Here is a 43,269-nt window from a genome sequence, read left to right as displayed (position 1 = left end):
TCGCGGTCGCTGCTCTGCTTGGTGCGAAGGCATTTCCGTAACCGAGTGAGACGGGCGGTCAATGAGTGCCGCCTCTTCCGGGATGCCGATGGTAGGCATCCTCGGCAATTCGCCCAGTGGGCGAATCACCCGCCTCACTTCGGGCCCGCTGAGCCACGATTCAGAGACGTTTTGGCGACCACCTTGTCAACCTTTGCCGCGTATCGCGACTGCGTCGAACCGTGTTTGCTCGCACGTCTATCGCGACCTTTGCATCAGGGGCAACCGAAATGCGAGGGGGACACGACCGGAATGGAGCATTGCGCGCACGCCCGTGCTGGTGCGCATATGATTACGGACGTACCCGGATTTCAGTGCTTTTTCCCGTCAAGAACTCGAACGTGTCTACGAATTCCAATAGACCTGAAAGCGAACGGCCGGCCGGACTGCACGATCTGCGCGTGACGAAGTATGGCTTCCTTCTGCTCGACGATTTCTCGCTGATCGCGCTGGCTGCGGCTGTCGATCCGCTGCGGATCGCAAACACGGTCGTCGGTCGGCGCGTCTACGACTATCAGCTGATCGCGACTGGCGGGGACTTCGTCCAGTCGAGCGATGGAATATGCGTGCGGCCCAATGCGACGATGGCCGATAGCGGTTCGTTCGACGCCGTGTTTGTCGTCGGCCCCAATCCGATACCGCGCAGAGGCATCGGCGCGGTGCTTGACTGGTTGCGCCTGCTTGCCCGCCACGGGACGGCGCTTGGCGGCCTCGATACCGGTAGCTTCTTTCTCGCGCGCGCCGGCCTGCTGAACGGCTACCGATGCACGATTCACTGGGAAGATCAGGACGTGCTGATGGAGCAGTTTCCCATGTTGACGGTGTCGAATCACCTGTACGAGGTCGATCGCGATCGTTATACCTGCAGTGGAGGCGTCGCGCCGCTGGACTTGATGGTGCATCTGCTTGGCGTGCCGCCCGGCAGCCGCTCGCTCGCGGCGCGCGTGCTCGAACTGCTCATTGCCGAGCGGCGCAGTCATGAGCAGCGCCAACGCACTTCGCTGCGCCAGTACATGGGTGCCGAACACGCGAAGCTCGACGAAGCGCTGCAGGTCATGGAAAGCAACGTCGAAGAGACACTTACCGTCGCCGAAATTGCGTCATATCTGCGCGTTTCGCAAAGGCAACTTGAACGCTGGTTTCATGAGCGTCTCGGCAAGACACCAGCACAGGCGTATCTCGAGATCCGCCTGCTGCGTGCGCGTCAGTTGCTGTACCGCACCTCCCAGCCGCTGGAAGAGATCTGTGCGCGCACCGGCTTCACGTCGATGACGCACTTCGCCACGCGCTACAAGGCGCAGTTCCAGATCCCGCCGAGCGTCGATCGCCGACGTTATCAGAACGCACTATAGGACGTGCTGGCGATGCGCTTTTGGATCTTCTGAGCGCCGTCCGGATGACAGGCCCCGGTTCGCCCGCAGCATGCCGTCTGCGTTGCGCAAACCTGTCTCCACATTTAATCCAATAGTCTGCTCATGGACGCCTCGCGTCGGTAAGCGCGCTCACCGGCGTAAACCCTAAATGTCGAAATGGGGAATTGTTCCGTCGAATCCGGAAATTTTATAAATCCCTGAACTCCTACCATTCGCTCACACCCACCGACCTTCACCAAGGAGCGAGCGCATGAAACTGGAGAACCTGATCCGGATCGAAAACGGCCAAAAGGTGAAGCACACCTTTTCAGACGCCGAGTACGCCAACCGCCAGGCAAAGCTGCGTGAACTGATGGCGCACGAGAACATCGACGCCGTGCTGTTCACGTCGTACCACAACATCAACTACTACGCAGACTTCCTGTATTGCTCATTTGGCCGCAAATACGGGCTCGTGGTTACGCCGAAGAAGGTGGTGTCGATCTCGGCGAACATCGACGGCGGCCAGCCGTGGCGTCGCACAGTCGGCGACTACAACGTGGTCTACACCGACTGGCAACGCGACAACTTCTTCCGCGCCGTACAGGGAGAGATCGACAACAAGGGGCGCGTGGGCGTCGAGTTCGACCAGCTTCCGGTAGAGGTGCTCGCGAAGCTGAAGGCGGCGCTGCCATCCGTCGAATTTGTCGACATCAGCGCCCAGACGATGCGCATGCGCATGATCAAGTCGGCCGAAGAAATCGAGGTCATCAAGCACGGCGCCAATGTGTGCGACGTGGGTGGCGCCGCACTCGCCGCCGCCATTCATGAAGGTGTGCCCGAACATGAAGTCGCGCTCGCGTCGACGCAGGCGATGGTGCGCGAGATCGCACGCCGTTTTCCGGACTCCGAGCTGATGGATACGTGGACCTGGTTCCAGTCGGGCATCAACACCGACGGCGCACACAATCCGGTCACGACGCGCGAGGTACAGAAGGGCGACATCCTGAGCTTGAACTGCTTCTCGATGATCGCCGGCTACTACACGGCGCTTGAACGCACGATGTTCTTCGACCACTGTTCGGACGAACACCTGCGTCTGTGGAAGGTCAACGTCGAGGTGCACGAGGCGGGGCTGAAACTGATCAAGCCTGGTGCCCGTTGTAGCGATATCGCCCACGAACTCAACAAGATCTACGCGGAGTATGACCTGCTGCAGTACCGCACATTCGGCTACGGCCATTCGTTCGGCGTGCTGTCGCATTACTACGGCCGGGAAGCCGGGCTGGAACTGCGCGAAGACATCGACACAGTACTGGAACCGAACATGGTGGTGTCGATGGAGCCGATGATCATGCTGCCGGAAGGCCTGCCCGGCGCGGGCGGCTACCGTGAGCATGACATCCTGGTAGTGGGCGAGAAGGACGCGACCAACATCACGGGCTTTCCGTACGGGCCCGAGCACAACATCGTCAAGGCCTGACCCGCCGGCGTTCAAACAGCCTGCGGCCACGGCCGCGGGGCCCTCATGATGTGGCAGGAGACGTTTCCTTGTTTTCAACAGAACAGACGATTGCCGGGTTCGATCCGGATCTGCACGACGCGATGCGTAGCGAGCGCCAGCGCCAGGAAGATCACATTGAGTTGATCGCGTCGGAAAACTACACCAGTCCGCGTGTGCTCGAAGCGCAGGGCTCGGTGCTCACCAACAAATACGCCGAAGGCTATCCGGGCAAGCGCTATTACGGCGGCTGCGAGCACGTCGACGTGGTCGAGTCGCTGGCGATCGCGCGTGCGAAGCAGCTGTTCGCCGCCGATTATGCAAATGTGCAGCCGCACAGCGGCTCGCAGGCGAACGCCGCCGTCTATCTGGCGCTCCTCTCGCCCGGCGACACGATTCTCGGGATGAGCCTCGCGCACGGGGGGCATCTCACGCACGGCGCGAAGGTGTCGTTTTCCGGCAAGCTCTACAACGCGGTCCAGTATGGCGTCGATACCCAGACCGGCCTGATCGATTACGACGAGGTGGAGCGCCTCGCGCTCGAGCATCAACCGAAGATGATCATTGCCGGGTTCTCGGCGTATTCCCGCGTGCTCGATTTCGCCCGTTTTCGCGCGATCGCGGACAGCGTCGGCGCTTATCTGTTCGTTGACATGGCGCACGTCGCCGGACTGGTCGCAGCCGGAATCTATCCGAATCCCGTGCCGTTTGCGGACATTGTCACGACAACTACCCACAAGACCTTACGCGGCCCGCGCGGGGGGCTGATTCTGGCCAAAGCCAACGCGGAGATCGAAAAGAAGCTGAACGCGATGGTTTTCCCGGGCAACCAGGGTGGCCCACTGATGCACGTGATTGCGGCGAAAGCGGTCGCATTCAAAGAAGCGCTCGGCCCCGACTTTGTTGAGTACCAGAAACAGACCCTCGCGAACGCGCGCGCGATGGTGACCGTATTCAACGAGCGGGGCTACCACGTGGTGTCCGGCGGGACCGACGATCACCTGTTCCTGGTCAGCCTCATCGCAAGGGGGATCACTGGCAAGGACGCGGATGCCGCGTTGGGCCGTGCACACATCACCGTCAACAAGAACGCCGTGCCGAACGACCCGCAGTCACCGTTCGTGACCAGCGGGATCCGCATCGGTACGCCGGCCATCACGACGCGCGGTTTCGGCGAGGCCGACGCTGTGCTGACCGCCGCGCTCATTTGCGACGTCCTGGATAACCTGGGTAACGCGCAGATCGAGCTGCAGGTTCGCGAACAGGTGGCGAAATTGTGCGCCCGCTTCCCTGTATACGCTGGCCTCGGGGTGCAACGCAGACCAAATACAAGGAAACCTCGCGCGGAGGCCTCTCGGTCAACGTGATCGAGTGTTGAGGAGAAGGATCATGAGCCGGTGCAACTAGTTGGCCTGATGACATGCGTGGCAGCGGCCTGATCGAAGAGGTGCGTTCAGTTCGCGTTCACCGCCCTCGTCACGCTCACCGGTGTTAACCCTCGATGTCGAAACGAGAAAGTTTTCCATCGCATCCGGAAATCTTCCCCTTGGTCGAACGTCTACCATTCGCTCAAACGGACCCTGCATATCGCCACGGAACGGACACATCGGACAGGCCGCCGCAAGAGCCGCCGTCAGCACCGCAGCAATCACGATTCATTCATGTTTGGAGACAGCAAATGAGTACCAGGAAAGCGGTTTCAGCGCGGCCAGCTATGGCCGGCATCACCTCGCAGCCCGGCATGGCGTTCACGTCGGGCCATGATCAGGCGGACACGGCACCAGACGCGCGCCTGCTCAAGCGCGCCGCGATGGCGAGCTTCATCGGCAATTTTGTCGAGTGGTTCGACTACGCGTCCTATGGCTATCTGGCGACGATCATCGCGGTCGTGTTTTTCCCGAAGACTGACGCGGCAACGGGGCTGCTCGCCGCGTACGCCGTATTTGCGATCTCGTTTATCGTCCGGCCCATCGGAGGCATCGTCTGGGGGCACTTCGGTGACAAGATCGGGCGCCGGACAGCGCTCTCGCTGTCGATCCTGATCATGTCGGCTTCGACCTTCGTGATTGCTTTCCTGCCAACGTATGCACAGGTTGGCGTCATGGCGCCAATTCTTTTGCTGCTGGTTCGACTTATCCAGGGGTTTTCCGCCTCCGGTGAGTATGCAGGGGCATCGGCATTTCTCGCCGAATATGCGCCGGAGGGCAAGCGCGGTGTCTATACCAGCATTGTCCCGGCCAGCACGGCTGCGGGTCTGCTGTTTGGTTCGATCTTGGTCGCGGTGCTGCATGCCGTGCTCACCACCGGGCAGATCCAGTCGTTCGGATGGCGGTTGCCGTTCCTGCTTGCTGCGCCGTTCGGGCTGATTGGCCGATACATCCGGGTGCGCCTCGAAGATACGCCAAAGTTCAAGGCGCTTGAGATGTCCCACCACGTCGCACGCGCGCCGGTCACCGAATTGCTGACTGTGCATCGCGGCAAGATGTTGATCGCGTTTGGGGTCACGTGCCTGAACGCGGTGGCGTTCTATCTGGTGCTGAGCTACATGCCGACCTACCTGTCGACCGAGATGGGGATGGGCGAAACGCAATCCTTTATTGCGGCCACGATCTCCCTTGCCGCCTATATCGGCTTCATCTTCATCATGGGGGCGCTGTCGGACCGCGTCGGTCGCAAGACGATGCTGATCGGTGCTTCGGTCCTGTTCGCCCTACTGACGGTACCGCTTTTCAAGGGACTCGTCGGTGCCAGCTTCATGACGATCGTGCTGATCCAGATCGCGTTCGGCGCGTTGCTGACGATGAACGACGGCACGCTACCGTGCTTTCTGTCAGAGATCTTTCCGACGCGCGTGCGCTATAGTGGCTTCGCGTTTTGTTTCAATGCAGCGAATGCCCTGTTCGGCGGTACAGCACCGTTTGTCGCGACCTGGTTGATCCATGCCACCGGCAGCAAGCTGGCCCCGGCGTGGTATATGGTCGGCGCGGCAGGCGTCGCTTTGATAGCCATGCTCGCGAGTCGGGAGACATCGCGCGGGCCGCTCGCCGACTGACTCCCACTGGACTGAAGCTAACCCTCTCGGAGCAGATTCGGCTGTGCGTTGACGAAATTTCATCAATGTTTCCGTTGAGGACTCGGACCGACACGCCTATGTTTGACGCATTGGCGCGCTGCGATTGGGCGCGCGATGACTCGATCGAGGGGGGGCAGGGGTGTCGAACACGCAGAGTTGCCAGCGCGGCGCACAGGCGCGTCACGAGGCTTACCGTCTGATCGGAGGCGCCGGTGACAAGGCGCGGGCGGAGGGGCTCGTGAATGCGCTCTGGTACAAGTGCCCGGTGCCGCGCGCAACGATGAAGTCGCTGATGCAGCGCAATGACGCGCGCGCCGTCGCCGATACGATCGTCTGGTACGCAGCGATCCTGGCGAGCGGCGCGCTGGCGTGGCTGGCATGGCGAGCCGATTCGCTCTGGGCGATCCCCGCTTTCTTCGTCTACGGCACGCTTTACTGCAGCCCGGCGGATTCGCGCTGGCACGAGTGCGGACACGGCACGGCATTCAAGACCCGGTGGATGAACGATGCTCTCTATCAGCTCGCGTCGTTTCAGGTCTTTCGCCGTGCAACGGTCTGGCGGTGGAGCCACGCACGGCATCATACCGATACGCTGATCGTGGGCCGAGATCCCGAAATCGCCGCGCCTCGGCCCACCGACTGGCTCGGGCTTCTGCTGAATGTCTTTGCGATCAAGCACGTTTCGAAAGAATTGCCGAAGATGGTGTCGAACGCATTCGGCCATATCGGCGCCGAGGAGAAGACGTTCGTGCCCGAATCGGAATGGCCGAAGATCATCCGTGAGGCGCGCGTCACGCTCGGCGTCTATGCGGTCGTACTCGCAACCAGCGTTGCAGCGCGCTCCGTCCTCCCACTTCTCTATATTGGGCTTCCCAGCCTTTACGGCGCGTGGCTCTATCTTTACTTCGGTTTGACTCAGCATGCCGGCCTGCCGGAGAACGTGCTCGATCACCGCACGAATTGCCGGACCGTAATCATGAACCCGGTATTTCGCTTTCTTTACTGGAACATGAATTACCACATCGAACACCACATGTTCCCGATGGTGCCGTTTCATGCGCTCGAGCGCTTGCACGAGACCGTCAAGGGCGATATGCCGCCGCCTTATCAGAGCACTGTGGCCGCTTACGCCGAGATCATTCCGGCGCTGATGCGGCAGACGCGCGACCCGTCGTACCACGTGACGCGGCCGGTCCCCAAAGCGTCACAGGCATAGGCGCAAGTACATAGGGGATGAAGCCCCCCGAGATGCGATTACCCCGTCATTTACCCGGCTCGACAAAAAACACAGGAGACACGATATGGCTCAATGGATAGACACGGTTGCCTTCGACGAAATCGATGACGAGGACGTGGCGCGCTTCGACCACGCCGGGCGCACGTTCGCCATCTATCGCGTGAAAGATCAGGTCTACGCCAGCGACGGGCTTTGTACCCATGAGCGAGTGCATCTTTGCGACGGCCTCGTCATGGGCCACGTCATCGAATGCCCGAAACACAATGGACGCTTCGACGTGCGCGACGGGCGCCCGCTTGGCGCGCCGGTGTGCGAGAAGCTCGCGACCTATCCGGCCAAGGTGGACGGCGGCCGCATCCTGATCGAGATCAGAAGCAATGACTGACGAACGAGGCATGGCCATTGTCGGCGCGGGACATGTCGGTGGACGTGCGGCACAAACGCTGCGCGAGGCGGGATGGCTAGGACGCATCACGCTCATCGGCGCCGAACCTCACATGCCCTACGAGCGGCCGCCGCTTTCAAAGGATCTGTTGACTGCACAGCGGGAAGCCGAGCATTGCCGATTGCGACCGCGAGAGGCTTGGGTGGAAGACGGCATCGAGCACGTTGTCGCGACGGTACAGGCGCTCGATCCGCGGGAGCAGGTGCTGCGGCTCGACGACGGACGGACGATCGCCTATGAAGCACTGCTGCTCGCCACGGGTGGAGATGCGCGGCGGCTCTCGATTCCCGGAGCGAACAGTGCAGGCGTTCATTGTCTGCGCACGCTTGACGATGCACTCGGCATCAGGCAACGGCTGACGCCCGGCGCACGCGTCGTGGTGATCGGCGGTGGCTTCATCGGACTCGAGGTGGCCGCATCGGCTCGCATGTGCGAATGCGATGTGACCGTCGTGGAGGGCGCATCGCGTTTGATGGGTCGCGCGGTGCCCGAGCCGATCGCAGCCCGCGCGCACGCATTACACGAGCGCAAGGGGGTACGGCTATTGCTGGGCGCTGCGCCGCTCGCTATCGAGACCGGCGAAAATGCCTCGCTCGTCGTGCGGCTGGAAAGCGGCGATGCGTTGTACGCGGATACGGTTGTGGTAGGCATCGGCATCGAACCCGCGGACGCGCTCGCGCGCGCTGCGGGCCTTGACGTGGAGCGGGGGATCGTCGTGGGCCAAACGCTGGAAACATCGGCGCGCAACGTCTACGCGGCGGGTGACGTTGCGGTGTTTCCCAGCCGCTTCGGCACCCACCGTATCCGCCAGGAAACGTGGCACAACGCCGAGACGCAATCGCAACTGGCGGCGCGCAATATGCTGGGCGCGCGCGAGGCGTATCGCGCGCTGCCGTGGTTCTGGTCGGATCAATTCGACTATCAATTGCAGGTCGCTGGCGAGCCCGGATTGGGCCGGCAGTCGGTGGTGCGCTCGATCGCCGACGATGCCGAGATTCATTTCCATCTCGACAGCGGCGGCCGGCTCGTGGGCGCAAGCGGGCTAGGCCCGGCGGGGGCGTTTGTGCGCGAGATGAAGCTGGCACGAATGCTCGTCGACCGAGAAGCCGTGATCGGGCAAGCGGAACTCGCGGATCTCGGCGTGAAACTCAAAAGCTTCTTGTGAAGCGAATTCGTCCTGTCGTGGATTCCGCCGATGTTGTCTTCAACGGACATGCACACGCGGAAACGTAGAAGGGAGCATGAATGGCACAGCGGCTACTGGTGTTGCAATCGTTGTGGGCGATGGAGCGCCGCCATACCGATGGCTACGAGCGCTCGCTCGAGGAGAATGTCGAGATGATCGCCAACGCGGGTTTCGATGGCGTCAGCGCGCACTCGATGATTCCTCCGATACCGCTGCGTTGCCGGTTTCATCGCGTAGGCTGACCGGAGCCTCGACGAGATAAGGGCTACGCCTTACATTGGCCGAACAGAAGATGCGGAATTCAACCGGCCCGGGCGGCGCGGGCGCGTCCACTACGCCGCACGCATTGAGCACGTGCTGTAGCGCGGAGACGATCTGCCCATCCGGGTCTTGATCGATCGCAATATCCATCGTTCCCTCCTCGATGTACTGCCTGTGGTGATCGAGCATTTCGTGGCCGACCCATACGACCCTGCCGGCCGCGCCCGCTGCCCGTAGCGCGGCCTCGATGCCGGCCGATCCGTATCCGCTGTTGTAGATGCCCACGAGATCCTCGCGCTTGAGCGCTCGTGTAACTGCGTGATGGCACCGGTCGGAATCGTCGAGTGTTTCCATCCCTTCCTCTTCGCAGATGAGCGTCGGAAACGATTCGCTCAACTGCGAGCGGCACCCCGCGATGCGTTCGAGATGGGCGCGGTAGTCTTTTCGGCTGCCAAGCAGCAGCACTCGGCCCGGCCGCGTCGCGAGTCGCCCGACGAAGTAGCCTGCCGTGCGTCCGGCGCAAGCATTGTCGATTCCGGCGTAATGGACGCGCCCAATCTCCGGGATGTCGGTCACCATGGTGACGACGGACTCGCCGCGGGTCGTCACCGTGCGCAGTGCATCGCGGACGTTCGCCGTGTCGTGCGTCGTGATGATGAGGCCCGCACGTGCATATGGCGGTTCGAGGATTGCACGCGTGATAACGTCGTCGTCATCCTCAGGGAGGATCTGACGGTGCAGCACGATGCGCCTGTCGAGCATCTGCATCGAGCGCTGCAGTGCCTGCCTCATGCGCCGAAAGAACGGCGTGTCGTTCCTGGGCAGCAATACGTCGATATGCACGAGTCCGTGCCGCGTGTCGGGCAGCACGCGCGGGACGCCGAGCTGGCGTGCCGCCGCGACGACGCGGGCGCGCATCTCGGCCGATACGCTGCCGCGCTCGTTGAGAACGCGATCGACCGTGGCGGGGCTCACGCCCGCCGCCTCGGCAATCTCGATGAAGCGCGGCGTGCGTTTGCGTCGGGGCGATGCGGTGCCGCTCATAACGTGTCTCCTGATATCTCCTGGTTCGCGCAATGGCGCATCGCAGCACGAGTTCGACTTCGAGGTGGACGGCAACGCGTACGTCATGATGGACGTCGACGACCGCGGAGAATCCGCATGCAACGATACTCAATGTGCGGAGATTTCGAACCTCGGTAAACGGGATTGCCGTTCCAGCTGGGCCGCTCGTCAACCAGTGCGATCCGCGGCCATCGTGCCAGTATGGCGCGAAATGCAATCTCCGCTTCCATCATTGTCAACGCCGCGCTGATGCAGACATGGGGCCCGTGCCCAAAAGTCTGGCTTTCGATCACGAAAGCCGGGACCGGCAGGTGCCGGCCGACGAACCGCAGCGACGGGTTCGCCTGACTCAAGTGGACGACGCATCCGGAGAAGCGTTGTCGGTCGTCAGCACGTCGGGCGAGACGTTGAGAATGTGCATGGTTCTCGAGGCGATATCGGCGAAGGCAGGCCCCGACACGGCGCCGCCGAAGTGTGAGCCCTTGTGCGGGCGGTCGATGGACACCGCGATGATCACGCGAGGCGCGTGCGCCGGCACGATTCCCACAAACGACGCGCGATATTGGCTGTGGTCGTAGCCCTTCGCGGTCCAGTGGTAGGCGGTGCCGGTCTTGCCCGCGACGGTGTACCCCGGGACCTGCGCCTGCGGCGCGGTGCCGTCTTTCGTTACCACGCTTTCGAGCATCGCGCGTACCTCGCGCGCGACAAGTGGCGAATAGATACGCCGGCCATGCACAGGCGCGGCGCCATGCGCGTGAATCGTCGCGGGAACGAATACGCCCTCGTTCGCGAAGATGGTGTAAACCTGCGCGAGCTGCAGCAGCGAAGCCGACAGGCCGTAGCCGTACGACATCGTCGCCTGCTCGATGCGTCGCCAGTGCTGATATGGGCGCACGTGGCCTGCCGCCGCACCCGGCAATCCTGCCGAGGGCGCGCGCCCCAGTCCCACTGCACGGAAGTTGTGCCACATGTCGCGCGGCGTGAGCTGCAGCGCGATTTTCGTCGTGCCGACGTTGCTGGACTTCTGGATCACCTGCGAAACTGTCAACACGCCGAAATCGGCATCGTCGTGAATTACGGCGTGGTCGAGCTTCAGGCGGCCGCCGTTGGTGGGCACGATCGTATCCGGCGTGACGACATGGCGCTGTAGCGCAAGCGCAATCGTCAGCGGCTTCAGCACGGAGCCCGGCTCGAAGACGTCGGTCACCGCGCGATTGCGGATCTGCTGGCCACTGCGCGCTGCGCGCTTGTTCGGATCATAGGTCGGCCAGTTCGCCATCGCGAGTATTTCACCTGTTCGAGCGTTCAGCACGACTGCGGAGCCGGCTTGCGCGCCGGTGCGCCGCACCGCGTCCCGCACCGCCTTGAAGGCGGCGAACTGAATGGATCGGTCGATGGAGAGACGGATGTCCTCGCCAGGCTTCGGGGCGACGAAACCCAGCGTATCGATGATCTGGCCGCGTGCGTTGCGCAACACGCGCCGGTTGCCGTCCACGCCGGTGAGGATGCGGTTGCCGACACGTTCGATCCCTTCCTGGCCCCGGCCATCGACGTCCGCGAAGCCTGTCACCTGCGCGGCAATCGGGCCCTCGGGGTAGAACCGTCGATAGTCGCGCTCGGCGTAGAGGCCCGGTATGTCGAGTTGCATCGCGACTTTCGCGGTGGCGAGCGGCACCTGTCGCCGCAGATAGGCGAAGGCGCGATGCTCGCGATACACGTCTTGCACGTGGGCGCGGTGGATGCCGAGCAGCGTGGCCACCGAGGCGAGCTTGCCGGGCGGCACGCTCGGCACGTCGCGCGCGTCCACCCATAGCGCGCGGGTGGGCAGGCTCATCGCGAGGATGTGGCCGTTACGGTCGAGAATGCGGCCACGCGCCGCGTGTACGGTGAAATCACGGACCTGGCGGATGTCGCCCTGAAGCTGGTAGAAGCCGTCGTTGATGCATTGCACCCAGAAGGCGCGCACGCCCAATGCACCGAATGCCAGGGCGAACGTTGCGCCAAGCAGCGCCGACCGCAACCGGAACCGAAGGTAGGTGCTGTTGCCCAGCACTTCGGATTGCCTGATGCGATGCGTGTTGCGCGGGGGATTCATGACTGCGGGACGGCCGGCGCGCTGTCCGTTTCGCGGCTCGCCTCGGGCTGAAGACACCCGCGCACCATCGACCAGTAAAGCGGCTCGGTGCGGCGCCGCCGAAAGTATTCGACGCGTGTATGCCGCCCCTCCGGCTCGACGCGCAGACCAATCGCCGCGCCGCTGAAGAACGTTTCGGCGCGCAGGGTGATGGCTGTGCCGCCTTCACCCCGATGCAGACGCCGCGTGCCGTTTTTCCATCGCTGTACGACGCAGTCCGCCACGTCGGACGCGGAAATGCTGGACTTCGCGGTAAACGCGGGCGACAGTGAGAAGATGCTTTCGCGGCGCGAACAGGCCACGAGCAGCACGCAGAGTCCCGCCGCAATTGCTATGTGCCAACCGTTCAGGGGTGTTCTCCCGGTGCAAGGGGGCCCGATGTCGAAGCCCCGATGGAGTTGCATCACAGTGTGACATACAAGGCCATCCGTCCCAACCCCGCAATTTCGCGCGACTCGACCCAAAAGCGCGGCGGCTCAACGGTGACGGCCTTGTCGAAGATTCGCTCGTGCCAACCAGCGCCGCAGATCGATGGCGTCCTGAAAATGTGCCTGAGGTGTCGGGGCGCCGAGCAGTACGATCAGCATCATGTGCCCATGCACGGGCGTCATGACGATGAGGCAGTGGCCCGCTTCGTTGGTGAAACCCGTCTTTTGCAGCACGACGTGCCACGCGACGTTGTGCACGAGCGGATCTGTGTTGTGGTACATCAGCGGCCCGGCGCCGCCCAGCACCAGCTTCTGGCGCGAGGTCGAGTACAGGCGGATCTGCTGGTATCGATACGCGGCACGCGCAAGTCGCGTCAGGTCGCGCGCGGTGGACACGTTGTGCGGCGAAAGCCCGGTCGGATCCACGAAGTGACTGTGCCGCATGTGCAGACGCTTCGCCTTGCGATTCATCGCGCGTACGAATCCGGCGCGCCCGCCCGGATAGTCGCGGCTCAGCGCCAACGCTGCGCGATTTTCGGACGACATCAGCGCGATGTGCAGCATCGTGCGCCTCAGCAGCAGCGAGCCGACCGGCAGGCGCGAGCGCGACCACTTGAGCCGGTCGATGTCGGCGTGGGTGATGCGCGCGGGCCTGATGAGCGAGCGCTTCGAGTCGAGCACCACCATCGCCGTCAGCAGTTTCGTGAGAGACGCGATGGGCATGCGCTGATCGGCATGCTTTGCGTACAGCGTGCGCCCCGTCGCGAGATCCACGACCATAGCGGCACGCGCGCGCACCGCGGGACGAAGCTGAACATGCCGAGCGTGGACGCCCGCGCGCGCGAACGCGGGACGGGTGAAGACCCATGGCGTGACGACCGGCAGGACGAATAGCGCGACGAACAGGGCCCCCCAGCGGCGCATTGCGCTTGCGCTCAAAACAGTGCGGCGAGGCGATTCGCGCGCTGCGCGAATCGCTTGCGCTCGTCGCCGTGCAACGGCGTGTCACCGGGCAGCGTCACGGTCAGCGGATTACGCGCCACGTTTGCGACGCGCACTTCATAGTGCAGATGCGGCCCCGTCGCCCAGCCGGTCTTGCCGACGAAGCCGATCACCTGGCCGCGCCGCACGTGAGTGCCGCGATGCAGGCCCTTCGCGAAACGCGACAGATGGGCGAACGCCGTCTGATACGGCGGCACGTTGTCGATCACGACGATCTTGCCGTAGCCGGTTTCCCAGCCGATGTATGAGATCGTGCCGCGAGCGGTGGCGTGCACGGGCGTGCCCGCCGGCGCGGCGAGATCGACGCCATCGTGGCTTTGCCATTGATGAGTGACGGGGTCGAGGCGGCGTGCGGCGAAATTCGACGACACGCGCATGAACGCGAGCGGATAGCGCGCGAAGGAGGGCGCACCGGATCGGCCATTGGCCGTGTAGTAGAACGGCTTGCCGCGCAGATCGCGATGCAGGAACAGATCGTGATCCGTGTCGCCGCGCGAGACGCGCACGGCGAGCGGAATGTCGTCGTTGGCTTGTACGCTGCTCGCGGCGTCGGGCGCGTTGTCCACATTAGCGGGACGCATCACGAGACTGATGGTGTCGCCCTTGCGCAGGTCGCGGCGGAAATCGATTTGTCCGGCGAACGAGCGCACGAGCAATGCGGTCACGCTCGCATCGAGGCCGAGGCGCTGCATCGCTTCCGTGAAACTCGAATCGATGGTCACGGAGCGGGTGACGGGACGGGGTGCGGTGGCCGGGGCGGATGGTGTGCCCACCCTGGGCGTATGACCGGAGGGTGCGTCGTTGTAGAGCGCGTCCGTAGCCGATGCACCGAGGGGTTGTGCTGCGCGCGGTACATCGGTGTCGCGTGCGGCAGCCGGGATGTCGTCGTCCGGGTGAGAGCCCCGTTTCGGTGGCGAGATCACGAGGGCGACGCAGGCGGAACTGAACGCGCAAACGAGTACGGCTTTGCCGATGCGCGTCATGGGCACAACGGGTGCAGGGAGGGCCATGGATGACGACGGGAAAAGCGGTGAGCAAAGTGACGACAGGTTCGGGCGGACGCCCGGTGTCGCCGGCGATCGCGTCCGGTGCGAGAGCCCGAATGCGTGCGTAGACGAAGTTCGCGCGGATGCTCGTGCGCGTGGCGGCGACAGCTATTCGCGCTGCGCTTGCACGAAATTGCCGGGAAGCGAATGCAATGGGGAGTCGGGTGAATGTAGATCTGACATCGAGCTGCGCGCCGCCAGTGAAAATCTCAGAAAGCGTTCACCGTAGACAGTGCGCCTTAAGCGAAACTTAAAATCCCCGGGGTATTTTAGGGGACAAATTCGCGGCGCTGCATGGCTTCACCCATGCATTGTGCAGTCCCTCACCGACCGAGTCGACATCGCCGACTTGGCGCCGGCGGGACCTTCTATTGGTGGTCCGGCTCTAAAGGGTCTCGTCGAAACGCCGAGGATCAGGGGGACGGTGGGCCCACCATGCTTGATCAACTCAATATTTCAAGTATTATTGAAATATGGAAACGAAACACGTGGTTCGCGCACTCAGCGCCCTGGCACAAGAGTCGAGACTCGCTGTGTTCCGGCTGCTCGTTCAAGCTGGTCCCGCCGGGATGGCCGCCGGCCAGATCGCAGCGCGGCTGGGAATCGCGCCGTCTTCTTTGTCTTTTCACATGAAAGAGCTCGTTCATGCGGAGCTGGTCACGGTTCTGCAGCAGGGTCGGTTCATGATCTATTCAGCAAATTACCCGGCGATGAATGCCGTGCTGGCATTCCTGACCGAGAACTGCTGCGGCGGCATCCCATGTACACCCGTGGGCGGACGAGCCAGCACGCCGGCGGCGATCCGAACGGATGTATTTAATCGAATCATGTCCAAGACCGTTCTCGTGCTATGCACTGGCAACTCGTGCCGCTCTCAAATGGGCCAAGCTATCCTCAACCACGATCTGGCTGGCCGCGTCCGAGCCATTTCGGCGGGTACTTCTCCTCAACCGAAAGTGGCCGACGGTGCGATTGAAGCGCTGAAATTGGCCGGTCTGCAGACCGACGGTCTCTTTCCCAAATCCGTCGAAGCCGTCATGGAAGAACCCATCGACTTGGTCGTCAGCGTGTGTGACAACGCGAGGGAAAGCTGTCCCATCTTCCCGCGTCCGGTCAAGCGGATCCACGTCGGCTTCCATGATCCCCACGGTGAGTCGCTCGACAGCTTTGTAGCAGTCCGAGACGATATCCGCGCCCGTCTGGTGCCGGCAGTGCTCGAAGCATTGGGTTTGTGAGAGGTAGCGATGGCCGTTCAATGCGCAACCACTGGCAAGCGCGCCGCTAAAGCGACGATGAGCATCTTCGAGCGTTACTTGTCGATCTGGGTACTGCTTTGCATCGTCGCAGGCATTGCAGCGGGGCAGGCGGCGCCAAGCGTTTTTCATGCGGTGGGCAAGATGGAGCTGGCCCACGTCAATCTGCCGGTCGGCGTGCTTATCTGGGTGATGATTATCCCAATGCTCGTCAAGGTGGATTTCGGCGCACTTCATCAAGTCAGGCAGCATGTGCGCGGCATTGGCGTCACCTTGTTCGTCAACTGGCTGGTGAAGCCGTTCTCGATGACGTTCCTCGGATGGCTGTTCATCCGCCACCTGTTCGTCTCTTTGCTGCCGGCAAGCCAGCTCGACAGCTACGTCGCAGGCCTCATTCTGCTCGCCGCGGCGCCGTGTACCGCGATGGTGTTCGTCTGGAGCAAATTGTCCGATGGCGACCCATTGTTCACGTTGTCGCAGGTGGCATTGAACGACACGATCATGGTCTTCGCGTTTGCCCCGCTGGTCGGCATGCTGCTGGGCGTGTCCGCTATTGCAGTGCCGTGGGCGACGCTGGTGACGTCCGTCGTGCTGTATATCGTCATCCCCGTCGCGCTTGCTCAAATCTGGCGAAAGAGGCTCATGTTCAAGGGGCAGGGCGTATTCGATGCCGCGATGACCAAGATTGGACCGTGGTCCATTTCCGCACTGCTGGCTACCTTGGTGCTGCTGTTTGCCTTCCAAGGTCAAGCTATTCTCGAGCAGCCGCTGATCATCGCGTTGCTTGCGGTGCCGATTCTGATTCAGGTGTTTTTCAATTCGGCGTTGGCGTACTGGCTCAACCGCCTAGTTGGCGAAAAGCACAACGTGGCATGCCCTTCGGCATTGATTGGAGCGTCGAATTTCTTTGAGCTGGCCGTGGCGGCTGCCATCGGCCTCTTCGGTTTTGAATCGGGGGCGGCATTGGCCACGGTAGTGGGCGTCCTGATCGAAGTGCCGGTGATGCTGCTGGTCGTGAAAATCGTCAATACATCGAAAGGTTGGTATGAACAGGGGTGATTGCGCTATTCGATCGGCAACCTTCCAGATGACGTGGATGCGCGGCGCCCGTGATACTGCGCAGGATATCGTGCAATTTCTTCAGGCAATCCGCGCGAGCGGTGCCCAGCGTCGCGCAATGCCGGGGACACGACGACCACGACCATCGCGGCTGCTCCACTGTTCAGGCCGGGCGCGCAGCGGGCCGAGCAATACCGAGGCTGCTCCTTCGTTTGATCGGACGGCTCACGATAGCATCGCCCGTATCGCAAGCGCGTTTCGTTGTGCCACGTCTCGATAGCAGTTGTTGAACACAACGTGTGTGCGCGCGGCCCGGCTGGAAATTGCCTTGATCGGGTCAACCAGTTCGCGCAGTTCTTCGTCGGAATATTCGTAGTTAAATCGTTCAGCGGCGCTGCTTGCACCACCCCACGTTTCGATGTTCCGGCCATGCAGCCGCACGATTGCAAGTTCGCTCGAGGTGGTTTCCCAGACGCTATGTGCGCGGTTCTTGACGCCTTCCGGTGCGTCCACGATGACATGCACGATGCCGCGTTCGCGTTCCATCGCAAGCGTTGAATCGCGGTGCTTGTCGTTCAGCCAGCTTTCGTGGCGAAATTCAAAGGCCGTCAAGAACGGATGCATGCGTTCGGCGCAGTGCTCAACGTGTGTCATGGATTTCGGCGCGGGCGTCACCCAATGCGGAAACTGGAACAGGACGGACCCTAGCTTTCCGGCCTCATGCAGCGGGCGAAGCGCTTCGAAGAAACGTGCCCATAGCTCATCGATGACTGGGTCGGGCACGTCTTTGTAATAAAGATTTTTCTTGTCCGTCTTCGGTAGCTCGGCCAGCAAATCCTTCGGAAAGAATTTTGGTTCGGTCTGGTGGCCGGTGAAAAGCCGGAACGCCTTCATGTCGAACACGAAATTCGGCGGTGTGCGCTCGACCCACAAGACGCTGTTGCTGGGGCTTGGCATCGCGTAATACGACGAATCGACTTCGACCAAGGGGAAGACGCTCGCATAGAACCGCAAACGCGCCTCGGCGCTTGTGCAGCCCTTCGGATAAAACGCCCCTGACTCGATGAGCGTCTTATCGGTCCACGATGCGGTTCCCACAAGGATCGACATATCGCACCTTCCGGATTTCGTCGTGAACGGTCATTTTGCCACGCTGCACGGGCCGCGCTGGCATACCAAGCCGAACGAGCGTAACGACGTTGACTTCCGTCAAGGCGTGACTCGCAGACCACATCACGACGTCGACGTGCATCAAGTCTTGACGGCTTAGGGCTCCGGTTTGACGTGGCGAAAGGCGAATAGCAGCGAAAGGTCGTAGGCGATCTTCAATGCGCCACAGGCAACGAGCGGCACACCGAGCCATCCCATTCCAATCAGGCCGCCCGCCAACGTTGGTGCGAGCGACGCGGCAAGGCTGCGCGGCACGGATGTGAAACTCGCGGCGGCGGGTCGCTCTACCGGTGTGACGACTGCCATCACGTAGGCTGTGCGTGTAGGGACATCCATCTGCGATAACGCGCTGCGGATCAGCAAGAGCGTCAAGGTCGCCGGAAGCGATGCGGTAAACGCCGCGGCGATCAGACACAGGCTGGCAGGGATATGCGTGAACACCATCGTGTTGAGCAGGCCGATCTTGCGGGAGAGGGGTGGCGCCGCAAGTTGGGACGCTGCGCTCAAGAGCCCGGCCCAGAAGAAGAACTGGCCCGCTGCGCTCAGAGACAGGCCAAAGCGCTGCATGAGCCATAGGGACAGCAGCGAATTGACGACCAGGCCACCGGCAAACGCGTCTACGCTAAACAGTAGCGCGAGGTGCGTCACGATGCGCCGTGATTGCCCAAGCGGCGCCGAGCGACGCTCGGCATCAAGGGGCGCGCGCGGCAGCCTACGATAGAGGAACCAGATGACGATGCCTGTAATGGCATACAGCAAGAACATCATGCGCATCGCGGGAAGCGGGGCGATTCGCGTATGATCGGGCAGCCACTCGGGGATACCTGCCGCGAGAGAACCGACCGCGGCTGACACCGAGCCGACCAGACTGTAGCGTGCGAATAATGCCGTGCGGGCATTGCCTGCGGCTGACTCGGCAAGACGCGACTGCTCGAGCGGCAGAAAAACGCTGACATCGCCCGAACTCGGATTGAGCGTGCCGACGAATGCCACGATCAGAAGCGGCCAAAGCGACGATAACGCACCGAACGCGATGCCGGTCGCAATCATCAGTGCGGCCGCGACCATGAACATCCTACGCGCCGCGAAACGATGCGCGAGCGCGCCGACGACGATTGTGGCGACCGCAGAGCCGATGAGCGTCGCGGTGCTCACCAGACCGACGTCGAGTTTGCCCAAGCCCAGTGCGAGCAGGTATGCAGGCAGCAGTACAGCGACGTATCCGTCACATAAGCCGCGCAAACTCCGGCTGATCAGCAGCACGCGTGCGGCGCTGTCGGCGCCGGCCGGCAAAACCCAATGCCTGAGTCGGTCGCGCAACGAACGCTTGGCAATCACGATCACGGAGCCCGTAATGGCAATGAATTCATGCTGAATATGCTACGTCGATGTACCTACATGTCAACTTTGCAAGTTGTTGCGTTCCAATCCATTCCCAACGCAACGTCGACGGATGTGGCGATAGAATGCACCGATGAACACATATGTCGCTCTCTTGCGTGCCGTGAACGTCGGCGGCACGGGCAAACTCGCAATGTCCGAGCTGCGGGCGATGTGCGAATCCATCGGCTTTGCCAAGGTACGCACGTATATCGCGAGCGGCAACGTCGTCTTCGAAAGCAAGCTCTCCGGAGCCTCGGTGAAGACGAAGCTGGAGCGTTGCCTGGAGACATACGCCGGCAAGCAGGTGGGCGTTATGATTCGAACCGGTGCGGAACTGGATGCGGTTCTTGCCGACAATCCTTTCCGATCGGCTGCGCCGAATCGAACGGTCGCTATCTTCCTCGATGCGCCGCCACCAGCTGACACCCTGGCCGGCGTGAGCGGCCAGCAGATGGAAGAGATCGCGCTCGGAAAGCGGGAGATCTACGTGCACTATGGAGATGGAATGGCGCACTCGAAGCTGAAGATTCCGGCCGCCAAGTCCGGAACCGCCCGCAACATGAACACCGTGGCAAAGCTCGCCGAATTGACGGCAGCGTAGACCGATCGTCCTACACTTGTTGATGGCATCGGATCCTATCGTTGCACGCCGTCACGCAACGCCAAGTAAGCGGGATCCCATCGCGGCAATCGATTAGCGCTCGCCCCGCGTACCGCTGCCCCCACCCGTGAAACTGTGCGTGGGGCACCTTACCCCGGTCGCGCTGACGAAAAGACGAGCGAGGCAATCGATGAGAGCAAACCCACCAGCGCGCACAGAGTTGCCCGGGCAAGTCGTACTCGTCTTTCAGGGTGGTGGTGCGTTAGGCGCGTATCAGCTTGGTGTCTATCAGGCGCTGGACGAAGCGGGCATACAGCCCGACTGGGTGATCGGCACCTCCATTGGTGCGATCAACGCAGCCTTGATCGCCGGAAATCCACCGGAGCGCCGTTATCAACGGCTGGCGGAATTCTGGAACCAGGTGACCGACCGAACCCGCCTGGACGTATCCGTTGCTTGGCCGAGTTGGGACAAAATCTTTGCGAAATGGATGATCATCGGCGGGGGCATCGAAGGATTCTTCCAGCCCAATCCGACATCCTGGCTCGGGCCGCTCGCCCGTCTCGGGGTGGATCGAGCGTCGTATTACATGATCGAGCCGTTGCGCGATACGCTTTCTTCGCTGGTCGACTTCGATCTGCTGAACGCGGGCCATCCGCGATTGACCGTGGGCGCAGTTCACGCCTGCACGGGCGCGATGCGCTACTTCGATTCGCGCGATCAACGGCTGAATGCCGCGCACATCATGAGCTCGGGCGCGCTGCCGCCGGCGTTCCCGGCAGTGCGGATCGACGGAGAACCGTATTGGGACGGCGGCGTCTATTCCAACACCCCGGTCGAGGTGGTACTGGATGACAAGCCCCGCAAGAGTTCGGTCATCTTCTCGGTGCAGGTATGGAACCCGATCGGCCCGGAGCCGGAAAGCATATGGCAGATATCGGAACGGCAAAAGGACATCCAGTACGCCAGTCGCACCGATAGTCACATCGCGCGTCAGCAGCAGATTCACCGTCTGCGCCATGTGATCCGCGAACTGGTCAAGCGTCTGCCGGAAACGGAGCGCGCCTCGTCAGAAGTCCAGGAGCTTGCCGCCTGGGGGTGCCACACCACCATGCGCATGATCAAACTTGCTGCGCCTCGCCTGGATGGGGACGACCAGTTAAAGGATATCGATTTCACCCCAGCCGGCATCGCTTCGCGACAGCGCGCCGGCTATGAAGCAGCAATGCGGGCCATTGCCGCGCGCCCGTGGGATGCACCGATGGACCCAGTCGAAGGATTGACGGTCTACAGCGCGGATGAAAACTAGCAGGTGAATGACGCGTTTGACGTTTGCCCGGATGAGGAGCCGGCGACATTGGCCGAAAGCGATGCTCGAAAAAGGCATCGCTATTCGCCGCCGTTAAACAAGCGGGCTATGCATCACGTCACCGGAGGTCAGCCTCCACAACGCGCACACGCCGCATGGCGACGGCATAAAGCGCTGCGCCGATCAGCGCGGACACGCCGCCGGTCAAGGCCAGCGCCACGCCGAGGCTGTCGCCTCCGTGCCCAAGGTGCTCGTTCAGCGCACCGACCGCCAGCGGCCCCACGCCGCCGCTGATCGCGTTGGTCATGAATACGAGCAATGCGAGCGAGCGGCCGCGCATGCGGTTCGGCACGGCGATCTGCAACGGGACGGGCGCCAATCCCATCGCAATGCTCGCAGCGAACGCGCAGGCCCCATAAAGCACGACTGCCACCGTGCTATTACCCACGAGCGGCATGGCGATCGCGGCCGGCACGAGCGTTGCAACCGCGGCGGCGGAAAAACCCAACACCTTGCGCAACGCGCTTTCGTCCGTGACGCGTGACGCGAGCATGCCGGCGCACGCAACGCCGAGCGTGCCGCCGATCATGTATGCGGGCGCGGCCAGTTGACCAATCGTCTTCGGTGCAAGGTGGAAATGCCGCATCAGCAAGGTCGGAAACCAGGCGGCGTGCGAATAGAACAACGTAATGAGCGCCACGTATGCCGCGAAATAAGGCAGGCAGAAGCGATTGCGCACGAACAGTTCGATCAAGACATCGCGCAGGGACGGCATGACCTCCCTGGCCTGCTTCGCATCCACGAGGGTCTCGAGCCGGACCGGTTCGCGAACCGTGAATGCCACCAGCGCAGCCAATACTAGACCGGGCAATCCGACTACAACGAACACGGCTTGCCACGGTTGAACGCCATGTGCCGAAAGCCATGCGCCGCCTGAACCATGTGCCGCCGATAGCAGCATGCCGCCGCCGAAGAGAGCGATGCCGCCTCCCACATACGGCCCGAGCATGAATACGCTGCTCGCGCGCGCCACGCGGCGCGGCGGAAAAATGTCGCTGAAGATCGATAGAGCCGCTGGACTCAACCCCGCCTCGGCAATCGCAGTGCCTGCCCGGCCAACCAGCAGTTCCGGGAAGTTCGAGGCGAAGCCGCACGCCATTGTAGAGATCGCCCAGATTGCAATGCAAGCGGCAATCAGTTTGACGCGATTGGCTCGATCGACAAGCCGTGCGACGAAAACGCCGGCCGTTGCATAGCACATGGTGAACGAAAGGCCTTGCAGCAGGCCGATTTGCGTATCGGTGAGCGCGAGCGATTGCTTGATCGGCTGCACGAGAATGCTGACGACTTGGCGATCCAGATATGAGAACGCGAAGCAGACGAAAAACAGCGCTACGACGTAGGCAGGACGCACGTCGCTGAAAGCAGGCGGGGCAGCGTCCTCTGCCTGCTGGGCCAAAGGAGGATGGGCGCTCATACATTGTCTCCGCATGATGAGTCGGGAAAATAGGAAGTCACCGCCATTGTTATGCTTCTTCGGCGCTCAATCGATGCAGGCATCCGCCGCCAGCAATGCGATGCAATCACCGGGTTCCACGCGCGCAAATGTGCGCATGCAAACCACCGTGCCGTCGGCATGAAACCGGATTTCCTGCGGCGCTTGCCACGGGCGGTGCGGATCGAAAAGCCGGCCCGCGATCTGTCCTTCCCGAACGCGATCGCCGAGCGCGAAGGCAGGTTCGAAGACGCCGGGAAGCGGCGAATACACATAGTGCCGCGCACCTTCCACGCGCAAAAAGCGCGTCTGTCCAGCAGGCGACGGATGGTCTTCCGGAACGACGCCAAGCCGGTACAGTGTGCGGTGCAGCCCGCTTTCGACGATAGCCAGGTTGGCCGCGTCGCAGCCCGCATGGCCGCCAAATTCACCGCAAAGAAACAGCTTTCCGTGACGTTCGGCCGCCGCCGCGAACGTCCGGTCTTCGCCGAGCAGATTCATGATCATCGTATTCGGCACACCGAATGCGCGGATAAGGTCGAAATAGAGCTCGCGACGTTCGCCCCCGCCCGGTGGCGACGCAAGAAGCGTGGGAAGGTGTTCGAACGACGCACCTCCGGCATGGAAGTCCATCACGATATCGGCGCGTGGAAGCAACTCGGTTTCAACGTAGTGCGCGATCATCTCGGTCGGCTGCCCGTTGCGTGCGCCAGGAAAAAGCCGGTTCAGATTGCCGCGGTCGATGGGCGACGTGCGTGTGCCGTTGATGAAAGCCGGAAAGTTCAGGGCCGGGATTACGATGAGACGGCCGCGTATGGTAATCGAAGGAAGTCGCTGCAACAGTTTCATCAGCGCGACAGGGCCTTCGTATTCGTCGCCGTGGTTGCCGCCCGTCAGCAGAACGGTGGGACCAGTGCCCGCTCCGGCGTTGAGCACGGCAAGCGGGATGGGAACATGGCCGTAGCCCGACCGATCGTGCGACCAGGGAAGCCTGAGCGTGCCGGTCTGAAAACCCGTGCGCTCGAAATCGACGTCAGTGGCGATAAGCGATGCAAGATTGGACATGGTGCGATCCCTAGGCATCGGGGCGGCGCCCCGGTTGCCTTTACTATCGCCGACCCAAAGCCGCATGCCCAATGCCGTTTTCTGCGGCGGGCGATGCCTCCAGAGCATCACCCGCCAGGCCTTGCTCACGTCATTTACCTGCGCCGTTCTCTCTCTCGCAGCTGAGGACCAGGACGTCGCCGGATCGAGCTCCGGCGCTCAGGCTGGCCGTGTGCAATTCGGTGTCGCTGCACCGCCATTCAGCGCGGAAGTCGCGGCGGCAGGCGGGCTTGGCGTTGCGCGTAGCGGGAGGAAGAACGTAGCTGCAGCTTCGGCGGCCGTCGCATTGATGCGATAGCTCGAGCGTGGCGTTGCCGAGTGCCGTGCCGCAGTTTTCCCCGTATGTGCCGGACACGATGGTTATCGGTCGAGCGTCGGTTGATTGGGCGGAAGTGCGAAGCGAGCTCGCGGGAGCGGGAGGCGTCGCACCGCACGCCGACAGCGCCAAGCCGATGCAAGCCAACGCTCCACGGAAAAAGGGGGTGGTCGAGTTCATGGCGAATGTCCTTTGTGGCCCACGAAGCCTCAGCATATTCTCCGCCCAATTAAAGCTCTATGCTATGCTAACGATAGCATTCATCGGAAAGAAAAGGGGGAGTCGATGTCCGTACCGTATAAGGTGGCGGTGTTGGTTGGAAGTCTGCGCAAGAAATCGTTCAACCGGATGCTGGCCTATGCGCTAGCGAAACTTGCGCGTCCCGCGCTCTCGATGGAAATCGTCGAAATTGGGGCGCTGCCGTTCTATAACGACGACCTGGAGGCGGACGCGCCCGCTCCGTGGCTGGAGATACGCAACCGGTTGGCCAGCATGGATGCCATCCTGTTCGTGACACCTGAATACAACCGTTCGGTTCCGGCCGTGTTGAAGAATGCTGTCGATGTTCTTTCGCGACCGTTTGGATCGAGCGTTCTCAACGGTAAGCCGGCGGCGGTCGTGAGCGCCTCGCCGGGCGCCATGGGCGGATTCGGCGCCAGTCATCATCTCAGGCAGTCTTTGGTTTGTCTCGGGGTGAACGTGATGGCGACGCCGGAGGTATACGTTGGCAACGTGACCGCGCTCTTCGACGATAGCGGCGCTTTGAACCATGCCGCTACGACCGACTTCCTGAAGCGATTCGTGAGCGCCTTCGGCGCATGGATCGAGCGATTGTCGGCTGGCTAAACGATGCCGCGCTTCCTTTCTCCGTAACACGCGGGCGACATGGTTCCCGTGGGAATCCTCGCCGAACCGCGGCCCGCAAAATTGCCATGGACACACTTCAATGTATGCGCGTCTTTGCGAAAGTCGCTTCGGAGGGGGGCTTCGCGGCGGCGGCACGCAAGCTCAACGTGACGACTTCCGTGGCATCGCGCGCCATCTCGTCGCTGGAAAATCATCTGGGTTCTCGGCTGCTGTATAGAACCACGAGACACACAACGCTAACGGAAGCGGGCGAACGATATCTACATCGATGCAGGCAGATTTTGGCGAACATCGACGAGGCGGAGGCGGAAGCGAATGCCGCTCGGCAGCACCCGTCGGGTTGTTTGCGCGTGCACGCGCTGTCGAGCTTCGGACATCATCTCGTCGTACCTGCCGTGTTGCGATATCAGGAGCAGTTCCCTTCCTTGCGGATCGAGCTGACGTTGTCGGGGACGGTGCCTGACATCTTGGCTGAAGGTTATGACGTATCGATCGTCGTCGCGCCCGGGCTACCCGATTCGGGGCTGATCAGCGTTCGGCTCGGAAGCACTTCGGGCGTCGTCTGTGCCTCGCCGCGCTACATTGCGGCTCATGGCGAGCCCGAGACGCCTGAGGACTTGTGTCGTCATTCCTGTCTGCAGCTCGCCACGCCGGTGTTTCCGTTCAACAAGTGGGTCTTCGATGGCGCCGACGCACCCGTCGCCGTGGAGATCGGTGCGCCGCGTTATGCCGTCAACGTGATCGAGGCACTCGAGCCGGCGGTCAGGAGCGGTCTCGGAATCGGCATTTTGCCCGCCGCCGTTGCGCTGCCCGGCCTCACTTCGGGCGCCCTCGTCAGGGTTCTGCGCGGGTATGACGTGCAGCCCGTTCTCGTCCATGCGCTGTATCAATCGAGGCATTTCGTCGATGCGAAGATCCGCACATGGATCGCTTTCCTGCGCGAGGATCTGCCCGCGGCGTTCGAGGCCGACCATCGTGCGTTGGCGGCGATAGACCGCCCACGCTGACGATCCTCGAGCCGGGACCCTAGTCGCCGACGTACAGCGAGCCGGCGTTCTCGAGATACAGCGATTTCGCGGGAGCGGCGGCACGCGAGCCCGCTTCGGTCGATCCTCCCGGCTTGCCGCCGTAGGTCGTCGCCTCCGCGTTGTTCGCCTGCACGCTTGCACGCGCCTCGGCTGCCTGCGGGTTGCCCGGATAGTCGATGTTGCTGCCGAGCGGCGAGTAGCCGGATTGCTCCCACTGAACGAGTTCGCTCCTGACCTGGGCGCGCGTGACCTGTGCCGGGCCCTGCGCTTGCGCGAGCGCAACGATCGGCGCCGTTGCGGCGATTGCAACGACGATGGTCTGCATCAGCGTGTTCTTCATGGCTACCTCTGTATTGGACTGCGACATCCGTTGTCGATCTCGATCGATTGATTGCAACCGATGTAAGCAGTGTAGTGAGGTGAGCGATTAGGGTGAATACCTATGGCGGGGAATGCACCGTTGCCGGCGATGCGCGTAATGCGGGTAATGGCGATCGAGCGAAACAGGAGGGGCGCCGGTGACGAGCCTATAAAAAAAGGCCAGCTCGAATGAGCTGGCCGACCGGCGCATCGTCACCTGGAGCGCGACTGCCGCGCTTGTACGGCGCTCGCAGGATAAGAGCTTAAGGAATGACGACGTAGTTGCTGAAGCCGCCATCGCGATCTTTGAGGCCGGAGATTGCCTCATTGACGCGCGACAGCGGGAATTTGCGGTGTTCGAGATATGAAAGGTCGAGGGCGCCTGTGCCGACCATATCCGCCATTTCCTGGCCTTGAGCCGTCGTGAACCAGTTCGAGCCGATCAAATGCACCTGCTCGTCCATCAGCCATTTGACGTCGATGGGAAGGTCCTCTGCCACGCCGCCGACGTTGACGACCTTGCCACCGCGTCTGACGCCCTTCATCGAATCGAGCATCGTCGAGGCAGGCGCCTTTGCGCCGAGCGCGCTGATGACGAAGTCGACGCCTTCGCCGCCCGTCAGCGACTTGGCCCAATCGCCCACCGATCCGTCGCCGAGTCTCATGACTTCGATGCGATCGGGTGCGATCGCCTTGATGCGCTGGAGCAGATGCTCGTCTCGCCCCGTGCCGAGAATGCGCGTGAGGCCCATCGCGAGGCCGAGCATCGTCGAAGCCACGCCGAGCGTGCCCGTGATGCCGTCGATCAACGCGACTTGGCCCGAGCCGGCGCCCGCATTCTTCAACGCGCCGTACGATGTGCCCAGATAGCCGAAGCGCCCCGCCTGCTCGAAGCTCAGATTGTCCGGGATATTGACGAGCGCATATTCGGGCGCTGTCATGTACTCGCTGAAACCGCCGTAGGGATACAGATCGAAAATACGCTGACCGTCGCGGCTCGTACTGAAGTAGCCGTTGAGCGTGTAATAGCGGCATTCGCTACGCCGGCCTGCCCGGCACGCTTTGCATGAACCGCAGGAGCGCAGCGGGCTCACATAGACGCGATCGCCGGGTTTCGCATTGATGACGGCTTCGCCGACTTCTTCGACGACACCGGCCGGGTCCAGCCCGAAAATCGCGGGAAACTTCGGCAGCGGCTGATGCGGAAACCACGTCGGCCAGTTGTTGATGACATTGGCCATGTTGGGCACGATGCCGCATGCCTTGACGCGCACGAGCACATCCGTCGGCCGCGGCTTCGGAACGGGAATCGTGTCGAGCGTCATTGGGGTGCCGAGTGCGTGCAGCCGCGCTGCAACCATTGTTCTTTCCATGTCTACCTCTATGCTTGTCAAATCGCCGTGCCTGTCTGTTCGTCTGCGCGAGCGCCGCGCGAGCCCATCGCGTCTCAACGATAGCCGTCTTCGAGTTCGATACCCAGCGCGCCCATGATGCGAACGCCCGAGTTGTACCAAGCGACGTTCAGCGCCAACTCGACGAGCTGACGTTCGTCGAGAAACGCCGCGACGCGTTGCCACGTTGCGTCACTGACGTCGACCTTCAGCGTCGATTCCTTGGCCACGGCCATCACTGCGCGTTCTTCTTCGCTGAAAAGAGGCGACGTCTCGAAGTCGGGAATGGCTTTCAATTGCTCGGCGCTGATGCCGGCCTTCAGCCCATGCGATTGATGATGCGCGACCTCGTATTCCGATCCCGTGCAGTGACCCACGGTAAGGATCGCCATTTCGCGCAGCTTGGGGCTGATCGACGAGCCGCGGATCGCGTTCGCGTAAGACAGGAATTGATCGAGGATATCCGGCGCGTGCGCAAGCGCGCGGAAGATATTCGCGGTCGGGACCTTGCGTTCGCGTTCGAGACGATCGAACAAGGTATCGTTGACGCCGACGAGATCGGAACGTTGAAGATATTTGACGCGTGCCATTTAATCGTTACCGTGTGTGAGTTCGGCCGAGAGCCGATTGGTTTTGGATGTAGGTTTCGAGCGTTTCGGGCTTGGGTTTGCTCGACGTTTCGACGATTTCGGCACCCTCGAATCGAGAGGCTTCGAAGTACCACCGGTGCGGTGCCGGCAGCCCCCAGCGCACGCTCGTGCTGAGCGAGGCGGCATCCCAGCGAACCGGCTCGACTTCGACGTCGATCGTTTGATAGTGGCCGTCGCACAATTCCACGCGGTGGCCGTCCGGATCGCGCAGGTAGACGAACAGCATTCCGCCCGGGCCATGGCGCCCGGGGCCTCGCTCGACTTCATGCGCATAGCCGTAAATGCCCGCTAAATCGCAGGCGGTGAAAATATTGTGCGATTCGGGCACGATGTACGCGAAGTGATGCATGCACGGTCCGTCGTTCTGCACGATGGCCAGATCGAGGCAGGTACCCTTGCGATACATGAACGCGCCGAGCAGCGTTTCACCATGCGCCAGGTATTCTGAATTGCGAAAACCGAGCTTGCTGTAGAACTCGCACGACTTGTACGTATCGGGCGAAAAGAGTTGAAAGTGGTCGATGCGTTGGGCGTGCGCGCCCTTGAATTTATCGCGGTCGAGATAGAGGCGCGGACGCGTTTCCATCTGCGCGCAGAGCTCGATTTTCGTGCCGAACGGGTCTTCGACGTGCAGCGTCCGCCCTTGGTGGGCGACATCGACCCATTGCGCCGGCAACCCTTGTTCCTCGAAGAACGCATAGGCGAGGTCGAGGTCTTCGTCGAGAAAGACGCGAAAGCCGATGCGCTTGCAGGTGGATGCGGCGTCCTTCGACTGAATCAGCACGAGACTATGGTGGCAAGCCTCGGACAATCCGCGCAAATAACAGATGTCGCTGGTTTCCTCCGTGACGACGAGGCCGACGATGTCCACATAGAACTCGCGGCTTTTCGCCAGATCGGCGACGTTCAATACGATATGGCTCGCACGCGTGATGTTGAACGGCGGCTTGAGATTGACGGTGGGTAGCATGGATGTCCTCGCTGAAGGGTCGTGCAAGCAGATCGTGCAAATGGTGGCTAACGTTAGCACTGACGGCGGGCGCTGCCGCTGTCGATTGCCGACGCGCGGTAAAACGGCAGCGCCGCCCACCCGCTAAAGAGCGCTTGTTTTCCGAGGGCTTCTTCGATGCGCAGCACCTCGTTCCATTTCGCCATGCGCTCGGAGCGCGAGAACGAGCCGACCTTGAGCTGACCGGCGTTCCAGCCGACGGCCAAATGCGCGATCGTCACGTCTTCCGTTTCGCCCGAGCGTGCGGAGACGATCGTGCCGAATCCGGCCTTTTTCCCCGCGCGCAATGCGGCGAGCGCCTCGCTGACCGTGCCCGCCTGGTTGGGCTTGATCAGCACCGCGTTGACCGCGCCCGACGATGCGGCCGCCTCGACACGCGCAGCGTTCGTCACCAGAAAGTCATCGCCGATGATCTGGCAGCGGGAGCCGTAGGTCTGTGTGAACTGGCGAAAGCCGGGTTCGTCGTCTTCGGCCAGCGGGTCCTCGATCGAGACGATGGGATAGGCATCCAGCCAGCGTCCGAGCATGTCGATCAATTGAGCGGTGTCGAGCGTCCTTCCGTCGAGCGCGAGCGTATAGCGTCCATCGCGGCCGAATTCCGATGCGGCGATGTCGAGCGAGATGCCGACGTCCTTGCCGGGGCGTAACCCGGTGTCCGAAATCGCGCGCGTCAATGCTTCGAGCGCTTCTTCATTGCTGTCGAATGCGGGCCAGTACCCGCCTTCGTCGGCGACACCCTGCAGTTTGTCCGCTTGCTTCATGAGGGCGCCCGCGGCGCGATAGACCTCGGCGGTCCATTCGAGGGCTTCGCTGAAACTGCCCGCCGACGGACACATCACCATGAAATCCTGAACGTCGACGCGGCGGGCCGCATGCGCGCCGCCGCCGAAGATCTGGATTTCGGGCAGCGGCATGCGCACGGGGCCGTCGCCGGCCAGATAGCGCCAGAGCGGTTGCCCGCTGCTAGCGGCTGCCGCATGCAGCACGGCCATCGAAGTCGCGACGACCGCATTGCCGCCGAGCCGGCTCAGATTCGGCGTGCCGTCGAGTTCGACGAGCGCCGCATCGATACCCGCTTGATCGTAGGCATCTTTTGCGCGAAGCGCGCTCGCGATGGGTCCGTTGACGCCGGCCAGGGCATTCGTCACATCGAGCCCGCCGAAGGCGTTGCCGCCATCGCGCAGATCGACGGCTTCGCCGGTGCCCATGGACGCGCCGGCGGGTGCGATGGCGCGACCGCTGACGCCGTTGGCCAGCGTGACTTCGACTTCGACGGTCGGTCGCCCGCGAGAATCCCAGACGCGGCGCCCGTGTAGGTTGGCGATCGTTGCATCAGTCATAAGTTTTTCTCTTGGTGTCTTTGTATATGCCTTCGAGGCGAAGTATTCGGTGCCCGCGCGAGCGCCGATCAAATGATCGAATGAAATGGTGTAAGCGGCCCGTAGTCGCCTGCGTTCAGGGCGCCGCGTCTTTGGCCGCGCCGATCAAGACGAACGCGAGCGTCGCGGAGCGGTCGCTTTTGTTGCGCCAAGCATGGCGGGTGCCGTTTTGAACGACGACGTCATGCCGGCGCAGCAGTTCGGCCCGTCCGTCGTCGAGTTCGAGCCAAATCTCGCCGTCGAGCACGATTCCGTAGTCGATCGTCGGCGTGGTATGCATGCCGTCGGCTTCGAACAATTCGGCGAGGCCCGGGCTGATGGCGAGATTTTCAGCAGCGGCCGCGGCCGGATCGAAACCGGGTGCACCGAAGACGCGGTCCGGCGGAAACGTCACCACCAGGAAGCGGGTGCCCGATCGCGGCGGCACGATGCTCGTGACGGACAAGGTCGGATCGGTGCCGTCGGACGGCAGCGCAGGGGCAGGGTCCGTGGCCCAGATGAGCCTGGACATCATGCCCGGAACGTGCCGGAATGCATCGGAACGGGGCGCGACGCCGTCGTGCGCCACCATCGATGCGCCCGTTTCGTCATGTCCAGTGACGACGCGACGTATCGCCAACGGCACGCCGTCCGAGGCCGGCAGATTCGATTCGTTCACGGCCGTTCCCCCGAGGTAAGACGGACACGTACCTGGGGCGCAAGGGCAGGCCCGCCCGAAGGGCAGCCTTCGGCACGACGGATTGGCTGCATGGCTCGTCTCCTTGTTTGCTAACGTTTGCACAAATTCTGGCAGAGCGTCATTCGATCTGTCAATAGCGGAAATACGCGCATTCTGTCGCACGAGGTGGATTGACCTCGTGCCTCCGCACTGCTAACGTTAGCAAAACCACGACCCTGGAGAGTATCGATGTCGTCCGAGAAGATTGTTCGCTATGCGCTCGACGGAGCGACCTACTACGGCCTGGTGTCCGAAGACGCCACGATCGCGCGCTTGGCCGGTTCGCCGTTCGACGGCCTCGCGCGAAGCGGCGAGCGTGATCTATTGAGTCGTGCGCGTCTGTTGGCGCCGGTCGAGCATCCGAGAATCTTCGGTCTCGGCTACAACTACAAGGCGCATTCGAACGAAGTCGGCAAGCCGGTTCCGGATCTGCCCGTGCTGTTCATGAAACCGAGCACCGCGGTGATCGGCCCGGACGAGTCGATCGTGTATCCCGCCGATGGAGAGATCGTGCATTTCGAAGGCGAACTGTGCGTCGTCATCGGCAAAGTTGCACGGCATGTGACGGAAGCTCGGGCGCTCGACTACGTATTCGGCTACACATGCGGCAACGATGTCAGCGATAGAGTCCTGCAACGGCGAGAAAGCGCGTTCGGATGCCTCTTCGCGGGCAAGGGCTACGATACGTTCGCGCCGCTCGGCCCCGCTATCGTCACGGGGCTCGATCCGTCGAATGTACCAATCGTCACGCGTGTGAACGGGCAGGTGCGTCAGAACGGCAATTCGGCGGACCTTTTGTTTCCGGTGCCGTACCTCGTCGCCTATCTGAGCCGATATCTCACGCTGCTGCCGGGCGACGTCATCATGACCGGCACGCCGGCCGGCGTGGGGCCGATTCACGTCGGCGACACCGTCGAAATCGACATTGCACCGATTGGCGTGTTGCGCAATAGCGTCGTGGCGGAGACGCCGACGCACGGTCGAAGCGATTGACGGGTCAAACGACCGTCTGACCTTTCCGGGTAGGCATCGCTCCTCGCAGCATCGGGCCGAGCCACGCGCGGGTTTCGATCGCATCGCCTCGCTGCGCACGTTGGCTAGCGCCGGGCGGTGATCCTCCGGCGTTACTCGAGCGTCCGGAAATACGATTCGCGGATCGTCAAGCCGTTTCTGTTTCACACGAAAAAATCCAAGCGGGTTGCATTCAAACCGATTGTGTCGCCCAGCGCCGATTTGGCGCTGTGGCGGCGTATTGCCTTTGCGTTCTCGGATTCAAATGTTTTTCCACTATCGCTGACATCAGGCAGCGATTTTTTAAGACGTTAATTAAATAAAAGGAAGACAAGTGAGACAAAGAAGCATGGCCGTTGTTTTTTTGAGTGGCGTGGCATTGAATGCACACGCGCAAAGCAGCGTCACGTTGTACGGTCGTATCGACAACGGGATACGGTACGAGAGTGGTTTGCCGACCGGGCACCTCTTCACCGCATCGAGCGGGGACTGGGGTTGCTCCTGGTTCGGGCTGCGCGGCACGGAGGATCTAGGCGGCGGAACCCGGGCGATATTCAATCTCGAAGGACAGCTCGACACGATGACCGGCGCATCGGAGGGCGCCTTGTTCAGCCGTCATGCGACCGTGGGGCTCGCCAACGATCGCTTCGGTACGTTCAAGCTCGGCAACCTGGGCGCGGGCGAGCTTTCGCAAGACAGCTGGCCCGTCGATCCTCAAATGATGCAACGCTACTCGATCGAAACCTTGGTTCGCGCCCGCAATTGGGCAAGCGCATCGAACGGCTTCGAGTATCAGACGCCGACATGGGGCGGCTTTTCGCTCAAAGGCCAGTACGACCTGACCAACAATACGGGTTGGAACAGCGCATCGTCGGCGACGGGCCAGGGCCGCTCCGATGGCATCGAGATGCTCTATCAGTTCGCGAACGCGGGCGGGCGCGTGATCTATGACGAGATTCGCGGCGCCGACGGCTCGTTCAACGACGTCTATGCCCACTCGCGGTCTCTTCTGGCAGCCGGCGCGTATTCGTTCGGGCCGGTGCGAGTGTACGCCGGCTATCAGCATCTGAGCGCGCCGAATGCAACCGATGCCAGCGTCGGCGTGGCGTCGAGTACGCAGCCGGCGGGCGTCTCCGCGCCCACGCAAGTGGACCACGAATGGATCGGCGCGGCCTGGAGGGTGACGCCCGCAACGGGGATCATGGCGGCGGTCTATCATGCGAACGCCAATCACGGCAACGGCAACGCAACGCTCTATACGCTCGGCGGTACATACGACCTGTCGAAGCGCACCTTTTTATACGCGGAGATGGCCTACGTTCGTAACAGCGCGACGTCCAACATCGGCTTGAGCGACGGGCCATACGGCAACAACGACTACGATCCCGCGACCAATACGGCGTCGAACGGCAATCCCAACTACGGGCACGCCCAAGCGGGGGCGTTCGTCGGGGTGATGACCGCGTTCTAAAGCTGCCGCTTTCCTAGCGCGTCGCCGCTCCCGTGGAGCGGCGACGTCCTTCCTCGCACGACGAGTGTCGGCTGACACAGCGAGTTGTACGGGACCGGGTTCGCCGATTTTTGCCTGATCCCCTTGATCGCGACCGGGCCGCTCGCCGAATGCTTTGCCGATCGCCGCATCGTCACGATGCGCGCGCGCCCCGCGCCGCGCCCGAAAGCTTGAACGATTCGACCAGTTTCGCCAATTTTCCGGCTTCTTCCTGCATGCGGCGAGACTCGAGTCCGGCTTGATCCACGAGTTCCGCGTTGCGCTCGGTCGTATGCTCGACCTGCGCCAGCGCTTCGTTCACCTGCACGATGCCGTCGCTTTGCGAACTGCTGGCCGTCGATATGTCGCTCAGCACCATCGCCACGCGTTCGACGGCGGCGACGATGTCCGTCATCGTCTCGCCGGCATCGGTCACGTGCCGGCCGCCGGCATCGACCCGCTCGGCCGCATCGCCGATCAAGGATTTGATTTCCTTCGCCGCATCCGCGCAGCGTCGCGCCAAATTGCGCACTTCCTCGGCGACGACGGCGAAACCGCGGCCTTGCACGCCGGCGCGCGCCGCTTCCACGGCCGCGTTCAGCGCGAGGATGTTCGTCTGAAATGCGATGCTGTCGATCACGCCGATGATGTCGACGATTTTGTGCGAACTGTCTTCGATCGACTTCATCGTCTCGATCACTTTGCCGACGGCCAGCCTACCTTTTGCCGCAACGCTCGACGTCGTCGTGGACAACACCTCCGCTTCACGCGCGCTTTCCGAATTTTCGGCCACCGTCGCCGTGAGTCTCGCCATGGAGGCGGCGATCTGCGTCAATGAGGCGGCTTGCGCTTCCGTTCTGACGGCAAGATCGGCGTTGCCCGATGCGATCTGCGCGACGCCGTTGCCGACCAGCGCCGTGGTTTCCTTGATCTGCGAGACGAGCAACTTCAGATTGATTTGCAGAATGCGCAGCGCGTGCCGGATCCGCGCGGCCTCGTCGTCGCCGTGCGCTTCGATCGTTTGCGACAAATTGCCTTCGCCCAGCGCGTCGATATGGTCCTTGAGCCGTGCGAACGGTCCGGTCACACCCTGGCGAAACAATAGCGAGGCCAGCAAGCAGCAAACGATTCCGGCGACCGACGACCCGATGGCCCAGCGGCTCGCGCCGCCGCCCTCATGCGCAAGGACGGCCAAGTTGCCGGCGAAGAGAACGATCGTCAGGGCCATGAGCGCGTTCATCTTCCTCGAGACGGAAAACCGCCTTTCGGCGCGCAGGCGCCGGAAGATGGATCGCCTGACGAGTCGGCCTTGGTCGACGTCAATTTCGGCGCTGCCGCTCTTCATCGCGGCATACGCCTCGCTCGCCGAGCGAATCTTCTCCGGGGAGGCTTTCGCGCGAATCGTAATGTAGCCGGCGATACGGCGATTCACATAGATCGGCGCCGCCGTCATCTCGACCCAGAAGTGATCGCCGTTCTTGCGAAGGCCTTTCGCGACCCCCGTCCACGTGCGATTCGACCGCACGGTGCGCAGGAAATCCTCGAACACCTGATGCGGTGTGTCGGGGTGGGCGAGCAGGCTTTGCGGCGCGCCGAGCAGTTCGCTTTCGGCGTAGCCGCTCACCGAAATGAAATCTCGATTGGCGTAGGTGATCTTGCCGTCGAGATCGCCTTTCGAAATCATGGCGATCGAATCGTCGAGCACGTATTCGATCCCGCTGGCTGTTCTGTCAGCGTGCATGGCCGCCGGTCTCCGTAATTATTGTTCGTCGATGCGCCGCGTGCCGAGCGCGACGCCTACCTTGACGGCATATAGCGACCGATGCCCTCGACCCATGCCGCCGCCACCTGGTAAAGATGGTCGACGGGTTCATGCAACAGTGGAACGGCGACCGAGCGGACCTGGTCGCACAGCCGGTCGTCGGTCAGATACTCCACCGGTGATTTGCCGTCCACGCGCGCGAGCAGCAGGGCCGGGAGCAGCGCAGCCGCGCGCGCTTCGAGGCTTGCACGCAATTCCCAGTCCGCTTCGTCGAAGTACGCTTCGGTCAGCGCCTTGAATGAGATGATCAAGGCGTCGACCTTGTCGGGGCGCACGAGGCATTTGAGCAGCAGGTGATTGAGGCAGAAGGCAAGATCGAACGCCGGATCGCCGAACCACGCGCATTCCGCATCGAGCAGCACGGGACCGTTGGGGCCGATGAGAATGTTCTTCGGACTCACGTCGCCATGGACGAGGGCCGTGCGTATCGAGGCAGTACGAAGCGCGAGCGTTCCCAGCCTGCGCGCGAGTGTCGGGTGCCGCGCGGACATCGCGATGAGGTAGGGGTCCAGACGCAACGCACGGAAGTTCTCCCCCGTGTCGAAAGCATCGGCGAGCTCGCTGCTGTCCGCGCTCGCGCTGTGCAAGCTGCCGATCAAACGGCCGACGGCCTTGGCCGTGTCGATCTCCACTTCGCCTGCCATGAGCTGCTGCTTCCAAACCGGATGCTCGGCGGGGGAGAGGAAGGACATCGCGAACACCCCGAGCACCGGGTCGTGCGCCAGCGGCGTGGGCACATTCTCGGGGCAGTGCTGCGCGGCGAATTGTATCCACGCCCATTCATAGGCGTTGCGCGAAACGGGCGCTTCCCATTGCGCGGAAACCTTCAAGGTGGAAAGCGCACGCTTGACGCACAGCGATCGTCCGGGTAGATCGACACGCCAAATGTCGGACGATACGCCGCCCGTCAAAGCGTGCCAGGACGCAGGTTCATTCGCGGCCGCGAGCCGATGCTCGATGAGAAAGGCGTCGAGGTGCGGGTCGGGGCAATTTCGTTCGTTCATCGTGAGGCGGCAGTGGTGGAAAATCGAAACGGCACGCTTGCCGTCAAACCTTACGCAAGTTGCAGGGGTTGCGCGGCGCCTCGCCGCGCAGGACACGGACGACTTCTTGCGCCGCGCGCTCGCGCAATTCCAGCAGCGAAGCATCGGATGAAAACGCCACATGAGGGGTCAGCAGCGCGCCGGGCTGCTCGAGCAAGCGTGCGGGAACGGCGGGCTCCGATTCCAGCACGTCGAGGGCGGCCGCGGAGAGGCGACCGCTTTCGAGCGCCTCGATAACGGCGTCCGTATCCACGATCGCGCCGCGGCTCACGTTGACGAGCAGGCCGCCGGGCCGCATGCGCGCGATCCGCTCGCGATTGACGAGGTGGTGCGTGCCGTCGGTCAGCGGCGCATGCACGACGACGATGTCGCTTTGCGCAAGCAATTCGTCGAGGCTGACGGCTTGCACCCCGTCGGCATTGCCGGGCATGAACGGATCGTGCGCGAGCACGCGGCATCCGAAGGCGGCGAACTTGCGTGCCGTCGCGCGCCCGATCCGTCCGTAGCCGATCAGTCCGCAGGTCAGCGACGATAAGCGGCGCAGCTTCGCGTCCGCCGGCGACCACCGTCCCGCGCGCACCTCGCGGTCGAATGCAACGAGGCCACGGGTCCAGGCCAACGCGAAACCGACTGCATGATCAGAGACTTCCTCGACGCAGTAGTCGGGCACGTTCGTCACGAGAACGTTTCGCGCCGTTGCCGTCTGAACGGCGATGTTGTCGAGCCCGACACCGAGCCTCGCGACGATTTTCAGATTCGGTGCGGCGGCGATCGCATCTGCCGATACTTGCGCCCAGCACGTCAAGATGCCGGCGGGCCGATGCTCGCGCACGAGGGCTTCGATCGATGAGGCAGAGGCCGGCGATGCGGGCCCGCTGACCAGCCGAAAGCCCGACGATTCGACGATGGCGCGCTCGACGCTGTCGTCGGGCCAGGCGTAGTCGGTGAGAAGAACGGTGTCGCTCATGAATGACCTTGTTCATGTGAATCGAGAAATGTGCTCAAACGTTAGCACGAGAAACGATGCCTGCCAAGACGGCCGGCGACACAGTCGACCAGGCAATTCGCTGCGGCCTTGCCCGCAATGGGCTCTACGACGGGCTATCGAAAACCCCAATGTCGTAAGCTGAGCAGTCGAAATATTCTCCGTCTCAGTGCTAACGTTAGCGCGAACCGAGATCCAAGTGTGACGCATTCGATCGCACCCGACGACACGGACAACAACCAGGAGACAAGGAATGAAGCGGCAACTCGCATTCGCGATCGGAGGCTGTCTTTGCGCAGCGGCTCATGCTCAGAGTTCGGTCACGCTGTACGGCCTGATCGACAACGGCATTTCGTATGTCAGCAATCAGCGGGGCCATAGCGCCGTATTGGCGTCGACCGGGAATATCGTCGGCGATCGATGGGGGGTGACCGGCAGCGAAGATCTCGGTGGCGGATTGAAGGCCATCTTCAAGCTCGAAAACGGCTTCACGGGCACGAACGGGACGTTGCAGCAAGGCGGACGCTTGTTCGGCCGGCAAGCATGGGTCGGTATGTCAAACCCCTGGGGCGCTGTCACGCTGGGCCGCCAGTACGACTCCGTGGTCGACTATCTCGCGCCGCGCAGCCTGGCGCAAAGCTTCGTGGGCGGGCTCGAATTCATGCACCCCATGGACAACGACAACTTCGGCGACTTTTTCCGGCTCGACAATGCCGTCAAATTCGCGAGCACGGATTACAAAGGCCTGAAATTTGGCGGGCTGTATGCGTTCTCCAATAAGGCGGGCGGTTTTGCGGACAATCGCGCATTCAGTGCGGGGGCGACGTACGAGAGAGGGCCCATTACGGTCAGCGCGGCGTACATGCGCATCGACCACCCGGGGGATGGCGCCGCGGGCGCCCTCGACGGTTCGTCCACCTCGGGTGATGCGACGTTCCATGCGGCGACGCAGCAGGTATGGGGCGTCGGGGCGGGCTATACGATCGGACCGGCCATACTAGGCCTCGTTTGGAGCCATTCGCACTATGGCGCGGCGAGCGCGGTCTATCGCGGCAGCACGCTAGCCCCCGCGGCAACGGGCTCGCCTACCGATCTGACGTTCGACAATTACGAAGCGAACATCCGGTATCTGATCAATCCGGCGTGGGTAGTCGCGGCATCGTACACGTTCACCAATGGCAGCTATGCCAATGCCTCGGTTCGTGCGAAGCCGCGCTGGAATCAGTTCAATCTGATGACGGCCTATTCGTTGTCCAAGCGCACCGACCTTTATTTGATGGGCGAGTACCAAACCGTCAGCGGGGCGGGCTCGACGATATTCAACGGCGCCTTCATCGGCAGCAGCGGCGGCCCCTCGTCGACGAACCACCAATTCCTGACGAGCGTCGGCCTGCGGCACAAATTTTAAGCCGCGGCGTGGGGCAGGCCGGCAGCATTGCCGGCCTGCCTCGCGACCCAGTCGCGAAACCGGCCCAGCGCCGCGTTTTCCGCCTTCTCTTCCGGAAAGATCAGGTAATACGATCGGCTGCTCGGGTGTTCGTGCGAGGACACTTGCACGAGCGCGCCGCTTTTCAATTCGTCCTCCACGAGCAAGCGCGGCATGAGCGCAATGCCCATTCCTTGCTTCGCCGCTTCCGCGACCATCGAGAAGAGTTCGAGCCGCGGTCCCGCCATATCGCCTTCGACCTCCATGCCCTGGGATGCGAACCACTCGCGCCAGGCGTAGGGCCGCGTGCTCTGCTGCAAGAGCGTGTAGCGCTTCCAGTCGTTTCGCTTCAGTGCGCCGCGCGCAGTGAGGAGCGCCGGGCTGCATACCGCGACGAGGGTTTCTCCCATCAGCCGCAACCCCTCCGTGCCGGGCCAAATACCGGGCCCAGCGTGAATGGCCGCGTCGAATTCGGTGCCTTCGAATAGGAAAGGGCGGGTCTGCGAGGTCAGGTTCACCGTGATGTCCGGATGCGCCTCATGGAACATCGGCAAGCGCGGCAACAGCCATTTCGTGGCAAACGTAGGGACCACGGCGAGTTCGAGCGTTGCGCCTTGTCCGCCGCGAGCCATGAGTTCGAGCGTATCGCGTTCGAAATCGTTCAGGCGCGCGACGACCCTTCGGCTATAGGCCACCCCGGCTTCGGTCAATGCCACGCCGCGACGGCTCCGGCGAAACAGCTTCACTCCCAGGAAATCTTCCAAGGTACCGATCTGCCGGCATATCGCGCTTTGCGTGACGGCCAGTTCGTCCGCCGCTTTGGTGAAGCTCTGGTGCCGTGCGGCCGATTCGAAGGCGCAGAGCGCGCCCGTGGAGGGGATCTTCCTGCGCATGACGGTGGGTCTCCGGTTACTCTGACAACAAGTGAGATTTTCGCACAGATCAGTGCGAACAAATCGTTTGTGCGTGACTCATGGTGTGATTAAAGTGGGTCCAATCTCACTTTCTTTCGAGTTCGAAATGCGTGCACAGCACAAGTCAGCCAGCTTCAAATGGGACGATCCCTTGCTGCTCGATCAGCAACTGACGGACGAAGAGCGCATGGTGCAGGAATCGGCGCGCGCCTACTGCCAGGAACGACTGGCGCCGCGCGTGCTCGATGCGTTTCGGCGCGAGCATACCGACGTCGACATTTTTCGCGAGATGGGCGAGCTCGGCTTGCTTGGTGTGACGATTCCCGAGGCGTATGGCGGTTCGGGGTTGAACTACGTCAGTTACGGACTCGCGGCGCGCGAAGTCGAGCGCGTGGACTCCGGCTATCGCTCGATGATGAGCGTGCAGTCCTCGCTCGTGATGGTCCCGATCAATGAATTCGGCAGCGAGGCGGTCAAAAACAAATATTTGCCGAAGCTCGCGCGCGGCGAATGGATCGGATGCTTCGGACTGACCGAACCGGATCACGGCTCGGACCCGGGCGGCATGGCCACGCGCGCGAAGCGCGTCGATGGCGGCTATTTGCTGACGGGCAGCAAGATGTGGATCACGAACAGCCCGATCGCCGATGTCTTCGTCGTATGGGCGAAGGACGACGAGGGGGCGATCCGCGGCTTCGTGCTCGAAAAAGGTTGGAAAGGATTGTCCGCTCCGGCCATTCATGGGAAGGTCGGCCTGCGTGCGTCGATCACGGGCGAAATCGTCATGGATGAAGTGTTCTGCCCGGAAGACAACGCGTTCGAGCACGTGCGAGGGCTCAAGGGTCCGTTCACTTGCCTGAACAGCGCGCGATACGGCATTGCATGGGGCGCGCTCGGCGCGGCGGAAGATTGCTGGCATCGTGCGCGGCAATACGTGCTCGAGCGCAAGCAGTTCGGCAAGCCGCTCGCGGCGAACCAACTGATCCAGAAAAAGCTCGCCGACATGCAAACGGAAATCACGCTCGGCTTGCAAGGTTGCCTGCGGCTTGGCCGGATGAAGGACGAAGGCACGGCAGCCGTCGAAATCACATCGATCATGAAGCGCAACTCCTGTGGCAAGGCGCTCGATATCGCCCGCCAGGCGCGCGACATGCTGGGCGGAAACGGCATCAGCGACGAGTTCGGCATTGCGCGGCACCTCGTGAACCTGGAGGTGGTCAACACCTACGAAGGCACGCACGACATTCATGCGCTCATTCTCGGGCGCGCCATGACCGGCATCGCGGCGTTCTAAGCGACTATGAACGACTTCAAACAAGGCGCGCTATCCGGCCTGCGGGTGCTCGATCTGTCGCGCGTGCTCGCCGGACCCTGGGCGAGTCAGTTGTTGGCCGATCTGGGGGCGGACGTCGTCAAGGTCGAGCGTCCGGGCACGGGCGACGATACGCGCGCGTGGGGGCCGCCCTGGCTTGACGACATCGATGGCAAGCCTACCGGCGAATCCGCGTACTACCTGAGCGCCAACCGCAACAAGCGATCGGTGACGATCGACATGGCGCAGGCCGACGGCCAGGCGCTGATCCGGCAGCTTGCCGGCAAGGCGGACATCGTCATCGAGAACTTCAAGGTCGGTGGCTTGGCGCGGTACGGGCTGGACTATGCGAGTCTGTCGGCGATCAATCCGCGGCTCATCTACTGCTCGATCACCGGCTTCGGGCAAACCGGTCCCTATGCCGCGCGCGCCGGCTATGACTTTCTGATTCAAGGCATGGGCGGATTGATGAGTCTGACCGGGCGGCCCGACGGCTCGCCGGGCGAGGGTCCGATGAAGGTCGGCGTGGCGCTGACCGACGTCATGACGGGGCTCTATTCGACCGTGGCCGTTCTTGCCGCGTTGGCGCATCGCGAGCGCTCGGGCCGGGGCCAGCATATCGACCTCGCGCTGCTCGACGTGCAAATCGCGTCGCTGGCGAATCAGGCGGCCAACTACCTCGTCGGCGGCGACGTGCCTCGACGGATGGGCAACGCGCATCCGAACATCGTGCCGTACCAGGACTTCCCGACGGCGGACGGCTACATGATCATCGCCGTGGGCAACGATTCGCAGTTCGCGAGTCTATGCGAGGCGATCGACCGGCCGCAGTGGGCGCGCGATGCGCGCTTTCGCACTAACCCGCAGCGTGTGAAGCATCGCGACGAGCTCGTCGAATCGTTGCGCGGCATCACGCTCACGCGCACGACCGCGCAATGGGTGTCCATGCTGGAAGCGCGCGGCGTACCGTGCGGCCCCATCAATCGAATGGACCAAGTGTTCGCCGATCCGCAAGTGCAAGCACGCGCGATGCGCTTGGAGATGAGCCATCCCGTTGCGGGAAAGGTGCCGCTGGTGGCCAATCCCATACGAATGTCGGAGACGCCCGTCCAGTACCGGCATGCCCCGCCGACGCTCGGCGAACATACCGAGGCCGTGCTCGGCGAATGGCTCGCGCTCGATGCGCCGCAGCTCGCCGCCTTGCATGACAGAGGCGTCGTTTAACCGACATTTCATCAGGGAAAGCAATCATGAAGGTCCTCGTACCGGTCAAGCGCGTGGTCGATTTCAACGTGAAGGTTCGCGTGAAGTCGGATGGCACGGGCGTCGATATTGCGAACGTGAAGATGTCGATGAACCCGTTCGACGAAATCGCGGTGGAAGAGGCGGTGCGGCTGAAGGAAGCG

General features: G+C 62.4%; 37 protein-coding genes and 2 pseudogenes. 20 read left to right on the top strand and 19 right to left on the bottom strand.

Going from position 1 to position 43,269, the window contains the following annotated elements:
• Window positions 1-380: 380 nt before the first annotated feature.
• From ACO1XS_RS18045 to ACO1XS_RS18015, 7 genes are all read left to right on the top strand, one after another.
• Window positions 381-1,391, top strand: a complete 1,011-nt coding sequence (locus ACO1XS_RS18045; RefSeq protein ID WP_486391322.1) for a GlxA family transcriptional regulator — start codon at window positions 381-383, stop codon at window positions 1,389-1,391.
• 271 nt (window positions 1,392-1,662) lie between these two features.
• The gene (locus ACO1XS_RS18040) at window positions 1,663-2,874 is read left to right on the top strand and encodes a M24 family metallopeptidase (RefSeq protein ID WP_486391321.1); all 1,212 of its coding nucleotides are present in this window, start codon (window positions 1,663-1,665) and stop codon (window positions 2,872-2,874) included.
• 68 nt (window positions 2,875-2,942) lie between these two features.
• On the top strand, window positions 2,943-4,259 hold the full coding sequence (gene glyA / locus ACO1XS_RS18035) for a serine hydroxymethyltransferase (RefSeq protein WP_486391323.1): 1,317 nt from the start codon (window positions 2,943-2,945) through the stop codon (window positions 4,257-4,259).
• Window positions 4,260-4,633: 374 nt separating this feature from the next.
• On the top strand, window positions 4,634-5,944 hold the full coding sequence (locus ACO1XS_RS18030) for an MFS transporter (protein WP_440561600.1): 1,311 nt from the start codon (window positions 4,634-4,636) through the stop codon (window positions 5,942-5,944).
• Window positions 5,945-6,104: 160 nt separating this feature from the next.
• Window positions 6,105-7,181, top strand: a complete 1,077-nt coding sequence (locus ACO1XS_RS18025) for a fatty acid desaturase family protein (protein ID WP_486391320.1) — start codon at window positions 6,105-6,107, stop codon at window positions 7,179-7,181.
• An 85-nt stretch (window positions 7,182-7,266) separates the two neighbouring features.
• Window positions 7,267-7,587: a MocE family 2Fe-2S type ferredoxin gene (locus tag ACO1XS_RS18020; protein ID WP_486391319.1), complete on the top strand. Its 321-nt coding sequence runs from the start codon at window positions 7,267-7,269 to the stop codon at window positions 7,585-7,587.
• Window positions 7,580-8,812 carry an NAD(P)/FAD-dependent oxidoreductase gene (locus ACO1XS_RS18015; RefSeq protein ID WP_486391318.1) on the top strand — a complete coding sequence of 411 codons (1,233 nt, stop codon included), beginning with the start codon at window positions 7,580-7,582 and terminating at the stop codon, window positions 8,810-8,812. Before ACO1XS_RS18020 ends, ACO1XS_RS18015 begins: the two co-directional genes overlap by 8 nt.
• Window positions 8,813-9,013: 201 nt before the next feature.
• Here the strand turns inward: ACO1XS_RS18015 and ACO1XS_RS18010 are convergent, their stop codons facing one another.
• From ACO1XS_RS18010 to ACO1XS_RS17990, 5 genes are all read right to left on the bottom strand, one after another.
• The gene (locus ACO1XS_RS18010; RefSeq protein ID WP_486391317.1) at window positions 9,014-10,138 is read right to left on the bottom strand and encodes a LacI family DNA-binding transcriptional regulator; all 1,125 of its coding nucleotides are present in this window, start codon (window positions 10,136-10,138) and stop codon (window positions 9,014-9,016) included.
• A 370-nt stretch (window positions 10,139-10,508) separates the two neighbouring features.
• Entirely contained in the window at window positions 10,509-12,254 is a 1,746-nt protein-coding gene (locus ACO1XS_RS18005) for a peptidoglycan D,D-transpeptidase FtsI family protein (RefSeq protein WP_486391316.1), read from the bottom strand.
• Window positions 12,251-12,604 (bottom strand): hypothetical protein, encoded by a 354-nt coding sequence (locus ACO1XS_RS18000; protein WP_331568163.1) that lies wholly within the window; start codon window positions 12,602-12,604, stop codon window positions 12,251-12,253. The genes ACO1XS_RS18005 and ACO1XS_RS18000 overlap by 4 nt, the downstream gene beginning before the upstream one ends.
• A 165-nt stretch (window positions 12,605-12,769) precedes the next feature.
• A complete protein-coding gene (locus tag ACO1XS_RS17995; RefSeq protein ID WP_481580786.1) occupies window positions 12,770-13,645 on the bottom strand; it encodes a serine hydrolase in 876 nt (291 codons plus the stop codon).
• An 11-nt stretch (window positions 13,646-13,656) separates the two neighbouring features.
• Complete coding sequence (locus ACO1XS_RS17990) at window positions 13,657-14,706, bottom strand: M23 family metallopeptidase (protein ID WP_486391315.1); 1,050 nt, start codon at window positions 14,704-14,706, stop codon at window positions 13,657-13,659.
• Between the two features lie 536 nt (window positions 14,707-15,242).
• Between ACO1XS_RS17990 and ACO1XS_RS17985 the strand changes: the two are divergent.
• The 3 genes and pseudogenes from ACO1XS_RS17985 to arsB form a co-directional block, all read left to right on the top strand.
• Window positions 15,243-15,545: pseudogene (locus ACO1XS_RS17985) on the top strand (ArsR/SmtB family transcription factor); the annotation flags it as partial.
• Window positions 15,546-15,596: 51 nt separating this feature from the next.
• Window positions 15,597-16,004 carry an arsenate reductase ArsC gene (locus ACO1XS_RS17980; protein WP_331568177.1) on the top strand — a complete coding sequence of 136 codons (408 nt, stop codon included), beginning with the start codon at window positions 15,597-15,599 and terminating at the stop codon, window positions 16,002-16,004.
• 9 nt (window positions 16,005-16,013) lie between these two features.
• A complete protein-coding gene (gene arsB, locus ACO1XS_RS17975; protein WP_331568160.1) occupies window positions 16,014-17,081 on the top strand; it encodes an ACR3 family arsenite efflux transporter in 1,068 nt (355 codons plus the stop codon).
• Window positions 17,082-17,306: 225 nt separating this feature from the next.
• Here arsB and ACO1XS_RS17970 read toward each other — a convergent pair whose 3' ends face one another.
• Both ACO1XS_RS17970 and ACO1XS_RS17965 read right to left on the bottom strand, forming a co-directional pair.
• Window positions 17,307-18,191, bottom strand: a complete 885-nt coding sequence (locus ACO1XS_RS17970; RefSeq protein WP_331568159.1) for a DUF72 domain-containing protein — start codon at window positions 18,189-18,191, stop codon at window positions 17,307-17,309.
• 156 nt (window positions 18,192-18,347) lie between these two features.
• Window positions 18,348-19,589: an MFS transporter gene (locus ACO1XS_RS17965; RefSeq protein ID WP_486391314.1), complete on the bottom strand. Its 1,242-nt coding sequence runs from the start codon at window positions 19,587-19,589 to the stop codon at window positions 18,348-18,350.
• A gap of 136 nt (window positions 19,590-19,725) precedes the next feature.
• Between ACO1XS_RS17965 and ACO1XS_RS17960 the strand changes: the two genes are divergently transcribed.
• Together ACO1XS_RS17960 and ACO1XS_RS17955 are read left to right on the top strand one after the other, a co-directional pair.
• Window positions 19,726-20,235 carry a DUF1697 domain-containing protein gene (locus tag ACO1XS_RS17960; RefSeq protein ID WP_331566901.1) on the top strand — a complete coding sequence of 170 codons (510 nt, stop codon included), beginning with the start codon at window positions 19,726-19,728 and terminating at the stop codon, window positions 20,233-20,235.
• A 190-nt stretch (window positions 20,236-20,425) separates the two neighbouring features.
• A complete protein-coding gene (locus tag ACO1XS_RS17955; RefSeq protein ID WP_331566903.1) occupies window positions 20,426-21,544 on the top strand; it encodes a patatin-like phospholipase family protein in 1,119 nt (372 codons plus the stop codon).
• 118 nt (window positions 21,545-21,662) lie between these two features.
• Here the strand turns inward: ACO1XS_RS17955 and ACO1XS_RS17950 are convergent, their stop codons facing one another.
• The gene (locus tag ACO1XS_RS17950; RefSeq protein WP_331566905.1) at window positions 21,663-23,021 is read right to left on the bottom strand and encodes an MFS transporter; all 1,359 of its coding nucleotides are present in this window, start codon (window positions 23,019-23,021) and stop codon (window positions 21,663-21,665) included.
• Window positions 23,022-23,087: 66 nt separating this feature from the next.
• Window positions 23,088-24,104 (bottom strand): succinylglutamate desuccinylase/aspartoacylase family protein, encoded by a 1,017-nt coding sequence (locus ACO1XS_RS17945; RefSeq protein WP_331566907.1) that lies wholly within the window; start codon window positions 24,102-24,104, stop codon window positions 23,088-23,090.
• A 640-nt stretch (window positions 24,105-24,744) separates the two neighbouring features.
• Between ACO1XS_RS17945 and ACO1XS_RS17940 the strand changes: the two genes are divergently transcribed.
• Window positions 24,745-25,305 carry an NADPH-dependent FMN reductase gene (locus ACO1XS_RS17940; protein WP_331566909.1) on the top strand — a complete coding sequence of 187 codons (561 nt, stop codon included), beginning with the start codon at window positions 24,745-24,747 and terminating at the stop codon, window positions 25,303-25,305.
• A gap of 86 nt (window positions 25,306-25,391) precedes the next feature.
• Window positions 25,392-26,333 carry a LysR family transcriptional regulator gene (locus ACO1XS_RS17935; RefSeq protein ID WP_331566911.1) on the top strand — a complete coding sequence of 314 codons (942 nt, stop codon included), beginning with the start codon at window positions 25,392-25,394 and terminating at the stop codon, window positions 26,331-26,333.
• Window positions 26,334-26,352: 19 nt separating this feature from the next.
• Here ACO1XS_RS17935 and ACO1XS_RS17930 read toward each other — a convergent pair whose 3' ends face one another.
• The 6 genes from ACO1XS_RS17930 to ACO1XS_RS17905 all read right to left on the bottom strand — a co-directional run bounded on the left by ACO1XS_RS17930 (window position 26,353) and on the right by ACO1XS_RS17905 (window position 31,714).
• The gene (locus ACO1XS_RS17930; RefSeq protein ID WP_331566913.1) at window positions 26,353-26,694 is read right to left on the bottom strand and encodes a DUF4148 domain-containing protein; all 342 of its coding nucleotides are present in this window, start codon (window positions 26,692-26,694) and stop codon (window positions 26,353-26,355) included.
• 283 nt (window positions 26,695-26,977) lie between these two features.
• Window positions 26,978-28,087 carry an alcohol dehydrogenase catalytic domain-containing protein gene (locus ACO1XS_RS17925; protein WP_331566915.1) on the bottom strand — a complete coding sequence of 370 codons (1,110 nt, stop codon included), beginning with the start codon at window positions 28,085-28,087 and terminating at the stop codon, window positions 26,978-26,980.
• A 74-nt stretch (window positions 28,088-28,161) separates the two neighbouring features.
• Window positions 28,162-28,695, bottom strand: a complete 534-nt coding sequence (locus ACO1XS_RS17920; RefSeq protein WP_486391313.1) for a carboxymuconolactone decarboxylase family protein — start codon at window positions 28,693-28,695, stop codon at window positions 28,162-28,164.
• Window positions 28,696-28,702: 7 nt separating this feature from the next.
• On the bottom strand, window positions 28,703-29,725 hold the full coding sequence (locus tag ACO1XS_RS17915) for a VOC family protein (RefSeq protein ID WP_486391312.1): 1,023 nt from the start codon (window positions 29,723-29,725) through the stop codon (window positions 28,703-28,705).
• Window positions 29,726-29,778: 53 nt separating this feature from the next.
• Complete coding sequence (gene eno, locus ACO1XS_RS17910; protein ID WP_331566921.1) at window positions 29,779-31,104, bottom strand: phosphopyruvate hydratase; 1,326 nt, start codon at window positions 31,102-31,104, stop codon at window positions 29,779-29,781.
• A gap of 115 nt (window positions 31,105-31,219) precedes the next feature.
• Entirely contained in the window at window positions 31,220-31,714 is a 495-nt protein-coding gene (locus tag ACO1XS_RS17905; RefSeq protein WP_331566939.1) for a cupin domain-containing protein, read from the bottom strand.
• A 336-nt stretch (window positions 31,715-32,050) separates the two neighbouring features.
• On the opposite strand from ACO1XS_RS17905, the gene ACO1XS_RS17900 reads away from it, so the two are divergent.
• Window positions 32,051-32,854, top strand: coding sequence for a fumarylacetoacetate hydrolase family protein (locus ACO1XS_RS17900; protein WP_331566923.1), 804 nt, complete (start codon window positions 32,051-32,053; stop codon window positions 32,852-32,854).
• Window positions 32,855-33,221: 367 nt separating this feature from the next.
• Entirely contained in the window at window positions 33,222-34,343 is a 1,122-nt protein-coding gene (locus tag ACO1XS_RS17895; protein ID WP_486391311.1) for a porin, read from the top strand.
• A gap of 172 nt (window positions 34,344-34,515) precedes the next feature.
• Here the strand turns inward: ACO1XS_RS17895 and ACO1XS_RS17890 are convergent, their stop codons facing one another.
• Genes ACO1XS_RS17890 through ACO1XS_RS17880 form a run of 3 tightly spaced genes read right to left on the bottom strand, consistent with a single transcriptional unit; the run spans window position 34,516 to window position 38,193 of the window.
• Window positions 34,516-36,102, bottom strand: a complete 1,587-nt coding sequence (locus ACO1XS_RS17890) for a methyl-accepting chemotaxis protein (protein WP_486391310.1) — start codon at window positions 36,100-36,102, stop codon at window positions 34,516-34,518.
• A gap of 56 nt (window positions 36,103-36,158) precedes the next feature.
• On the bottom strand, window positions 36,159-37,187 hold the full coding sequence (locus ACO1XS_RS17885) for a phosphotransferase family protein (RefSeq protein ID WP_486391309.1): 1,029 nt from the start codon (window positions 37,185-37,187) through the stop codon (window positions 36,159-36,161).
• A 43-nt stretch (window positions 37,188-37,230) separates the two neighbouring features.
• Window positions 37,231-38,193, bottom strand: coding sequence for a C-terminal binding protein (locus ACO1XS_RS17880; RefSeq protein WP_486391308.1), 963 nt, complete (start codon window positions 38,191-38,193; stop codon window positions 37,231-37,233).
• A 271-nt stretch (window positions 38,194-38,464) separates the two neighbouring features.
• Between ACO1XS_RS17880 and ACO1XS_RS17875 the strand changes: the two genes are divergently transcribed.
• Window positions 38,465-39,619, top strand: coding sequence for a porin (locus ACO1XS_RS17875; RefSeq protein ID WP_486391307.1), 1,155 nt, complete (start codon window positions 38,465-38,467; stop codon window positions 39,617-39,619).
• On the opposite strand, the gene ACO1XS_RS17870 is transcribed toward ACO1XS_RS17875, so the two are convergent.
• Window positions 39,616-40,530: a LysR family transcriptional regulator gene (locus ACO1XS_RS17870; protein WP_486391306.1), complete on the bottom strand. Its 915-nt coding sequence runs from the start codon at window positions 40,528-40,530 to the stop codon at window positions 39,616-39,618. The genes ACO1XS_RS17875 and ACO1XS_RS17870 overlap by 4 nt on opposite strands.
• 127 nt (window positions 40,531-40,657) lie before the next feature.
• Between ACO1XS_RS17870 and ACO1XS_RS17865 the strand changes: the two genes are divergently transcribed.
• The 3 genes and pseudogenes from ACO1XS_RS17865 to ACO1XS_RS17855 form a co-directional block, all read left to right on the top strand.
• A complete protein-coding gene (locus ACO1XS_RS17865; protein WP_486391305.1) occupies window positions 40,658-41,845 on the top strand; it encodes an acyl-CoA dehydrogenase in 1,188 nt (395 codons plus the stop codon).
• Between the two features lie 6 nt (window positions 41,846-41,851).
• Entirely contained in the window at window positions 41,852-43,087 is a 1,236-nt protein-coding gene (locus ACO1XS_RS17860) for a CaiB/BaiF CoA transferase family protein (RefSeq protein WP_331570334.1), read from the top strand.
• Window positions 43,088-43,113: 26 nt separating this feature from the next.
• Window positions 43,114-43,269, top strand: a pseudogene (locus ACO1XS_RS17855) (electron transfer flavoprotein subunit beta/FixA family protein); the annotation flags it as partial.

The organism is Trinickia sp. (assembly GCF_057351765.1).
Note: the sequence above shows the minus strand (reverse complement) of the source record. Positions and strands in the feature narration are given on the sequence as shown.

Bases quoted from the DNA above. Each gene is read 5' to 3' on its own strand.
- ACO1XS_RS18040 (WP_486391321.1), top strand. From the start codon at position 1,663: ATGAAACTGGAGAACCTGATCCGGATCGAAAACGGCCAAAAGGTGAAG.
- ACO1XS_RS18030 (WP_440561600.1), top strand. From the start codon at position 4,634: ATGGCGTTCACGTCGGGCCATGATCAGGCGGACACGGCACCAGACGCG.
- ACO1XS_RS18020 (WP_486391319.1), top strand. From the start codon at position 7,267: ATGGCTCAATGGATAGACACGGTTGCCTTCGACGAAATCGATGACGAG.
- ACO1XS_RS18015 (WP_486391318.1), top strand. From the start codon at position 7,580: ATGACTGACGAACGAGGCATGGCCATTGTCGGCGCGGGACATGTCGGT.
- ACO1XS_RS18010 (WP_486391317.1), bottom strand. From the start codon at position 10,138: ATGAGCGGCACCGCATCGCCCCGACGCAAACGCACGCCGCGCTTCATC.
- ACO1XS_RS18005 (WP_486391316.1), bottom strand. From the start codon at position 12,254: ATGAATCCCCCGCGCAACACGCATCGCATCAGGCAATCCGAAGTGCTG.
- ACO1XS_RS17995 (WP_481580786.1), bottom strand. From the start codon at position 13,645: ATGCGCCGCTGGGGGGCCCTGTTCGTCGCGCTATTCGTCCTGCCGGTC.
- ACO1XS_RS17990 (WP_486391315.1), bottom strand. From the start codon at position 14,706: ATGACGCGCATCGGCAAAGCCGTACTCGTTTGCGCGTTCAGTTCCGCC.
- ACO1XS_RS17980 (WP_331568177.1), top strand. From the start codon at position 15,597: ATGTCCAAGACCGTTCTCGTGCTATGCACTGGCAACTCGTGCCGCTCT.
- arsB (WP_331568160.1), top strand. From the start codon at position 16,014: ATGGCCGTTCAATGCGCAACCACTGGCAAGCGCGCCGCTAAAGCGACG.
- ACO1XS_RS17970 (WP_331568159.1), bottom strand. From the start codon at position 18,191: ATGTCGATCCTTGTGGGAACCGCATCGTGGACCGATAAGACGCTCATC.
- ACO1XS_RS17960 (WP_331566901.1), top strand. From the start codon at position 19,726: ATGAACACATATGTCGCTCTCTTGCGTGCCGTGAACGTCGGCGGCACG.
- ACO1XS_RS17955 (WP_331566903.1), top strand. From the start codon at position 20,426: ATGAGAGCAAACCCACCAGCGCGCACAGAGTTGCCCGGGCAAGTCGTA.
- ACO1XS_RS17950 (WP_331566905.1), bottom strand. From the start codon at position 23,021: ATGAGCGCCCATCCTCCTTTGGCCCAGCAGGCAGAGGACGCTGCCCCG.
- ACO1XS_RS17945 (WP_331566907.1), bottom strand. From the start codon at position 24,104: ATGTCCAATCTTGCATCGCTTATCGCCACTGACGTCGATTTCGAGCGC.
- ACO1XS_RS17940 (WP_331566909.1), top strand. From the start codon at position 24,745: ATGTCCGTACCGTATAAGGTGGCGGTGTTGGTTGGAAGTCTGCGCAAG.
- ACO1XS_RS17935 (WP_331566911.1), top strand. From the start codon at position 25,392: ATGGACACACTTCAATGTATGCGCGTCTTTGCGAAAGTCGCTTCGGAG.
- ACO1XS_RS17930 (WP_331566913.1), bottom strand. From the start codon at position 26,694: ATGAAGAACACGCTGATGCAGACCATCGTCGTTGCAATCGCCGCAACG.
- ACO1XS_RS17925 (WP_331566915.1), bottom strand. From the start codon at position 28,087: ATGGAAAGAACAATGGTTGCAGCGCGGCTGCACGCACTCGGCACCCCA.
- ACO1XS_RS17920 (WP_486391313.1), bottom strand. From the start codon at position 28,695: ATGGCACGCGTCAAATATCTTCAACGTTCCGATCTCGTCGGCGTCAAC.
- ACO1XS_RS17915 (WP_486391312.1), bottom strand. From the start codon at position 29,725: ATGCTACCCACCGTCAATCTCAAGCCGCCGTTCAACATCACGCGTGCG.
- eno (WP_331566921.1), bottom strand. From the start codon at position 31,104: ATGACTGATGCAACGATCGCCAACCTACACGGGCGCCGCGTCTGGGAT.
- ACO1XS_RS17905 (WP_331566939.1), bottom strand. From the start codon at position 31,714: ATGGTGGCGCACGACGGCGTCGCGCCCCGTTCCGATGCATTCCGGCAC.
- ACO1XS_RS17900 (WP_331566923.1), top strand. From the start codon at position 32,051: ATGTCGTCCGAGAAGATTGTTCGCTATGCGCTCGACGGAGCGACCTAC.
- ACO1XS_RS17895 (WP_486391311.1), top strand. From the start codon at position 33,222: ATGGCCGTTGTTTTTTTGAGTGGCGTGGCATTGAATGCACACGCGCAA.
- ACO1XS_RS17890 (WP_486391310.1), bottom strand. From the start codon at position 36,102: ATGCACGCTGACAGAACAGCCAGCGGGATCGAATACGTGCTCGACGAT.
- ACO1XS_RS17885 (WP_486391309.1), bottom strand. From the start codon at position 37,187: ATGAACGAACGAAATTGCCCCGACCCGCACCTCGACGCCTTTCTCATC.
- ACO1XS_RS17880 (WP_486391308.1), bottom strand. From the start codon at position 38,193: ATGAGCGACACCGTTCTTCTCACCGACTACGCCTGGCCCGACGACAGC.
- ACO1XS_RS17875 (WP_486391307.1), top strand. From the start codon at position 38,465: ATGAAGCGGCAACTCGCATTCGCGATCGGAGGCTGTCTTTGCGCAGCG.
- ACO1XS_RS17870 (WP_486391306.1), bottom strand. From the start codon at position 40,530: ATGCGCAGGAAGATCCCCTCCACGGGCGCGCTCTGCGCCTTCGAATCG.
- ACO1XS_RS17865 (WP_486391305.1), top strand. From the start codon at position 40,658: ATGCGTGCACAGCACAAGTCAGCCAGCTTCAAATGGGACGATCCCTTG.
- ACO1XS_RS17860 (WP_331570334.1), top strand. From the start codon at position 41,852: ATGAACGACTTCAAACAAGGCGCGCTATCCGGCCTGCGGGTGCTCGAT.